At 66.7% G+C, this 45,237-nt stretch carries 48 protein-coding genes; 21 read left to right on the forward strand and 27 right to left on the reverse strand.

The annotated features are described in order from the left end of the window. Nucleotides 1-296: 296 nt before the first annotated feature. From BW990_RS19525 to aat, 4 genes are all read left to right on the forward strand, one after another. Nucleotides 297-662, forward strand: a complete 366-nt coding sequence (locus BW990_RS19525; RefSeq protein WP_076450934.1) for a hypothetical protein — start codon at nucleotides 297-299, stop codon at nucleotides 660-662. Between the two features lie 238 nt (nucleotides 663-900). Then, entirely contained in the window at nucleotides 901-1,398 is a 498-nt protein-coding gene (accB, locus tag BW990_RS19530; RefSeq protein WP_076450937.1) for an acetyl-CoA carboxylase biotin carboxyl carrier protein, read from the forward strand. A gap of 7 nt (nucleotides 1,399-1,405) precedes the next feature. Then, nucleotides 1,406-2,758 carry an acetyl-CoA carboxylase biotin carboxylase subunit gene (accC, locus tag BW990_RS19535; protein ID WP_076450940.1) on the forward strand — a complete coding sequence of 451 codons (1,353 nt, stop codon included), beginning with the start codon at nucleotides 1,406-1,408 and terminating at the stop codon, nucleotides 2,756-2,758. Further along, nucleotides 2,755-3,390, forward strand: coding sequence for a leucyl/phenylalanyl-tRNA--protein transferase (gene aat / locus BW990_RS19540; RefSeq protein WP_076450943.1), 636 nt, complete (start codon nucleotides 2,755-2,757; stop codon nucleotides 3,388-3,390). The genes accC and aat overlap by 4 nt, the downstream gene beginning before the upstream one ends. Here aat and BW990_RS19545 read toward each other — a convergent pair. Then, nucleotides 3,354-3,725, reverse strand: coding sequence for a DUF2155 domain-containing protein (locus BW990_RS19545; protein WP_234990320.1), 372 nt, complete (start codon nucleotides 3,723-3,725; stop codon nucleotides 3,354-3,356). The genes aat and BW990_RS19545 overlap by 37 nt on opposite strands. After that, a complete protein-coding gene (locus BW990_RS19550; RefSeq protein WP_076450946.1) occupies nucleotides 3,722-4,105 on the reverse strand; it encodes an NADH:ubiquinone oxidoreductase subunit NDUFA12 in 384 nt (127 codons plus the stop codon). The genes BW990_RS19545 and BW990_RS19550 overlap by 4 nt, the downstream gene beginning before the upstream one ends. A gap of 207 nt (nucleotides 4,106-4,312) precedes the next feature. On the opposite strand from BW990_RS19550, the gene BW990_RS19555 reads away from it, so the two are divergent. Together BW990_RS19555 and BW990_RS19560 are read left to right on the forward strand one after the other, a co-directional pair. Next, nucleotides 4,313-4,999, forward strand: a complete 687-nt coding sequence (locus tag BW990_RS19555) for an FkbM family methyltransferase (protein ID WP_076450949.1) — start codon at nucleotides 4,313-4,315, stop codon at nucleotides 4,997-4,999. A 1-nt stretch (nucleotide 5,000) separates the two neighbouring features. Further along, nucleotides 5,001-6,098, forward strand: coding sequence for a glycosyltransferase family 61 protein (locus BW990_RS19560; RefSeq protein WP_076450952.1), 1,098 nt, complete (start codon nucleotides 5,001-5,003; stop codon nucleotides 6,096-6,098). Nucleotides 6,099-6,173: 75 nt separating this feature from the next. Here the strand turns inward: BW990_RS19560 and clpX are convergent, their stop codons facing one another. Then, entirely contained in the window at nucleotides 6,174-7,439 is a 1,266-nt protein-coding gene (clpX, locus tag BW990_RS19565) for an ATP-dependent Clp protease ATP-binding subunit ClpX (RefSeq protein WP_076450955.1), read from the reverse strand. A gap of 158 nt (nucleotides 7,440-7,597) precedes the next feature. Then, nucleotides 7,598-8,230 (reverse strand): ATP-dependent Clp protease proteolytic subunit, encoded by a 633-nt coding sequence (locus BW990_RS19570; RefSeq protein ID WP_076450958.1) that lies wholly within the window; start codon nucleotides 8,228-8,230, stop codon nucleotides 7,598-7,600. Nucleotides 8,231-8,442: 212 nt separating this feature from the next. Here BW990_RS19570 and BW990_RS19575 point away from each other — a divergent pair, with 212 nt between their 5' ends. Further along, a complete protein-coding gene (locus tag BW990_RS19575; protein WP_076450961.1) occupies nucleotides 8,443-9,663 on the forward strand; it encodes an FAD-binding domain-containing protein in 1,221 nt (406 codons plus the stop codon). Nucleotides 9,664-9,917: 254 nt separating this feature from the next. On the opposite strand, the gene BW990_RS19580 is transcribed toward BW990_RS19575, so the two are convergent. The 11 genes from BW990_RS19580 to BW990_RS19630 all read right to left on the reverse strand — a co-directional run bounded on the left by BW990_RS19580 (nucleotide 9,918) and on the right by BW990_RS19630 (nucleotide 20,014). Continuing rightward, on the reverse strand, nucleotides 9,918-11,177 hold the full coding sequence (locus BW990_RS19580; RefSeq protein ID WP_076450964.1) for an NAD(P)/FAD-dependent oxidoreductase: 1,260 nt from the start codon (nucleotides 11,175-11,177) through the stop codon (nucleotides 9,918-9,920). Between the two features lie 55 nt (nucleotides 11,178-11,232). Further along, the gene (locus tag BW990_RS19585) at nucleotides 11,233-11,940 is read right to left on the reverse strand and encodes a c-type cytochrome (protein WP_076450967.1); all 708 of its coding nucleotides are present in this window, start codon (nucleotides 11,938-11,940) and stop codon (nucleotides 11,233-11,235) included. A 3-nt stretch (nucleotides 11,941-11,943) separates the two neighbouring features. Continuing rightward, on the reverse strand, nucleotides 11,944-13,161 hold the full coding sequence (locus BW990_RS19590; protein WP_076450970.1) for a c-type cytochrome: 1,218 nt from the start codon (nucleotides 13,159-13,161) through the stop codon (nucleotides 11,944-11,946). Continuing rightward, nucleotides 13,145-14,422, reverse strand: a complete 1,278-nt coding sequence (gene soxC, locus BW990_RS19595) for a sulfite dehydrogenase (RefSeq protein ID WP_076450971.1) — start codon at nucleotides 14,420-14,422, stop codon at nucleotides 13,145-13,147. The genes BW990_RS19590 and soxC overlap by 17 nt, the downstream gene beginning before the upstream one ends. Before the next feature lie 87 nt (nucleotides 14,423-14,509). Continuing rightward, on the reverse strand, nucleotides 14,510-16,210 hold the full coding sequence (gene soxB / locus BW990_RS19600; RefSeq protein ID WP_076450972.1) for a thiosulfohydrolase SoxB: 1,701 nt from the start codon (nucleotides 16,208-16,210) through the stop codon (nucleotides 14,510-14,512). A gap of 100 nt (nucleotides 16,211-16,310) precedes the next feature. Continuing rightward, a complete protein-coding gene (soxA, locus tag BW990_RS19605; RefSeq protein WP_076450973.1) occupies nucleotides 16,311-17,162 on the reverse strand; it encodes a sulfur oxidation c-type cytochrome SoxA in 852 nt (283 codons plus the stop codon). A 63-nt stretch (nucleotides 17,163-17,225) separates the two neighbouring features. Next, nucleotides 17,226-17,552 (reverse strand): thiosulfate oxidation carrier complex protein SoxZ, encoded by a 327-nt coding sequence (gene soxZ, locus BW990_RS19610; RefSeq protein WP_076450974.1) that lies wholly within the window; start codon nucleotides 17,550-17,552, stop codon nucleotides 17,226-17,228. A gap of 20 nt (nucleotides 17,553-17,572) precedes the next feature. Continuing rightward, the gene (gene soxY / locus BW990_RS19615; protein ID WP_076451037.1) at nucleotides 17,573-18,001 is read right to left on the reverse strand and encodes a thiosulfate oxidation carrier protein SoxY; all 429 of its coding nucleotides are present in this window, start codon (nucleotides 17,999-18,001) and stop codon (nucleotides 17,573-17,575) included. A 38-nt stretch (nucleotides 18,002-18,039) separates the two neighbouring features. Then, nucleotides 18,040-18,513: a sulfur oxidation c-type cytochrome SoxX gene (soxX, locus tag BW990_RS19620; RefSeq protein WP_076450975.1), complete on the reverse strand. Its 474-nt coding sequence runs from the start codon at nucleotides 18,511-18,513 to the stop codon at nucleotides 18,040-18,042. Nucleotides 18,514-18,664: 151 nt separating this feature from the next. Next, on the reverse strand, nucleotides 18,665-19,231 hold the full coding sequence (locus BW990_RS19625; RefSeq protein ID WP_076450976.1) for a thioredoxin family protein: 567 nt from the start codon (nucleotides 19,229-19,231) through the stop codon (nucleotides 18,665-18,667). 45 nt (nucleotides 19,232-19,276) lie between these two features. Then, nucleotides 19,277-20,014 (reverse strand): cytochrome c biogenesis CcdA family protein, encoded by a 738-nt coding sequence (locus tag BW990_RS19630; RefSeq protein WP_076450978.1) that lies wholly within the window; start codon nucleotides 20,012-20,014, stop codon nucleotides 19,277-19,279. 76 nt (nucleotides 20,015-20,090) lie between these two features. Between BW990_RS19630 and BW990_RS19635 the strand changes: the two genes are divergently transcribed. From BW990_RS19635 to BW990_RS19650, 4 genes are all read left to right on the forward strand, one after another. Continuing rightward, nucleotides 20,091-20,471: a thioredoxin domain-containing protein gene (locus BW990_RS19635; RefSeq protein WP_076450981.1), complete on the forward strand. Its 381-nt coding sequence runs from the start codon at nucleotides 20,091-20,093 to the stop codon at nucleotides 20,469-20,471. Further along, nucleotides 20,468-20,809, forward strand: a complete 342-nt coding sequence (locus tag BW990_RS19640; protein ID WP_076450983.1) for an ArsR/SmtB family transcription factor — start codon at nucleotides 20,468-20,470, stop codon at nucleotides 20,807-20,809. The genes BW990_RS19635 and BW990_RS19640 overlap by 4 nt, the downstream gene beginning before the upstream one ends. Before the next feature lie 160 nt (nucleotides 20,810-20,969). Next, nucleotides 20,970-22,025 carry a YeeE/YedE family protein gene (locus BW990_RS19645; protein WP_076450986.1) on the forward strand — a complete coding sequence of 352 codons (1,056 nt, stop codon included), beginning with the start codon at nucleotides 20,970-20,972 and terminating at the stop codon, nucleotides 22,023-22,025. Nucleotides 22,026-22,180: 155 nt separating this feature from the next. Beyond that, the gene (locus BW990_RS19650) at nucleotides 22,181-23,359 is read left to right on the forward strand and encodes an MFS transporter (protein WP_076450989.1); all 1,179 of its coding nucleotides are present in this window, start codon (nucleotides 22,181-22,183) and stop codon (nucleotides 23,357-23,359) included. Here the strand turns inward: BW990_RS19650 and BW990_RS19655 are convergent. Further along, nucleotides 23,329-23,916: a riboflavin synthase gene (locus BW990_RS19655; protein ID WP_076450991.1), complete on the reverse strand. Its 588-nt coding sequence runs from the start codon at nucleotides 23,914-23,916 to the stop codon at nucleotides 23,329-23,331. The two genes, BW990_RS19650 and BW990_RS19655, sit on opposite strands and share 31 nt — an antisense overlap. Before the next feature lie 140 nt (nucleotides 23,917-24,056). Here BW990_RS19655 and BW990_RS19660 point away from each other — a divergent pair, with 140 nt between their 5' ends. The 3 genes from BW990_RS19660 (at nucleotide 24,057) to BW990_RS19670 (ending at nucleotide 28,648) form a co-directional block, all read left to right on the forward strand. Further along, nucleotides 24,057-25,349, forward strand: coding sequence for a capsule biosynthesis protein (locus BW990_RS19660; protein WP_076450994.1), 1,293 nt, complete (start codon nucleotides 24,057-24,059; stop codon nucleotides 25,347-25,349). Between the two features lie 99 nt (nucleotides 25,350-25,448). Further along, nucleotides 25,449-26,609 carry a polysaccharide biosynthesis/export family protein gene (locus tag BW990_RS19665; protein ID WP_076450996.1) on the forward strand — a complete coding sequence of 387 codons (1,161 nt, stop codon included), beginning with the start codon at nucleotides 25,449-25,451 and terminating at the stop codon, nucleotides 26,607-26,609. Between the two features lie 5 nt (nucleotides 26,610-26,614). Further along, entirely contained in the window at nucleotides 26,615-28,648 is a 2,034-nt protein-coding gene (locus BW990_RS19670) for a capsular polysaccharide biosynthesis protein (RefSeq protein WP_076450999.1), read from the forward strand. Nucleotides 28,649-28,664: 16 nt separating this feature from the next. On the opposite strand, the gene ribD is transcribed toward BW990_RS19670, so the two are convergent. The 4 genes from ribD to BW990_RS19690 form a co-directional block, all read right to left on the reverse strand. Then, nucleotides 28,665-29,762, reverse strand: a complete 1,098-nt coding sequence (gene ribD / locus BW990_RS19675) for a bifunctional diaminohydroxyphosphoribosylaminopyrimidine deaminase/5-amino-6-(5-phosphoribosylamino)uracil reductase RibD (protein ID WP_327214280.1) — start codon at nucleotides 29,760-29,762, stop codon at nucleotides 28,665-28,667. Then, nucleotides 29,759-30,226, reverse strand: a complete 468-nt coding sequence (gene nrdR, locus BW990_RS19680) for a transcriptional regulator NrdR (RefSeq protein ID WP_076451004.1) — start codon at nucleotides 30,224-30,226, stop codon at nucleotides 29,759-29,761. The genes ribD and nrdR overlap by 4 nt, the downstream gene beginning before the upstream one ends. Before the next feature lie 125 nt (nucleotides 30,227-30,351). Further along, a complete protein-coding gene (locus BW990_RS19685; RefSeq protein WP_076451007.1) occupies nucleotides 30,352-30,771 on the reverse strand; it encodes a secondary thiamine-phosphate synthase enzyme YjbQ in 420 nt (139 codons plus the stop codon). A gap of 83 nt (nucleotides 30,772-30,854) precedes the next feature. Next, nucleotides 30,855-31,109, reverse strand: a complete 255-nt coding sequence (locus tag BW990_RS19690; protein WP_076451009.1) for a hypothetical protein — start codon at nucleotides 31,107-31,109, stop codon at nucleotides 30,855-30,857. 185 nt (nucleotides 31,110-31,294) lie between these two features. Between BW990_RS19690 and BW990_RS19695 the strand changes: the two genes are divergently transcribed. After that, complete coding sequence (locus BW990_RS19695; RefSeq protein ID WP_076451011.1) at nucleotides 31,295-31,969, forward strand: SDR family oxidoreductase; 675 nt, start codon at nucleotides 31,295-31,297, stop codon at nucleotides 31,967-31,969. Between the two features lie 57 nt (nucleotides 31,970-32,026). On the opposite strand, the gene BW990_RS21980 is transcribed toward BW990_RS19695, so the two are convergent. The 6 genes from BW990_RS21980 to BW990_RS19720 form a co-directional block, all read right to left on the reverse strand. Further along, complete coding sequence (locus tag BW990_RS21980) at nucleotides 32,027-32,182, reverse strand: hypothetical protein (protein WP_159441699.1); 156 nt, start codon at nucleotides 32,180-32,182, stop codon at nucleotides 32,027-32,029. A 174-nt stretch (nucleotides 32,183-32,356) separates the two neighbouring features. Next, on the reverse strand, nucleotides 32,357-32,641 hold the full coding sequence (locus BW990_RS19700; protein ID WP_076451014.1) for an HlyU family transcriptional regulator: 285 nt from the start codon (nucleotides 32,639-32,641) through the stop codon (nucleotides 32,357-32,359). 9 nt (nucleotides 32,642-32,650) lie between these two features. After that, nucleotides 32,651-34,651, reverse strand: a complete 2,001-nt coding sequence (rpoD, locus tag BW990_RS19705; RefSeq protein ID WP_076451017.1) for an RNA polymerase sigma factor RpoD — start codon at nucleotides 34,649-34,651, stop codon at nucleotides 32,651-32,653. 117 nt (nucleotides 34,652-34,768) lie between these two features. Then, complete coding sequence (gene dnaG, locus BW990_RS19710; protein ID WP_076451020.1) at nucleotides 34,769-36,724, reverse strand: DNA primase; 1,956 nt, start codon at nucleotides 36,722-36,724, stop codon at nucleotides 34,769-34,771. Between the two features lie 141 nt (nucleotides 36,725-36,865). Then, nucleotides 36,866-37,165: a hypothetical protein gene (locus BW990_RS19715; RefSeq protein WP_076451022.1), complete on the reverse strand. Its 300-nt coding sequence runs from the start codon at nucleotides 37,163-37,165 to the stop codon at nucleotides 36,866-36,868. A gap of 143 nt (nucleotides 37,166-37,308) precedes the next feature. Next, a complete protein-coding gene (locus tag BW990_RS19720) occupies nucleotides 37,309-38,745 on the reverse strand; it encodes a Glu/Leu/Phe/Val family dehydrogenase (RefSeq protein ID WP_076451024.1) in 1,437 nt (478 codons plus the stop codon). 343 nt (nucleotides 38,746-39,088) lie between these two features. Here BW990_RS19720 and BW990_RS19725 point away from each other — a divergent pair, with 343 nt between their 5' ends. The 3 genes from BW990_RS19725 to BW990_RS19735 are packed head-to-tail and all read left to right on the forward strand — an operon-like array spanning nucleotide 39,089 to nucleotide 41,815. Next, nucleotides 39,089-40,525 carry a TadE/TadG family type IV pilus assembly protein gene (locus BW990_RS19725; protein ID WP_083950739.1) on the forward strand — a complete coding sequence of 479 codons (1,437 nt, stop codon included), beginning with the start codon at nucleotides 39,089-39,091 and terminating at the stop codon, nucleotides 40,523-40,525. Continuing rightward, complete coding sequence (locus BW990_RS19730; protein ID WP_076451027.1) at nucleotides 40,522-41,061, forward strand: TadE/TadG family type IV pilus assembly protein; 540 nt, start codon at nucleotides 40,522-40,524, stop codon at nucleotides 41,059-41,061. Before BW990_RS19725 ends, BW990_RS19730 begins: the two co-directional genes overlap by 4 nt. Nucleotides 41,062-41,071: 10 nt before the next feature. Further along, complete coding sequence (locus tag BW990_RS19735) at nucleotides 41,072-41,815, forward strand: TadE/TadG family type IV pilus assembly protein (RefSeq protein WP_234990321.1); 744 nt, start codon at nucleotides 41,072-41,074, stop codon at nucleotides 41,813-41,815. Nucleotides 41,816-41,818: 3 nt separating this feature from the next. Here BW990_RS19735 and BW990_RS19740 read toward each other — a convergent pair whose 3' ends face one another. Further along, complete coding sequence (locus tag BW990_RS19740; protein WP_076451031.1) at nucleotides 41,819-42,301, reverse strand: hypothetical protein; 483 nt, start codon at nucleotides 42,299-42,301, stop codon at nucleotides 41,819-41,821. Nucleotides 42,302-42,429: 128 nt separating this feature from the next. Between BW990_RS19740 and BW990_RS19745 the strand changes: the two genes are divergently transcribed. The 3 genes from BW990_RS19745 to BW990_RS19755 are packed head-to-tail and all read left to right on the forward strand — an operon-like array spanning nucleotide 42,430 to nucleotide 44,908. Next, nucleotides 42,430-43,113: a haloacid dehalogenase type II gene (locus BW990_RS19745; protein ID WP_076451032.1), complete on the forward strand. Its 684-nt coding sequence runs from the start codon at nucleotides 42,430-42,432 to the stop codon at nucleotides 43,111-43,113. Continuing rightward, the gene (locus BW990_RS19750; RefSeq protein WP_076451034.1) at nucleotides 43,113-43,934 is read left to right on the forward strand and encodes an alpha/beta fold hydrolase; all 822 of its coding nucleotides are present in this window, start codon (nucleotides 43,113-43,115) and stop codon (nucleotides 43,932-43,934) included. The genes BW990_RS19745 and BW990_RS19750 overlap by 1 nt, the downstream gene beginning before the upstream one ends. Then, on the forward strand, nucleotides 43,931-44,908 hold the full coding sequence (locus BW990_RS19755; protein WP_076451039.1) for a threonine ammonia-lyase: 978 nt from the start codon (nucleotides 43,931-43,933) through the stop codon (nucleotides 44,906-44,908). Before BW990_RS19750 ends, BW990_RS19755 begins: the two co-directional genes overlap by 4 nt. Nucleotides 44,909-45,237: the final 329 nt, after the last annotated feature.

The following is a 45,237-nucleotide window of genomic DNA, read 5'->3' on the forward strand; positions in this document are numbered from 1 at the left end:
ATCGCCGAAAACGATTACGGCAGCCTCGGCGACACCTCCACCCTCGCCGAACCCGAGGTCGTCGAAGACCTCATCGAAAACCGCATGAACCGCGGCTAGGACGCGCCGCAGGGCGGGTACGGGCGGGCCTTTCGGGACCCGCCTTTTTTATGCCGCAGCCCACAGGTGTTCATCTTTCGTAAACCACGAACATCGAAACCATTCGGCGAAGATGCGCAGGCGGGGTATTTTGGCCCCAGGCCCGCCATGCGCGGAGTGCATCGCGGGCAAGTTCCACTCCAGTTCAGGAGTTTGCCATGCAGATCAACGCCTTCATTGCCCCCGGTGCGCCCGTGGCCTTCGGCGCGATACCGACAACGCCCCTGCGTCCCGCTCCGGACGCCACTCGGCTGGCTGCGCCCACGAAAACCGACGACACCGCGCTTGGCGATCAGCGCGGCCGCAGCCCGACAGAGGCCACCCTGCCGAAGTCCCGCACCGATGCCGACGGGGACCACGTGGCGCCCCCCACCATCATGCAGCTCAAGCTCGCCGCCATTCGGTCCGAGATCCAGTCCGAAAGACGGGACGCCGAACCCGGCGATGCGTCATCAGGTCCGGGCGCGACGTCACCCTATGCCGCGTCCGCAAGCGCGACGGAGCCGGTGCGCGCCGCGGAGTGATCCCCGCCGAACGGGATCGCCCGGGCGGCCGGGCGCCGCTCGAAACCCCGGGTCCGTGACCGCTTGGCGGCATGCCCGCCCGGACGCATGACACCCAGACCGGGCGCCCGGCCCGGACAAGCCATCCAAACCGCGTGTGAAAGGCCGCTTTCCCCCCCCTTCCGCCTCGGCCTATAAGCAGGTAACGTCGCGCAACCCAAGACGCCGACAGGCCCAAAGCGCATTGGTTGAGGATGGAATGAGCAAAAATACCCACGAATCCGACGTCGCCTTCATCGCGGCCTTGGCGGAACTGCTTCGCGACAACGACCTGACGGAATTGCAGGTCAAACGCGAATATGCGGACAACGACAGCCTGAACGTCCGGGTCAGCCGCCTGCAGCCGCAAGCCGCACCGGCCCCGGCAGCCGCGCCCGCGCCGCAGGCCCACCAGCCCGCCGCCGCACAGGCCGCACCCGCATCGGGCCCCGCCGCCGACGCCCCTGAGGATCCGGCAGCGCATCCCGGCGCCGTCCTGTCGCCGATGGTCGGCACGGTCTATCTGCAGCCCGAACCCGGCGCGCCCTCCTTCATCAAGGTCGGCGCCGAGGTGTCCGAAGGCGACACGCTCATCATCGTCGAGGCGATGAAGACGATGAACCACATCCCGGCGCCCAAATCCGGCACCGTCAAGCGCATCCTGGTCGAAGACGGCGCCCCGGTCGAGTATGGCGCACCGCTCGTCATCGTCGAGTGAGGCACAGATGTTCGACAAGATCCTGATCGCCAATCGCGGCGAAATCGCCCTGCGTGTCATCCGGGCCTGCCGCGAGATGGGCATCGCCAGCGTGGCCGTGCATTCCACCGCGGATGCGGACGCCATGCATGTGCGCATGGCCGACGAGACGATCTGCATCGGTCCCGCCTCGTCGACCGACAGCTATTTGTCCTTCCCGGCCATCATCTCGGCCTGCGAGGTCACCGGCGCCCAGGCAATCCACCCCGGCTACGGCTTCTTGTCGGAGAATGCGCGCTTCGTGCAGATCGTTGAGGATCACGGGCTGACCTTTATCGGTCCGCGCGCCGAGCATATCCGCATCATGGGCGACAAGATCACCGCCAAGGACACGATGAAGGACCTCGGCGTGCCCTGCGTGCCCGGCTCCGACGGCGGCGTGCCCGACCTCGAGGCGGCCCGGCGGATCGGGGACGAGATCGGCTATCCCGTCATCATCAAGGCCACCGCCGGCGGCGGCGGTCGCGGCATGAAGGTCGCGAAATCCGCGGCCGAGATGGAACGCGCGTTCCAGACCGCGCGCTCCGAAGGCAAGGCCGCCTTCGGCAATGACGAGGTCTATATCGAGAAATACCTCACCACGCCGCGCCATATCGAGATCCAGGTCTTCGGCGACGGCAAGGGCAACGCCGTCCATCTAGGCGAGCGCGACTGCTCGCTGCAGCGGCGCCACCAGAAGGTGCTGGAAGAGGCGCCCGGCCCCGTCATCACCGAAGAGGAACGCGCGCGCATCGGCAAGGTCTGCGCCGACGCGGTGGCCAAGATCAACTATGCCGGCGCCGGCACGATCGAGTTTCTCTACGAGAACGGCGAGTTCTACTTCATCGAGATGAACACCCGCCTGCAGGTCGAACATCCCGTCACCGAGGCGATCTTCGGCGTCGATCTAGTCCGCGAACAGATCCGCGTTGCGTCGGGCATGCCGCTGTCCTTCGCGCAGGACGATCTGAAGATCAACGGCCATGCCATCGAGGCCCGGATCAACGCCGAGAAACTGCCCAACTTCTCGCCCTCGCCGGGCAAGATCACGCAGTATCACGCCCCGGGCGGCCTCGGCGTGCGGATGGACAGCGCGCTCTATCAGGGCTACCGGATCCCGCCCTATTACGACAGCCTGATCGCCAAGCTGATCGTGCATGGCCGCGACCGGGAAGAGGCGCTGGCGCGGCTCGACCGGGCGCTCGGCGAGTTGATCGTCGATGGCGTCGACACCACGATCCCGCTGTTCCGGCTTCTGCTCGAGAACGAGGACGTGCATTCCGGCAGCTACAACATTCATTGGCTGGAAGGCTGGCTGGACAGGACTTTCGGCGCGAAGTGAGCGTCTCGCCGGAACTGATCCTCCAGGCGTATCGCGTGGGCGTGTTTCCCATGGCCGAAAGCCGCGACGACCCGGATATCTTCTGGGTCGATCCGAAATTCCGCGGCATCATCCCGCTGGACGGGTTTCACATCTCGCGCAGCCTCGCGCGTATCCTGCGGCAGGACCGGTTCGAGATCACCATCGACCGCGATTTCGCGGGCGTGATGCGCGGCTGCGCGGGCCGCAGCGAAACCTGGATCAACGCCGAGATCCATCGCGTCTACGGCGCCCTGCACGCCTCGGGGCATGCCCATTCGCTGGAGGTCTGGCATGACGGCCGGCTGGTGGGCGGGGTCTACGGCGTCGCTGTTGGCGGCGCCTTCTGCGGCGAAAGCATGTTCTCGGAGATGCGGGACGCCTCGAAGGTCGCGCTGGCCTGGCTGGTCGACCATCTGCGCCGCGCGGGCTTCGTGCTGTTCGACACGCAGTTCGTCACGCCCCACCTGTCGTCGCTCGGGGGGCAGGAGATCAGCCGCGCGCGCTACCAGTCACTGCTGAAGGCCGCGCTGCCGCTGCAGACGCGGTTTTCCGACACAAAGCTGGCAAGTTCCGGTCAGGAGGTCGTGCAGCGCAACACCCAGACGTCGTAGCGCGCGTGATCCATCGGGTTGACCGCCGGTGCCGAGGCGATCATCCAGCCCTCGAAGACCGGCGCATCGACCCCGATTTCCCGCACGGTGACAAAGGCATAGGCATCGCCTGCCGGATTGCCGACGGGATAGCGGCATTCCTTCATCTCCACCTCGATGCGGCCCTGAACCGACCGCTGCCGGCTGCCGAGACGCACGTCCTTGGTGATGCCGTTCAGCTTATCGAGGACGCGCAGCTCCGCGCCCGTGCCCTGCTCGACGGCCTGCGCCGCGGCAAGGGCCGGCACCGCGGCCGCGACGGCCGCGATCAGAAGACAGCGCAAAGCGGAGATCACTCGGGGCTCCATGCCTCGTAATCGGAGCGTTCCTCGGGGCGGGCCTGCCGGATCGAGCCCTTGGGCGCATAGGCGAGGGCCGTGCCGGTCAGGTTCTCGATATGGGGCTTTTCCCACGCCTTGTGCGGCAGCGGGCGCTCCGTCGGCGGCTCCTTGAAGGTGTGGTGCAGCCAGCCATGCCAGTCGGGATCGACGCGCGTGGCCTCGGCCTCGCCGTTGAAGATGACCCAGCGGCGCTTGCCGTCCTTCGTCTGGTAGAAGATGTTGCCCTGCTTGTCCTCGCCGACCTTCTGGCCGTTGCGCCAGGTCCAGAGCTGCGTGTTCAGCGTCTGGCCGTTCCACCAGGTCACCGCGCGCAGGAGGGTATTCAGAATGCCCATCGTCAAGCCTCATCAGACGTTTGACTGCGGGTATGCACGATTGGCCGGACGAGGTCCAGTGATGCCGGCGGACATGCGGCGGGACAGCCGCGGCAAAAGGCGCGCAGTCGCGACAAATCGCCGAGACTTCTCCGCAGTTTTCCTACTTTTCGCCACGTGACTTTGCTAGGTTGCCGCAAAGTGCGGACAACAACGCAGAGCAGTGCCATGAAAGACATGTCCATCGCCGCCGTGTGTCACGGCGTGCAGGTCCCCCATTCCCCCTATCTGAACGAAACCCGGATCGCCCGGATCGAAGCCGCGCGCTACGAAGGCGACGAGATCGCGGGCGCGCTGGCCGTGGTGCGCGCGGGCGACCGCGTGCTCGAAATGGGCTCCGGCCTGGGCGTCGTCGGGGCGGTGGCCGCGTTCAATCGCGCGCCGGAGCGGGTCCTGTCCTTCGAAGCCAATCCGCATCTCGTCCCGCACATCGAGGCGCTCTATGCCGCCTCCGGCATCGAAGACCGCATCGCCGTGCGCAACCGCGTGGTCATGGCCGCACCGGACGCGCCCGCGACGGTGACCTTCCATGTCCATGCCTCCTTTCTGGGCTCGTCCCTGATCGAGCCCGAAGCGCGCCGGTCCGAGCCGGTGGAGGTGGAGACCGTAACCTTCGACGCGGTGCGCGCGGAGCTCGATCCGACCGTCATTCTTTGCGACATCGAGGGGGGCGAGCTGGACTTTTTGCGCCATGCGGACCTGACGGGCGTGCGCGCCGTGGTGATGGAGTTTCATCCCGGCGCTTACGGGCGCGAGGGGATGCGCGAATGCAAGCGCATCCTCGAACGCGCGGGTTTCGTGCGCAACGACGAGGTCTCGACGCGGCTGGTCTGGACCTGCGAAAAGGCCGAGTGACATGCTGGCGGAAGCGCCCGCGCAGGACAAACCGCGGCCCGATGGCGGCTGGGCGCAGGCGCTCGAAACGCTCCGCGACGCGGTGATCGTGCCGCCCGTCGAAAGCGCCTTCCAGCAGCCTGCGGGCATTCTGCGCGCCGATGGCAGCTATTGCGACACCGGCGCGTTCTGGCGCAATCACCGGCCGCTGACAACCGCCCCCTCCGCGCCCGGCCAGGTCGACGAGACGCTTGAGGGCCGCTGGCTCTGGGCTGGCGTGCTCTGGGTGCATTTCGGCCATTTCCTCGTGGAAAGCACCGGGCGGCTCTGGGGGCTCGACGCCATTCGCGACCGGTTCGACGGCATCCTCTACATGCCCAAACGCCCCGCCCGCGGCGACGAGATCGCGGGCTGGCAGCGCGCCTTCTGGCAGATGTGCGGCATCGACCTGCCCGTGCGCGTGCTGACCGAACCCGCCCGCGTCGAGACGCTGGTGGTACCCGGACAGGGCTTCGGCCTTGGCGAGATCATCTCGGGCACGCCCGCCTTCCGCGACTACATGGCCTCCCGCTTCGCGAAGGATATCGCGCCGGACGGGCCGGAGCGGCTGTACCTGTCGCGCTCGAAACTCGGGCTGTCGAAAGGCGGGCTGATCGGCGAGACGCGGCTCGAGGAGCAGCTGGCGCAGCACGGCTACGAGATCTTCCATCCGCAGGACCACGACCTGCCGACCCAGATCGCCCGCTACAAGGCCGCGCGGCAGGTGGTGGCGGCGGAAGGCTCCGCGCTTCATCTCTTCGGTTTCGTCGGACGCCCCGACCAGCAGGTCGCCACGGTCCTGCGCCGGCAATCCGGCGCCACGGACCAGATCGCCGAGCACCTGCGCAGCTTCTGCGGCATCGAGATGCTCCAGATCGAGCGGCTGCAACGCATCTTCCGCAAGACGGGCGGCCACAAGAAGCGCCACGATCTGGGTGTGATCCACATGGACGGTGTGCGCGAGGAACTGGCCGCGCAGGGCTTCATCGCGGAAGGCGGCGCCCCCTGGGACAAGATCCGCTGGAACGAGGTCCGCCGCGTGATCGGCAACAGGTACGAGCCGCGCAAGCGCGAGGATTAGGGCGCAGGTCGCCTCCGCGCAAAGAAAAAGGCGGCGCACAAGGCGCCGCCCTTTCGAAACTCGTCGCGCTGCTGGTCAGCCGGCCGACGCGCCTTCCTTCTTCTGATCGGCATAGATCATCAGGGGCTTGGCATCCGAGGTCACGGCCTCGTCGTTGACCACGACCTCCACGACGTCGTCCATGCCCGGCAATTCGAACATCGTGTCGAGCAGGATGTCCTCGAGGATGGAGCGCAGGCCGCGCGCACCGGTCTTCCGGGCGATCGCCTTCAGCGCGATGGATTTCAGCGCGTCGTCGGTGAAGGTCAGCACCGTGTCCTCGATCTCGAACAGACGCTGGTACTGCTTCACCAGCGCGTTCTTGGGCTGCGTCAGGATGGTGACCAGCGCCTCCTCGTCGAGATCCTCGAGCGTCGCCAGAACCGGCAGACGGCCGACGAATTCCGGGATCAAGCCGAATTTCAGCAGGTCCTCCGGTTCGAGATCCTGGAACACCTCGCCCACGTTCCGCTCGTCGACCGAGCGCACATCGGCGCCGAAGCCCATGGCCGAGCCCTTGCCGCGCTGGCTGATGATCTTGTCGAGGCCCGCGAAGGCACCGCCGCAGATGAACAGGATGTTCGTGGTGTCCACCTGCAGGAATTCCTGCTGCGGATGTTTCCGGCCACCCTGCGGCGGCACGGAGGCCACGGTGCCTTCCATCAGTTTCAGAAGCGCCTGCTGCACACCCTCGCCCGACACGTCGCGGGTGATCGAGGGGTTCTCGGACTTGCGGGTGATCTTGTCGACCTCGTCGATATAGACGATGCCGCGCTGCGCCCGCTCCACGTTGTATTCCGACGATTGCAGGAGCTTGAGGATGATGTTCTCGACGTCCTCGCCCACGTAGCCCGCTTCGGTCAGCGTGGTCGCATCCGCCATTGTGAAGGGCACGTCGAGGATGCGCGCCAGCGTCTGCGCCAGCAGCGTCTTGCCGCAACCCGTGGGGCCGATCAGCAGGATGTTCGACTTGTTGAGCTCGATATCCGAGCTTTTGGCCGAGTGGTTCAGACGCTTGTAATGGTTGTGCACCGCGACCGAGAGAACCCGTTTCGCCTTGGCCTGGCCGATCACGTAATCGTCCAGAACCTGGCAGATCTCCATCGGCGTCGGGACGCCATCGGTAGATTTCAGCCCGGAGCCCTTCGTTTCCTCGCGGATGATGTCCATGCACAGCTCGACACATTCGTCGCAGATGAACACCGTCGGACCTGCGATCAGCTTGCGCACCTCGTGCTGGCTTTTGCCACAAAAGCTGCAGTAGAGCGTGTTCTTGCTGTCGCCGCCGTTATTCGTCGCCATGAATCACCTTTCTCGGCCCTGATTTCCCGGGCCCGGCCGATTGCGCCGCACCCTTCCCCGGTCTTGCCAAGTGGGGAGAAGCTTAGGGCAGCCGCCTTGGGCCTACAATCGCAAATTCGTCGCGGTGCGGACGCTAGCCCGCACCGGTCAAACTTTGGTTAAGACTTGGCCTCTTCGGCCGCCGCACGGCTGGCCACGATCTCGTCGATGAGGCCCCAGGCCTTGGCATCCTCGGGCGACATGAAGTTGTCGCGCTCGAGCGCGCGCTCGACCGTCTCGTAATCCTGTCCGGTGTGATGGACGTAGATCTCGTTCAGGCGCCGCTTCAGCTTCTGGGTTTCCTCGGCGTGGATCATGATGTCCGTCGCCTGGCCCTGGTAGCCGCCCGAGGGCTGGTGCACCATCACGCGGCTGTTGGGCAGCGAGAAGCGCATGTCCTTTGCACCCGCGGTCAGAAGCAGCGAGCCCATGGAGGCCGCCTGCCCGATCACCAGCGTCGAGACCGCGGGCTTGATGTACTGCATCGTGTCGTAGATCGACAGACCGCTCGTCACCACGCCGCCGGGCGAGTTGATGTACATCGAGATTTCCTTGTTCGGATTCTCGGCCTCGAGGTGCAGAAGCTGCGCCACGATCAGGCTCGACATGCCGTCATGGACGGGCCCCGAAAGGAAGATGATCCGCTCTTTCAGAAGACGCGAGAAGATGTCGTAGGCGCGCTCGCCGCGGCTGGTCTGCTCCACCACCATGGGCACGAGCGTGTTCATGTATGTCTCGAAAGGATCGGTCATCGGGGCTGCCTCAAAGGGAATGGATATGTCGGTCACTGCCTGGTCGCTAGAGTCTTAGTAGTCGCCCATGGGGGCTGCAAGGGGCGGGCTTACGTGAATTGTCCCGACATCGGGTCGCAGTTGAAGGCCGGCCCGCGCCCCCTACCCTTTCGCGCAACCGCCGGAGCCGGTGCCGGAACGCGCCGCCAGACCTCGCCCCAAGGAGACCATGCATGAGCACCGACCGCGCGCTCGACACCTTTCCGCCCAGCCGCGAGGCTGCGCTGGCCCGGCTCGAGGCCTTCGTGCCGAAGGCCGCGCGCGACTACACCACGCGCCGCAATTACGATCTCGGACCCGGGGCGCATGACAACGTCTCCATGCTGTCGGCCTATCTGCGGCATCGTGTCCTGACCGAACAGGAGGTGCTGGATGCGGTGCTGGCGGAGCATTCCCGCTCGGCGGCGGAGAAATTCATCCAGGAGGTGTTCTGGCGGACCTATTTCAAGGGCTGGCTGGAGATGCGCCCGCCGGTCTGGGGCGGCTACCGGTCCGAACTGGCCTTCGCCTGGGACCAGGTGCAGACCCAGTCCGGGTTGCGTCGCGCCTGGGAGGATGCCTGCACCGGCCAGACCGGGATCGACTGCTTCGACGCTTGGGCGCGGGAGTTGGTGGAAACCGGCTACCTGCACAATCACGCCCGGATGTGGTTCGCCTCGATCTGGATCTTCACCCTGAACCTGCCCTGGGCGCTTGGCGCGGATTTCTTCCTGCGCCATCTCTGCGACGGCGATCCCGCGTCGAACACGTTGGGCTGGCGCTGGGTCGCGGGGCTGCAGACGCCCAGCAAGACCTACCAGGCGCGGGCCTCCAACATCCGCAAATACACCGACGAGCGCTTTCATCCCAAATGGCAGCTCGCAAGCGACTGCCCGCCGGTGCGCGGGGCCGAGAACCCGCCGCGCATGGAGGCGCCCGCGGGCGACAGCTTCGATCCGTCCAAGAAAACCGCCTTTCTTCTGCATGACGACGATCTGTCACCGGGCTGGCTCCTCGATCGCGGGCTGACGCCTTTGGCGACGGCGACGCTGGACGTGACCGGGCGGCTGTCGATCCTGCAGCCCGCCGACGATGTGGGCGCGTTCAAATCCGCGCTGATGGCTGATTGTCTGGCGCGCCATGACGGGCGGCTCGGTCAGGTGACGGAGGGGATGAGCGAGGCGCAGGCCATCGCCGACTGGGCGCGAGAGGTGGGCGCGGAGCAGATCGTCACCTCCTACGCGCCGGTGGGCCCGGTGGCGGATCTGCTTCACGAGGTGGCGGGCCTGCCGGTGCTGCGGCCCCTGCGGCCCTACGACCGGCGCGCCTGGCCCCATGCCACGGCGGGGTTCTTCAAGTTCAAGGACAAGATCCCAGCGCTGCTGGGCGAGATGCGCGGATTGCGCGCGGCCTGACCGGGGCTACCTGAGGGATGGGTCGGCGCGGGATCGGATCGACGCGGGACAAGCCAGCGCCGATCCGTTGGGGCCGCTGCCCCCAAACCCCCGGAGGTATTTTCGGTCCGATCGTGAGGGGGCCGGTGGGTCTTTCGGGCGCGAAGATTTGGACGGGTTGCGCGGGCCTTCGGTCGCGACGGGGTGTCGGACCCGCCATCGCGGTCCGGGCGGCAGGGGCGCCGCCCGCGATCTTGCGATATCTCGACCCGCGCTCAGCCGAACATGTCGGCGGTGATGCCCGCGTACCAGCCGATGCTTTCCTCGTAGGTCGCCGCGCGCAGCTCCGGGGCCTCGCCGGTATCGCTGACGAAACCGGCGACCTTGGCGATCTTTTCCTCGGTGGCCTCATAGGTGGCGCCGACCTTCACGCCGTCATTGGTGTCGATGAGCGACCAGCAGGTATTGGAGAAACGCGCCGGGAAGACCCGCGATCCGGTGAGCGCCCCGCGGATCGCCATCGCCGCGACCTTGGCCTGGCTGTTGGCCGAGAAGCCCGATTTGGGCATGTCGCCCTGCTGGGTCGCGTCGCCCAGGATGTGGATGTTCTCGTCCATGCGGCTTTGCATCGTGGCCGGCACGACCGGCGCCCAATCGCCGTCGGTCAGCCCCGCCGCCGCGCAGATGAGACCCGCCTTCTGCGCCGGAATGACGTTCACCGCGTCGGCGCGAATGACCTCGCCGTCGATACCGACACTCATGTCGGCGGCATTGACGGAGGTATTCTCGCCACCGAAATCCGGGCCGATCCGTTCGATCATGCCGGAATAATGCTTCTGCCAGCCCTCCTCGAACAGCGCCTGCTTGGAAAATCCCGGCTTGGGATCGGCGATGATGATCTTGGCGGTGGGGTTCGTGGCCTTGAGCACATGGGCCACCATGGAGACGCGTTCGTAAGGCCCCGGCGGGCAGCGATAGGGGTTCGGGGGCGCGACCATCACGAAGGTGCCGCCCTGGGGCATCGCCTCGACCTGCGCTTTCAGCAGCGCGGTCTGGGTGCCGGCCTTGTAGGCATGCGGCATCCGGGTTTGCGCCGAGAGGTCCCAGCCGGGCACGGAGCCCTCGACGAAATCGATGCCGGGCGACAGGATCAGCCGGTCATAGGGCACCGAGGCACCGCCCGCGAGCGCCACGACCTTGGCGTCCCGATCGACCCCCGTGGCCCAGTCATGCACCACGTTGATCCCGTATTCGGCGGCGAGCGTCGCGTAATCATGCGCGATCGAGTTCATGTCGCGGAAGCCGCCGATATAGAGATTGGAGAAGAAGCAGGTGTAGTAGGTGCGCGACGGCTCGATCAGGGTGACGTCGATGGCGCCTTCGCTGTCCTGCGCGATCTGGCGCGCGGCGGTCGCGCCGCCCGCACCGCCGCCCACGACCACGACGCGCGGCGTGGCCTGGGCCTTCAGCATCGGCGCGCCGAGCGTCACCGCAACGGCGGATGTTCCGAGAAATCTGCGTCTGTTGAGTGTCATGCCGATATCCTCCCTCTGGCTGCAATCATCGTCTCAAGAAACCGCCCCGACCCGATCAGAGATCGCCGAAATAGGCGGCAAGCGCTGCGATCTCCTCGTCCGAAAGGCGCGCCGCCATCATCTGCATCAACGGGTGCGGGCGCAGCTTCTGGCGATAGGCATGCATGGCCACGACGAAATCTTCATCGGGCCAGCCGGTGATCGACGGGATGCCGTCATTGCCGCCATCGGCCTGATGACAGGTCAGGCATTCCGCGGCGAGATAGGCGCCGTATTCCGCGTCTCCCTCGAGGCCGAGCACCTCAGGTGGCAAGACGATCTCGACCGCGAGCGCGGTCGGCGCGGCTTCGGGAATATTGGCGGGATCGTCGGAATACCGGCGCAGGAAGGCCAGAAAGTCCGACCGCTGGGTCGCGTCGGCGATGCCGGGAAAGACCATGCGGGTCTGCGACACGAGGCTGCGCGGGTTCTCGATATAGGCGTGCAGGTGTTCGAGATCCCAGACCAGCCCATCGGCGCCCGCGCGTTCCATGCTGTCCGAATAGTCGAAATCCGGCAGGCCGGCGGCAGGGCGGCCGAAAAGCCCGTTGAGATGCGGGCCGATGCGGTTTTGCGCCCCCTCACCGACATGGTGGCAGGCGCGGCATTGGCGGAAAATCTCGGCACCCGCCTCCGCATCCCCGAGGGGCACGGCGACCTGGTCGGCCCGGGCCCCGGGAAGCGGGGCCCAGGCGAGAAGCGCGGCGAGGACGAGCCGCCGCATCGCTCATTCCTCGGTGGATTTCAGGAAGGCGATCACCGCCTCCACATCCGCGTCATTCTTCAGGCCTGCGAAGGCCATGCGGGTGCCCTTCATCGTGCCGCGCGGATCGGCCAGGAACGCCGCCAGAAATGCCTCGTCCCAGACACCGCCGTGATCGGCCATGGCGCCGGAATACTTGAAGCCTTCCGCACCGCCGACCGTGCGCCCGACAATGCCGTTGAGCTGCGGCCCCGCGCCGTTCTTGGCCCCCTCTCCGACCTTGTGACAGGCGGAGCATTTGCGGAAGACCTTCTCGCCCGCGGCGACCAGTTCGGGGTCGAGCGCGGCCAGTGTCACCTCCTCGGCCGCGGGCGCGGCCTCCTCGGCCGGTGCAGCTTCGGGCGCAGGTGCCGCGGCCTGATCCTCGCTCATGCCCGCCTCGTCCGCGCCCTCGTCGGGTGTGACGTCGAGCACGGTCGCGCGCATGGTGATCTCCACACTATCCTTGCAGTCGGACATGCAGGGCTCGGCGCGCCATTGGCCGTATTCCGTTTCGGGCCGGTCATCGACGATGAAGCCGTCCGCATTGGGCATCTCGACCTCGAGGAAGTTCTCCCTGGACAGGACGAAATCCTCTTCAACCAGCCAGTTCGAGTAGAGGATGTAGGCGACGATGGCGTAGGTCTCGTCCGCCGTCAGCGACTGCGCATTGCCGAAGGGCATGGAGCGGTGCACGTAATCCCACGCGGTCGAGAGGTAGGGCCAGTAGGAGCCCACGGTCTTGACCGGGTCCTTGTCGGCGAGCGTGCCCTCGCCGCCGGCCAGTTCGGGCCAGTTGCCCACGCCTTCGGCGAATTCGCCGTGACAGACCGCGCAATTCTCGGAAAACAGCATCTCGCCATCGGCGACCGAGCCCGATCCTTCGGGCAGGCCGGTGCCGTCGGGCATGACGTTCACGTCCCAGGCGGCGACCTCCTCGGGCAGGGCTTCTCGGCCGATGCCGAAGCCGCCCGCGGAAGTGCTGTGCTCCTCGGCATTGGCGGCGGCGACCAGCATGCCGCCGCTCTGCGCCTCGGCCGCAACGGGCGCGGGCGGGGCCGACGGCGCAGGCGCGGCCTCGGCCACGCGCGGCTTCGGCGCCGGGGCTTCGGTCACGAAGCGGTCGGCGAAATTGACCGCGCTCAGCAGCACGATCCCCGCACCGCCGAGAGCACCGCCGAACAATTTAAGAGACTTCGACATTTTCTGCCTCCCCGCTCGTTTTCACATGCCAGGTCTGGATGCAGTTGTTGTGGTAGATGGAATTCTCGCCGCGCACCTCGCGGAGCTGCGCCTTGGTGGGCTGGACATAGCCCGTCTCGTCCATGGCGCGGGCCTGCAGGAGCATCTCCTCGCCGTCCCAGACCGTATCGAGATAGAAACGCGTGAGCGCCATCTTCTCGCCGGGCTTGGCGAGACGCGCGGTCTCCCAGGTCTTGCCGCCATCCTTCGAGACATCGACGCGGGTGATCGCGCCATGACCCGACCAGGCGAGGCCCGAGATCACCATCGGGCCGGGGCCATGGGTGATCGGCGCCTGCGGGCTGGGCTGGGTGATGACGGATTTCGCATCCATCACCCAGGTCCATTTCCGCGACGTGCCATCGGCCAGCGTGTCGGTGTATTTCGAGGTCTCCTCGCGGCTTTCCACGGGTCCGTCGGTGACCTCGACCCGGCGCAGCCACTTGACCCAGAGATTGCCCTCCCAGCCCGGCACGACGAGCCGCACGGGATAGCCATGTTCCTTGCGGAGTGCCTCGCCATTGGCCTTGAAGGCCACAAGCACGTCGTCGAGCGCTTTTTCCATCGGGATCGAGCGGCCGTTGGACGACGCGTCATGCCCCTCGACGAAGACCCACTTGCCTTCGAGATCGCCCGACAGGCCGGCCTCCTGCAGCAGGGTCCGCAGCGGCACGCCGGTATATTCCATGTTGTGGATCATGCCATGGGTGAACTGCGCGCCGTTCAATTGCGCGCCCGCCCATTCCATCCCGGTATTGGCGGCGCATTCGCAGAAATAGACGTGGTTCTCGCGCGGGAAGCGCTCCAGATCCTCGTAGGTGAAGACCAGCGGCTTATCGACGAGGCCGTTGATCATCAGGCGGTATTCGCCCTTCGACATCTCGATCGCACCGGAATGGTGCCGCTCGAAGGCGCAGCCCTGCGGGGTGATCGTGCCGTCGAGCGCGTGGATCGGGGTGAAGTTGATGGACGAAATCGTGTCGGCGGTCAGCCATTCCACGTTGCGGCGCACCACGTCGTCCTCGAACTTGATCGGCAGCCCGTAGGGCGTGGCATCCACCCCGTCGCCGAGGCCCTGCGCGAAGGGCTGGATGTCGGTGATCAACGGGTCGGGCCCGGCGGCACGGGCGGCCCCCGCCCCCATCGCGGCCCCGGCGATCCCGGCAGCCGTGCCTTTCAGAAAGGCGCGCCGCGACGGCGTCAGATCGGACGTATCGGCCATGTCTCTCTCCTTCTGTCTCTCATCATCAAATTCGCCTATGTGAATGAATAGACGAAAAAAATTAAGCTCCGCCGGGGCGGGCGGGGGTCAGACCCCCACCACCTCGACCGATGTGTTCTCGCGGGCCTCGACGGTGCCCAATTCGCGGATATGCGCCTCGACCACGTCCCAGATGGGCGGGCCTTCGGTGCCTTCGTTCACGGATGCCCAGCCCGCGACGGTGTAGGATGTCGCGGGGTCGATGGCCTCGCCGGTGGCGAGGAGCGTCATGTTCGAGATCCGCTCGCCCTGCGGCTTGGAGACGTCGATGCGGTAGCCGAGCCCGCCGACGCGGACCATGTCGCCGCCCTGCTGGTAGAACGGGTCGGGGTTGAAGATGTTGTCGCCCACATCCTCGAGCACGACCTTCAGGAACTCGCCGGTCATCTCGGTGCGGTAGGCTTCGGGGTAGGTCATCGAGGTCACGCCGAAGATGTCCTCGCGGGTGATGTCCTGCCCGGGGATCAGCGACGGCCCCCAGCGCACGCCGGGCGACAGGGCGATCTGCGCGTCGCGCTGCGAAAGAAGCGCGTCGCAGATCACGTCGTCCCAGGTGCCGTTGAAATTGCCGCGGCGGTAGAGCGTGCCGTCGCCGACCTGGCCCACGACCTCTTCCATCTCCGCCTTGTAGGGCGCGCGGGAGCTTTCGATCTGCGCCGCCATCTCGGGATCGCTGTCGATCACGTCCGAAAAGATCGGAATGAGCTTGTGGCGGAAGCCCATCATCTGCCCGTCCCGCACGTCGAGATCGACGCGGGAGACGAACTTGCCGTTCGATCCCGTGGCCACGATGATCGTGTCGCCCACCAGAACCGGCTCGGGCAGCGCGTCATGCGTATGGCCCGACAGGATCACGTCGATGCCCGAGACGACGCTCGCCATTTTCTTGTCCACGTCGAAGCCGTTATGGCTGAGGCAAACGACCAGCTCGGCCCCCTGCCCACGCACCTCGTCGACCATCGTCTGCATGTGCTCGTCGCGGATGCCGAAGGAGTATTCCGGGAACATCCAGCCCGGATTGGCGATGGGCATGTAGGGGAAGGCCTGGCCGATCACCGCGACCTTCACGCCGCCGGTTTCGTAGAACTTGTAGGGCGCGAAGCGTTCGGCGGGCTCGTCCCATTCGGCGTCGAAGACGTTCTGGCCCAGCGCGTCGAAGGGCAGCCCGTCGATCAGCTCGTGCACGCGGTCGGACCCGAGCGTGAATTCCCAGTGGAAGGTCATCGCGTCGGGCTTCAGCAGGTTCATGGCATCGACCACGTCCTGCCCGGCGGTCTTGAGGCAGGTATAGGAGCCATGCCAGGTATCCCCGCCATCCAGCAGCAGCGCGTCGGGCCGCGCGGCGCGAATGGACTTCACCACCGTGGCGATCCGGTCGAGCCCGCCCATGCGCCCGTAAGCCTGCGCAAGCGACGCGAAATCGTTGTAGGTCAGCGCGTAATGCGAGGGTGAGCCGTCCTCGATCCCGTAGAGGCGGCGGAAATCGGCCCCGGTGATATGCGGCACCTCACCCTTGTTGCCGCCGACGCCGATATTCACCTCCGGTTCGCGGAAATAGATCGGCGTGAGCTGCGCGTGGATATCCGTCATGTGGATGAGCGAGACGTTCCCGAAGGTGTCGAACTGCAGAAGCTGATCCTGGCTCAGCGCCTGCTGCGCGGCGAGGCGGGACCAATTGCCGAAGCCCGAGGCCCCGAGGATGGCCGAAGCGGCCATGGAGGCTTGCAGGAAATCGCGGCGTGAGATCATGGGACGGGCCTCTCATACTTGACGCTCTACACATTCGCATGTGTGAATGCATTTAACAGGGAAATACCCGCGCCGGTTTCCCGGCGCGGGTGCTATCGGGTCACTGTCGGACCGATGGGCCTTCGACGCTCAGGCCGTTGCCGCGCGATGCGACATAGAGCTCGAGCGCGATGAACTCGGGCGATCCGGTCGAGAAGGTCTCGGCGCGGGTGTCGCGGATACAGCCGCGGAAGCGGTTATGCGTCTGCACGAGGCCCGCGTTCTTGAGCCGGTAGGTCGGGAAGCCGTTGATCTGGCCCTGGCTCAGGTGGTCGGCACGGATGTAATTGCCGTAATTCTGCTCGTGGCAGCTGGCGCAGGACAGTTCGAGCTGGCCGTACCGGGTGTAGTAAATTTCCTTACCCTTCTCCCAGTATTCCGCCGCCGGGCCGTCCGTGGCCACGTTCACCGGCATGCCCTGCGACTGAACGGTGATCAGGGCCTCCATCGCGGTCATGTCGCCGCCGTCGTACTTGTAGGCCTCGGCGCCCATGTTCTCGGTCCGGCAGGCGTTGATCTGCATGGCCAGCGTGCGCATCTCGCCTGCGGTCTCGTTCCACTTGGGATATACCGCCCGGACACCCTGCATGCTTTCGGGGCCTTCGTGGCAGGTCGCACAGGACTTGCCCTCGGTGCCTTCGACGGTGTTCCAGACATCCGCCGCCCGCTCGACCGCGAGCATCGCCGGGTTGTCGAAACTGTCGGTCTGCATCGCCTGCGTATCGTCCTCGCGGAAATGCCAGCCCGAGATCGCGGTGTCGATGCCGGTCTCCGCCAGCGCCGGCGGCGCCGCGACCTTCGAGGTCATTTCAACCCCGTCGATGCTCAGCACGTCGTCGTCCGCCCCGCCCGCAAACGCCATGGGTGCCGAAACGATCAGCACGGCGAGTGCGGATGTCATCGTGAATTTCATTATGTTCCCTCCCTTGTCACATCCCTGCTCCGCGCGCGGCGGAACAGGGTGCGCTTTATTGGCTCAGACGGTGATCGTCTTGCTGTCTTCGTAAACGGACCCGTCGTCGTCGTACCAGGTGAACTTGAACTCGCCCGTCTCCGGCACCTTCGCCGTGAACTCGAAATACGGGTTCGTCGAGATCGCCGGCTCCATCGTCACGTCGATCACGTTCTCACCGTTGAAGTCGCAGGTGAAGCGGTTGATGATCGAGCGCGGGATGACGTTGCCGTCGCTGTCCTTGCGCTGGCCGGATTCCATCGGGTGCGAGATCAGCGTCTTGATGACGATCTCTTCGCCGGCGGAGGCCGAGGACGGCACCTTGACGCGGGGTTTGACGTTGTCTGCCATTGTCTTCTCCTGTTCCCGGTTCAGCCGCCGCAGCCGCCGATGGTGACTTTAACGTTGGCCACGGTGCGCGCGAAGCTGCCATCGGCAAGCTGGGCGACCGCCACGACGTCCTGCGTCCTGGCCAGGCGGATCCGGGTCGATGCGGTCTGCGCCGCGGCCATCGGGCCGAAGCGGAAGGTCGCGACCGGGGGTGTCGGGTTGCCCGCGGCATAGACCGCGATGGCGGTGGCGCCCGGCGCCGACACTTCGATCGGCACGGTGTTGCCGTTCTCGGCGATCTCGGGGGCGTTGATGGTCACGCCGTCCGCGCCGGTCTCGGCGCCGCCGGTGAATTCGGAAATCAGCGCTTCGAGGTCGGCATGGGCTTCGGCGAAGCCTGCCGCCGGCAGCATCGCGGTCAGTGCCGCGCCCGCGCCGATCGCCAGGGTCTCACGTCTGGTAAAGGTCATGTTGGTCTCCTTGAGATTTGGCAGGCGGCCCGCGCCTGTCACTCGTCCTTGAGCGTCATCAGGAACGCGACGACATCTTCGACTTGCTGCGCCGTCAACAGCGGCGGCAGGGGTTCTGTACCGGCCTTGCCCGTGAAGGCGTCGCCGGGGCGGATAAAGCCTTCCGACTTGTAGAAGGCGGGCATCACGCTCTCGGGGAAGGTCATCTTCGCGTTGGCGACGATGCCGCGCAGGTCGGCCTCTTCCCAGCGGCTGCCCGCACCGTCGAGCGACGGGCCGACTTCTCCCTGGAAGGGCACATCGCCCAGCGCGGAGACCTGGTGGCAGGCCACGCAATTCCCCAGCGACCGCTGGGACATCACCTCGGCACCCGCTTCCGCGTTGCCGGGCGCGCCCGAAAGCGAGGCCTCGACGGCCCCGTATTCGCCGTATGATACGTCTGTCGGCGCGACTTCCTGGGCGAATGCTCCGCCCGCGACGACAATCGCCGCCGTAATTGCTACGAGCCTCATGGTCCCTCCCTTGGCTACATGGTCCGGGCCTTTGCCAACCCGTGTACTCTTTGGCATACCCTAAGCGCAGGCGCGCGCTTCGGGCAAGAACAAATTCACAATTGCGAATAATTGAGTGAGTAATGCCGCTTACCGCACCGCTCAACCCAAGTCAGTCCGTACGCCCGTTGTCCCGCTCGCGAATCATGCGTGCGTGGTATCGCTGGAAATCCTCCCCGTTCTCAAGCAGGTAACGCTCCTCGTTGACCCAGGTCAGCATGTCGAGCGTGGTTCCCGGCGCGAAGGCCCCCGGCATGACCGCGACCGCGGCCTCGGCGGCATTCTGGTCCTCGGGCACCTCTTCGGGCAGGAACATCAGCGTCGGCGTGAACAGCACGCGCCACTTGCCGACCGCGTCCTTTTCCGACAGCGCCTCGCCATCGGTGTCGACGATCTCGATATCGCCGTGCAGGTTGAGCTGCACCACGAAGTAATTCTCGCGGATATAGGCGTCGACATCGGGATGCGGGAAGGTCTCCTCGTGCATCTTGGTGCAGTAGACGCAGCCGCGCTGCTCCACCATCAGCAGCAGCCGCTTGCCTTCGGCATTGGCCTCGGCGAGGTCCTCCTGCAGGTCCTTGAAGGTGTCGCGCATCCAGTCGGTCTTGTGCAGACCGTCATCGCCCAGCTCCACCGCGCCCGAAGGTGCGGCCAGCGCGACCGTGGCCGCCACGGCCATGATCCAGTGTCTCAAAGATCTCTCCTCCCCTCTTCCTGTTCCGGCTCAGCCCAGCGAGGCGAAGCCCGGGAACCATTCCAGCATCAGCGTCGCGATCCAGTTGACCGTGCCGGTCGCGATCAGGATAGCAAAAACGATCAGCATCGCTCCCATCACCTTCTCGGCATAACCCAGATACGCACGGTTCCGCGCAGTCCAGCGCAGGAACGGCCCCGAGAAGGCGGCCGCGAGGATGAAGGGCGCGGTCATCCCCGCGCCATAGGCGAACAGCAGAAAGCCGCCGCGCGTGAGATCGCCCATGCCGCTCGCGATCATCAGGATCGAGGCCAGCGCCGGCCCGACGCAGGGCGTCCAGCCGAAGCCGAAGGCGAGCCCCATCGCGTAGGCGCCGATCATGGTCGTCGGCTCCACCGCCGATTCGACCCGCGCCTCGCGGTAGAGGAAGGGCACCCGGACGACGCCCAGGAAATGCAGCCCGAAGACCGCGAGAATGGCCGCGGCGACATAGCTCAGCGGGTCGCGGTAATCGGCGAAGGCCCGGCCCAGCGCCGTGGCCCCGAGCCCCAGCAGCACGAAGATCGTGGTCACTCCCAGCGCGAAGAGCAGCGATTGCAGGAACAGCCGGCGCTGCGCCCCCGGCGCGATGCCGCTATCGGCGCGCAGCTCGGTCATGGACATGCCGGCCATGTAGCACAGATAGAAGGGAACCATCGGCAGAATGCAGGGCGTGAAGAAGCTCAGCAAACCGGCAAACAGCGCGCCGAGATAGCTGATGTCGAACATGACGCGCCTATTTTCTTGTCCAATTCACATATTCAAATTACATAGTAGTTGAGACAAAGGTCAATCGGTGAATGACGTGAGACGCCTCGCGACTGCTCTTTCTGCGCTTCTGCTGCTGCCTCTGCCGCTCTCGGCGGAGGTGCGGCTCATCATGGTCGAACAGCCCGGCTGCGCCTATTGCATGGCCTGGGACGATGAAATCGGGCCGGTCTATCCCAAGACCGCCGAAGGCGATTTCGCGCCGCTGCAGCGCGCGCAGCTGCGCGACGGACCGCCCGAGGGCGTGACCTACGATCGCCGCGTGAACTTCACGCCCACCTTCATCCTCGTCGATGACGGCACCGAGGTCGCCCGTCTCGAAGGCTACCCGGGCGAGCATTTCTTCTGGCCCGTCCTGTCCGAGATGCTGGCCGAAAACACCGCTTTCGCGGAGCGGAACACGGAGAGAAGCCGATGAGCCTGCCCGTACTTTCCCCCGACATGGACGAGGCCGAGATCGATGCGATGGTCAGCAAGGCCACCACGGCGGCGTCCTTCCTGAAGGCGATCAGCCACGAGGGACGGCTGATGATCCTGTGCCACCTCGTCTCGGGCGAGAAGACCGTGACCGAGCTCGAGGAATTGCTGGCCGCCCGGCAGGCTGCGGTCAGCCAGCAGCTTTCGCGGCTCCGGCTCGAGGGGCTGGTGGTGCCGCGGCGCGAGGGCAAAGCGATCTATTATCGCCTCGCCGACGAGAAGCCGCGCAAGATGCTGGAATGCGTCTACGATCTCTTCTGCAAGGACGACACGGCCTGATCCCGGAACCGCGCCCCGCGCGCACCGCCTGACGGGACCGCGCCGGCCCGCATGGCCGCCGCCGCGGGTGGGCCGGCCTTCGCGCCGTAGTGTTTGCGGCGCGCGGCCCTTGGTGTAGCCTCACAGACGGGACCTGTGATCGAACGGGGAGGGTTCGAACATGCTGGAACTGCTGGGTCCGCATTGGGCCACCGCCCTCGTGGGATTGATCACCGGCATTCTGCTGGGCCTCGCCGCCCGGGTCGGGCGCTTCTGCACGCTGGGCGCGATCGAGGACGCGCTCTATGGCGGCTCGACCATCCGGCTGCGCATGTGGGCCATCGCCATCGGCAGCGCCATCCTCGGCACCTTCGCGCTGTCCGGCGCGGGGCTCATCGCGCGCAGCGACACCGCCTATCTGCTGGCCGCGTGGAACCCCTGGGCCTCGGTCGTGGGCGGGCTGATGTTCGGCTACGGCATGGCGCTGGCGGGCAATTGCGGCTACGGCGCCATCGCCCGGCTGGGCGGCGGTGACCTGCGCGCCTTCGTGATCGTGCTGGTGATGGGCGTCTCGACCTACGTGGTGATGGGCGGGCCGCTGGCGAGCCTGCGGGTCACGCTCTTTCCGCAGCGGCTGGCACAGGGCACGCCGCCCGGCATCGCCGAATGGGGCGAACGGCTGTCGGGCCTGCCCGCCACCGCGATCGGCCTTGCGGTGGGCGCGGCGATCCTCGCCGGTGCGCTGGCCTCTCCGGCGCTGCGCGCGCGGCCGCGGCAGATCGCCTGGGCGCTCGTGGTGGGCGGCGCGATCATCGGCGCCTGGGCCGGAACGAGCTGGATCGCGGAGGCGGAATTCGGCGCGACGCCCGTCGTCTCCCACAGCTTCGCGGGGCCCTTGGGCGAGACGATCCTGTGGTTCATGACAGCGAGCGGCACGCCGATCACCTTCGCGGTGGGTTCGGTCGCGGGCGTCTGGGCGGGCGCGCTTCTGGGCTCGCTGCGGCTATCGCATTTCCGCTGGGAGGCGTGCGAGGACCCGCGCGAGCTGCGCCGCCAGATCATCGGCGCGGGCATCATGGGCGCGGGCGCGGTGATCGCCATGGGCTGCACCGTCGGCCAGGGCATTTCCGCCTTCTCGGTTCTGGCCTTCAGCGCCCCGGTGACCTTCGCGGCGATCTTCGCGGGTGCCGCCATCGGGCTGCGCCAGCTCATCACCGGCTTCCGCCTCGCGGTCTGAACCGGGCGGCACAAAATTACATAATTTTGTGCCCCGCAGCCCCGCGCCGGAAGCGCAGAAAATGAGGTCATTTTCTGCAATCCCGCCCTCCACGCGCCATGACTTTCAAACCCCGCGCCGCTCTGACATGAAGGTCGGGTCCAAGCGGAGCCCCCATGCCCCCGATCATCGTCATTCTGGCCATCTGGGCCGCCGGGCTCGGGGCGTCGGCGCAATATGCCAAGCTTGCGGTGGGCTTCGATGCGCTTGCAGCCATCTATACCGACGCGGGCGCCGCGCTCGGCTTCGCGGTTTCGCTCCTGAGCCTTCTGGGGCTCGTCTTCGGCCTTTCCGGCGGTCGCCTCGTGGGCCGGATCGGACCCAAACGCGCGCTTGTGGGCGGGCTCGTCCTCGGCGCCGCGATGTCCGCGATCCAGGCGCTGCTGCCGCCGCTGCCGGTCTTTCTTCTAGCCCGCACGGTCGAGGGGCTCTCGCATCTCGCGCTCGTCGTCGCGGCACCGACGCTCATCGCCGAAACCGCGCCGCCGCGCCTGCGCCCGGCGGCGATGACGCTCTGGAGCACGTTCTTCAGCGTCGCCTTCGCCGCGCTGGCGTGGTTCGGCCCCCACCTCATCGCCGCGCGGGGCCTCGGCGGGCTGCTCTGGGCCCATGCGGGCTACGCGCTTCTGATCGCGCTGGTGCTGATGGCGATCCTGCCGAAGCCCGAGCGCATGACGCCACTGCCCCCCGCGCCCCGCCGCTCGGCGCTGCGCCAGCATCTGGCGCTATACGGCGATCCCTTCGTCTCAGCCGCCGGATGGGGCTGGACCTTCTACACCTTCACCTTCGTCTCGGTCCTGACGCTCTTGCCGCGGCTCTCGCCCGATCCGCCCGCATGGCTGCCCGCGCTCTTGCCGCTCGCGGCCATCGCCGCCTCGCTCAGCCTCGGCGTCGGGTTGCTGTCGCGCTTCTCGGCGGTGAGGATCTCGGTCACGGGCTTTGCGCTCTCGGCGCTGGCCACGCTCGCCATTCTCGGCTCGGGCGGGGCGGCCTGGGCGGTGATCGTGCTGTTTCTCTGCCTGGGCCTGGTGCAGGCGGCGGGCTTCGCCGCGGTGCCGGAACTGGTCTCGGACCCCCGCGACCGCGCCATGGCCAACGGCGCCATCGCGCAGACCGGCAATCTCGGGAACCTCACCGGCACGCCGGTCCTGCTGGCGCTGCTGAGCGTCGGCGGAACCACCCCCGCGATCCTCGCGCTGACGGCCTGCTACCTGGCGGGCGGGGCGGCGCATGTCATCATGGCGCGCCGCCGGGCCCTTAGGCGTCAGGAGGCCTCGGCGAGCCGCGCCACGTAGCGCGCCAGCGTGTCGATCTCGAGATTGACGCGATCCCCGGTCTGGGTGTGGCCCCAGGTCGTGGCTTCCTTGGTGTGGGGGATGAAATTCACCCAGAATTCCGCGCCATCCACGTCGTTCACGGTCAGCGAGGTGCCGTTCAGCGCGACCGAGCCCTTGGGTGCGATGAATTTCGCCAGCGCCTCGGGGGCCCGGAAGGTGACGCGCGTGCTGTCGCCGTCCTCCTCCATGCGCACCACCTGCGCGACGCCGTCCACATGGCCCGACACGATATGCCCGCCAAGCTCATCGCCCACGCGCAAGGCGCGTTCGAGGTTCACGCGGTAGCCCACCGACCAGGCGCCGATATTGGTCTTGGAGACCGATTCCGCGCTGATCTCGACGTCGAACCAGTCGGTCCCGACGGCGATCGCGGTGAGGCAGACCCCGTCGCAGGCGATGGAGGCGCCGATATCGATGGTCTGGGTGTCGTAGCCGGTCTGGATGCGCGCGCGCAGGTCGCCGCGTTGCTCCAGCGTGCGCACTTCGCCGATATCGGTGATCAATCCGGTGAACATGGGGGCCGTCCTGTCATAAAAAATCCTGAGGGCCGCGCGCGCCTTCCGCCTTTCGAAGCAGCCATGAGGGAAAGCCTTATTTTCGCCCCCGTCACGCGGTAACGTCGCTTTCGGAACTTCGTGGGAAATAGTCCGTCGACATGATGAACGCAACCGGACAGCAGCGGGTCTTTCTGTTTCTGCAGGGCCCGCACGGGCCCTTCTTCAACCGGCTGGGCAAGATGCTGCGCAAGACCGGCGCGGAGGTCTGGCGCGTCGGCTTCAACGCGGGCGACCGCGCCTTCTGGTTCCACCCGGCAAGCTACCTGCCCTTCCGCGGCCGGATCGAGGAATGGCGCGACACGTTCCGCGCCCTCGTGGCCGAAAAGCGCGTGACCGATATCGTGCTCTACGGCGACGTGCGCCAGATCCATGCCGAGGCGATCGAGGAGGCCCGCGCGATGGGCCTCGCCGTGCATGTCTTCGAGGAAGGCTACATGCGGCCCTACTGGGTCACCTATGAGCGCGGCGGATCGAACGGGCATTCGCGGCTGATGCAGATGTCGGTGGGCGACATGCAGGCCGCGCTCGCCCTCTCGGACATGGAGGCGCCCCTGCCCCCCGCCCATTGGGGCGACATGCGCCAGCACATCTTCTACGGCGCGCTCTATCATTGGTTCGTGATGTTCCGGAACGGCGATTACCGGAACTTCACGCCGCACCGGTCGATCCCGGTGACCAAGGAATTCCTGCTCTACCTGCGGCGGCTCATGCTGATGCCCTTCTCCTGGCTCGAACGGGTGATCGAGACGGCGCGCATCCGCTATGGCGGCTTTCCCTATCACCTCGCGCTGCTGCAGCTCGAACACGATTCGAGCTTCCAGCGGCATTCGCCATTCGAGACGATGCCCGATTTCCTGAAACTGGTGATCGAGGGCTTCGCCAAGGGCGCGCCCGGGCATCACCACCTCGTCTTCAAGGCCCATCCGCTGGAGGATGGCCGCGTTCCGGTGCGCCGAACGATCCGCGCGCTGGCCCGCGCGCACGGCATCGCCGACCGGGTGCATTACGTGCGCGGCGGCAAGCTCGCGCAGCTTCTCAACGATGCGCGCACGGCGGTGACGGTCAATTCCACCGCCGCCCAGCAGGTCCTGTGGCGCGGCATCCCGCTCAAGGTCTTCGGCGACGCGGTTTATGCCAAGCCCGAATTCGTCTCGACCCAGCCGCTGCCCGAATTCTTCGTCCAGCCCACCCGGCCCGACAACCGCGCCTACAAGGATTACCGCCGCTACCTCCTGGAAACGAGCCAGCTTCCCGGCGGCTATTACTCGGCGCGCGGTCGCCGCCAGCTCATGCGGCAGGTGGTCGACATGATGCTGTCGCCCGACGATCCCTATGACGCGCTGCGCCACGGCACCGCGGCCCCGCGGCAACAGTTGCGCGCGGTGACCTGAGGCACGAATCACACATCTCTTTCTTTTCGCCCGACTTCTCGGTAGCCTGCCCGCAATAATAAGACTGAGGCAGATAAAACAGGTCGAGGAGACCGAGCAGTGGCAGCCGTTACATCCCGGTGGGCGCGTGGCGTCGCACTTCTGGCCGCGACGACCATTCTGGCGTCCTGCGGCCTTCCGCGCGTTGGGCCTAACAAGAACGAAATCTATGCCGGATCGGTTCAGCGCGAAGGCGATGCCTTCGTCGTGGCGGTGAATGACCGCGTCACCCGTGCGACCGCCCTCGTGCCGTCCTTCGGCTTTTCCGAGAGCTTCAAGAATGCCGGCATCCTCGGCTCCGACATCATCTCGCCCGGCGACATCCTGGGCCTGACCATCTGGGAGAACGTCGATGACGGGCTTCTGGCGGGCGAAGGCGCCAATGCCACCGCGCTCGAAGAGGTGCAGGTCGACGGTCAGGGCTTCATCTTCGTGCCCTATGCGGGCCGCGTGCGGGCAGCGGGCAACACGCCCGAATCGATCCGCCGGATCATCACCGACCGCCTCGCCGACCAGACGCCCGACCCGCAGGTGCAGGTGCGCCGCGTCGCGGGCGACGGATCGACCGTGACCGTGGTCTCGGCATCGGGCACGGCGGGTGTCTTCGCCATCGAACGGCCCACGCGGACGCTGTCGGCGATGCTGGCGCAGGCGGGCGGCATCTCCATTCCGCCCGAAATCGCGCAGGTCTCGGTGCAGCGCGGCGGACAGACCGGCAAGATCTGGTTCCAGGACCTCTATGAGAACCCGCAGATGGATATCGCGCTGCGGGCGGGCGACAAGATCCTGATCCAGGAAGACACCCGTTCCTTCACCGCGCTCGGCGCGCTTGGCGGACAGGCCCGCGTGCCCTTCGAATCCCAGACCCTGTCGGCGGTCGAGGCGCTGGCCACGGTCGGCGGCCTCGTGGCCACGACCTCGGACCCGACGGGCGTCTTCATCTTCCGCAACGAACCCGCGGAGATCGCCAACCAGGTGCTGGGCCGCAACGATCTGATCGGCGCGCAGCGCATGGTCTACGTGCTCGATCTGACCCAGCCCAACGGCATGTTCGTGGCCCGCGACTTCGTCGTGCGCGATCAGGACACGCTCTACGTGACCGAGGCGCCCTTCGTGCAATGGGACAAGACCATCGCCGCGCTGACCGGTTCGCTGGGATCGGTGACCGCCCTCGGCGATCTGGCAAGCTCCGTGGACGACATCGCCACCGGCGGGCTCTGATCTCCATGTCCGGCACGTCGCCGGACCCTGCTGCCGGGGCCCAACCGCCCCGGCATTTGCATGTCTACACCCGCAAGCTGCGCTTCGATGCGCGGATCACGCGCATCCTGGCGCTGTCGGGCTACAAGGTGGTCACCGGCCGTCCGAAGGCGGGCGAGGCGGTGGGCGTCTGGGGCATGTCCCCGCTTGCCGCGCGCGGCGAAACCATGGCCGCCCGCTCCGGCGCGCCCATCGTCCGGATCGAGGATGCCTTCCTGCGCTCGCTCCGGCCCGGGCGCGACGGGGAGCCGCCGGCGGGCCTTCTGATCGACACGACCGGCGTGCATTTCGACCCCGCGGCGCCCTCCGATCTGGAAACGCTGCTCGCCACGCATCCGCTCGACGACACCGCACTGCTGACCCGCGCCAAGAGCGCCATCGCGCGTCTGAAAGCCGCCCATCTGACCAAATATTCCGCGACGCGCACCGACCTGCCCGCGCCCCCGCCGGGCTACGTGCTGGTCATCGACCAGACCCATGAGGACGCGTCGGTCCGGGCCTCGGGCGCCGATCGCAACCGGTTTCGCGAGATGCTCTATCATGCCCGCGAAGAGCATCCGGGCGCGCACATCCTGGTGCGCAGCCATCCCGAGACGCAGGCGGGCCACCGTCCCGGGCACCTCGCCGCCGCCGATCTCGGTCCGAACATGGCACTGCATGACGACCCGATCTCGCCCTGGCTGCTGCTGGAGGGGGCGGTCGCGGTCTACACGGTCTCGTCGCAGATGGGGTTCGAGGCGATCCTCGCCGGGCACAAGCCCCGCCTCTTCGGGCAGCCCTTCTATGCGGGCTGGGGCCTGACCGACGACCGATTCCCGCTCGACCGGCGGCAGCGGCGGCTGTCCCGCGCGCAGCTCTTCGCCGCGACGATGATCCTCTATCCGCGCTGGTACGACCCGTTCCGCGACCGGCTTTGCGAGATCGAGGACGTGCTCGCCGCCTTCGAGGCCGAGACGCGCGCCTGGCGGGACGACCGCGCGGGCTGGGTCGCGCGGGGCATGCGCCTGTGGAAGCGCGCGCCGCTGCAGGCGTTTTTCGGCAAATCGAAGCGGGTCGTTTTCGAGGAGGATCCCGCAAAGGCGCAAGACCTGGCCTCTGAGACGGGCCGCCGGGTGATGGTTTGGGCGGGCAAGGCCCAGCCGGACGAGAACGCGGTCCGCGTCGAGGACGGCTTCCTGCGATCCCGCGGGCTCGGCGCGGAGCTGATCCCGCCGCTGTCGCTCGCGCTTGACGACCTCGGCATCTATTACGATCCCGCGCAGCCGTCGCGGCTGGAGACGGTGATCGCCGAGAGCCCGGCCCTGCCGCCCGATGCGCTGGAGCGCGCGCGGCGGCTGATCCGCTACCTCACGGAAACGGGGCTGTCGAAATACAACCTGCCCGGCGCCGTGCCGGACCTGCCGCCGGGCCGCTGCATCCTCGTGCCCGGCCAGGTCGAGGATGACGCCTCGATCCTCAAGGGCGCGGACGAGGTCGCCACCAACGCCGCCCTCTTGACCCGGGCGCGGGCCGAGAACCCCGACGCGGTGCTGATCTGGAAACCCCATCCGGACGTTTTGGCGGGCCTGCGCGCAGGTGGGGTGGACGCGCCCGAACGCTGGGCCGATGTCACGCTGGGCGCGGCGCCGATGGGCCCGCTGCTGGAGCGCGTGGACGCGGTCTGGACGATCACCTCGCTCACCGGGTTCGAGGCGCTGCTGCGCGGATGCGCCGTCACCGTGCTCGGCACGCCCTTCTATGCGGGCTGGGGCCTGACGCGCGATCTGGGCCGGGTGCCCGCACGGCGGCGCGGCGGGCAGGCGGTGACGCTGGAGGGGCTCGTCCACGCGACGCTGATCGCCTATCCGCGCTACCGCGATCCGGTGACGGGCCGCCCTTGCCCGGTCGAGGTGGTGGCCGAACGGCTCGCCACCGGGCAGGTGCCGATGCCCGGCCCGTTCAACCGCACGCTGTCGAAACTGCAGGGCCATCTGGCCAGCCGCGCGCATCTCTGGCGCTGAGTACCCGCACCTCGGCTCAGTCCGCGCGCACCCAGCGGTGCAGGATATCGCCGCCCACCGCGCGCGTTTCGATGAGCGCGAAGCGATGCGCCTCCGCCAGCCGGTCGATGCCCAGCGCGCCGAGGCTCGGCCGGCCCTCGGCCCCCAGCGCCACACCGGCGGTGAAGCCCATGAATTCATCGACCAGATCGGCCTGCATCAACGTCGCGGCCAGCGCCCCGCCGCCTTCGCAGAAAATTCGCGTCAGCCCCGCCTGTCCCAGCGCATCCAGCACCGATCCGGGATCGAGCTGCCGCCCGGACAGCCTGCAGGGCAGGAGCTTCGCCCCGAGGCCCTGCCAGGCCCGCCGCGTCTCGGACGGCGCATCGGGACCATGGCACAGCCAGACCGGCACGTCGCGCGCGGTCCGCGCGAGTTGACCCATCAGCGGCAGGTCGATGAGCCGCGAGACCACGACGCGCACGGGCTGGCGCGACACGCCCATGCCGCGCGCGGTGAGCGACGGGTCATCCGCGCGCACCGTGCCCGCGCCGACCATGACCGCATCCGATTGCGCCCGCGCGGCATGCACATAGGCCCGCGCGCCGGTCCCGGTGATCCACTGGCTTTCCCCGGTGGCGGTGGCTATCCGCCCGTCGAGGGATGCCGCCAGCTTCAGCGTCACATGCGGCCGTCCCATGCGCACTCGGGTCAAAAAGCCCACGTGATCGCGCCCGGCCTCCTCGGCCATAACGCCAGTCTCAACGGCGACACCCGCGGCCCGCAGCGCGGCAAATCCCCGGCCGAAGACCCGCGGATCGCTGTCGGGAAAGGGGGCGACGACCCGCGCCACCCCGGCGGCGATCAGCGCATCGGTGCAGGGCGGGGTCAGCCCGTGATGGGCGCAGGGTTCGAGCGTGACATAGGCGGTGGCGCCGCGCGCGGCCTCTCCGGCCTGCGCCAGCGCCTGCGGTTCGGCGTGGGGACGACCGCCGGGCGCGGTCCAGCCGCGCCCCACCACGCGGCCCTCCCGGACGATCACGCAGCCCACCGACGGGTTGGGCCAGGTCTGTCCCATGGTGCGGCGGCCAAGGCCCAACGCATGGGCCATGAAGGCGCGGTCGGTCGGGCTCACTTGTCGGGCTGGGCCGCGGGACGCAATTCGCTGACGAATTTGTCGAAATCGTCGGCTTCCTGGAAGTTCTTGTAGACGCTGGCGAAGCGGACGAAGGCCACGGTGTCGATCCGGGCCAGCGCCTCCATGACGATCTCGCCGATCTGCTTCGAGGGGATGTCCGTCTCGCCCATGCTTTCGAGCCGGCGCACGATGCCCGAGATCATCTGGTCGATGCGTTCGGGCTCGACCGGGCGTTTCTGCATGGCGATGCGGATCGAGCGTTCCAGCTTGTCGCGGTCGAAATCCTCGCGCCGGCCGTTGGTCTTGATCACCACGAGGTCGCGCAGCTGCACGCGTTCATAGGTGGTGAAGCGGCCGCCACAGGCCGGGCAGAAGCGCCGCCTGCGGATCGAGACGTGATCCTCCGCCGGGCGGGAATCCTTCACCTGGGTGTCAACGTTTCCGCAAAACGGGCAGCGCATGAGCCGTCCCCCTCGTGTCTGACCTGCTCCGATGGGGTTCGCCCCCACTTATCCACAGCCACTATAGGAGCTTGCGCACACCTTGGGTAGAGGGGAATTTTCGCCGCAAGATACAGGGGGATAGATCACGCGGAAAGATGCGCAACGACCTGGCGACTATGGGGCGCGTCGCGATGTTCGAAGAGGTAGATGCCCTGCCACGTGCCCAGCGCGAGGCGCCCGTCCGTGACCGGAATACCCAGCGATACCGGCAAGAGCGCGGCCTTGATATGGGCGGGCATGTCGTCCGGCCCCTCATAGGTGTGGGTCAGGTAGGCCATGGAGGGATCGGTGGTGGGCGGCACGAGACGGGCGAAATAAGCCCTGAGATCGGTCTGGACCTCCGGATCGGCGTTTTCCTGGATCAGGAGGCTCGCGGAGGTATGGCGGATGAAAAGGGTCAACAGGCCCTGCGCGGTGCCGCTTTGCGCCACCCAATCGGTCACGTCGCGCGTCACCTCGTAGAGCCCTTGCCCCCGCGTCTTAACGATGAATTCCGTCTGCATCTCGACTGCCTGCGTCCGTTGTCCCGGGGGGCAGAGTGCCATGGCGGGTGATGGCTGTCAGGCCCTCAGGACCAGTGCGTCGATCAGGCCTCGCCCACCACGCAGGCCACCTTGGGAAGGTCGCTCTGACCCCAATCGAGCAGGAGCGGGGTGCCGTTGTCATGGCGCGCGGGCATTGCCGCCACCTGCGCCAGCGTTTCGCGGCATTCGGCCAGTTTATCGGCGCTGACGACGATTTCGATCATGTCGCGCGGGTCGTCCTCGATGAGTGCGGCGGCACCCATCGCGGAGACGGTTCCGATCAGGAGGACGGTTCCGGCCAAAGCTGCATGTCTCATTTATCTTTCCTCTCGTCGCTGGCAGACAAACGGCCAACTCCCGGAAAAGTTCAAATTTTTTCGCAGCGATATCGCATCCCCGCCCCTGACGCGAGGTCGCCGGGCCATCTTTGCCGCCGCAGGCAACTTAAGCGCCGGTCGCGCGTTTTGCTCCCAACACCCAAGATGGACCGAAAGGAATTTTCATGACCGACAAGACGCTTTTCATCACCGGGGCCTCCTCGGGTATCGGCGCCGCAACCGCCCGTTCCGCCGTCGAGGCGGGCTGGAATGTCGGGCTTTTCGCCCGCTCCGAAGACAAGCTCGCAGCGCTTTCCGACGAGCTGGGCGACAAGGTCATCGCGCTGCCGGGCGACGTCACCTCCATGGAAAGCCAGATGGAGGCACTCAAGACGCTCAACCACAAGTTTGGCGGCGTCGACGCGGCCTTCGCCAATGCCGGCACCGGCCTTTCGGCTGCGGGCACCGAGGCGGGCGATCCCGAGGAATGGGAGAAGATGATTCAGATCAACATCATGGGTCTGCTCTGGACGGTCAAATCGGTGATGCCCTATCTCAAGGAACGCAAGGGCCACCTGCTGCTGACCGGCTCCGCCGCGGGGCGCATCCACATCGCGGGGTCGGTCTACGGCGCCTCGAAATGGTTCGTGCACGGCTATGGCGGCAACCTCGCCGACGAGATGCGCGAATTTGGCGGCCGCTGCACCATCATCGCGCCGGGCATGGTCGATACCGCCTTCTTCGACAGCCCCAAGCCCGACAAGCTGCAGCCAGAGGACATCGCGCGCTCGGTCGTTTTCGCGCTCAACGCCGATGCGCGGGCGACGATCCGCGAAGTTTTCGTGATGCCGACGAACTGAGGTATCGCATGATTCGGGCGGAGCGTGATGCTCCGCCCGCTTCGTCCGACCGGGGCGTCAGCACTCGGTCAGATCGTCCTGTTCGGGATAGAAAGGCGATCTGGGTCCGGTGACCGTCGTTTCGACATCTACGTCGATCATCCGTGATGCGGTGGCGGGCACAGCACCGACCCCCGCCAGCACCAGCGTCACAATAATCAGCTTGCGCAACATGACATCCTCCTTCGGGCAATGGAGGGGATATCGGAAACGCCTGCCGGCGCCCCAAGCGCATGGCGCGCAAAGGTGATGGCCCGCGACGATTTCGTGCGCGGCAGGTTCGCGAATTATGAGGATTGGGCCCTGATCGTAGCGCGCCCCGCGCGAGGCCATGCGGCCAGCGACGCCTCAGCCGAAAAGCCGCGCGCCCTGTTCGTCGATCATCTGCTTGGCCTTGCGCAACGACGCCTCGAAGGCTTCGTCCCGGTCGCGGATGACGTCGGCGCGGATCATGCGATGGGACTTGGTCTCGCCGTCCACCTCGCCTTCGATGGTCGCCGCGATGCGGAACTGGCCGTCTTCGGGGATCGGATCGACGATGATCCGGAAGCCGTTATGCGCGATCGGTTCGGCGGCAGGGCCCTTCGAGGACCCGCCGCCACCACCGCCGAAAAGACGTTTCAGAAACGACATTCGCCCGCCTTACTGGTCGAGGAACGACCGCAGCTTCCGCGACCGCGAGGGATGCTTGAGCTTGCGCAGCGCCTTCGCCTCGATCTGGCGAATGCGCTCCCGCGTGACGCTGAACTGCTGGCCCACCTCTTCTAGCGTGTGATCGGTGTTCATGCCGATGCCGAAGCGCATCCGCAGCACCCGCTCTTCGCGGGGCGTGAGCGAGGACAGGACCCGCGTGGTGGTTTCCTTGAGGTTGTCCTGGATGGCCGCGTCGAGGGGCAGAACCGCGTTCTTGTCCTCGATGAAATCGCCAAGCTGGCTGTCTTCCTCGTCGCCGATGGGCGTCTCGAGCGAGATCGGCTCCTTGGCGATCTTCATCACCTTGCGGACCTTCTCGAGCGGCATCTGCAGCTTCTCGGCCAGCTCCTCGGGCGTGGGCTCCCGGCCGATCTCGTGCAGCATCTGACGGCCCGTGCGCACCAGCTTGTTGATCGTCTCGATCATGTGCACCGGGATGCGGATGGTGCGCGCCTGGTCCGCGATGGAGCGGGTGATCGCCTGGCGGATCCACCAGGTCGCATAGGTCGAGAACTTGTAGCCGCGGCGATACTCGAACTTGTCGACGGCCTTCATCAGGCCGATATTGCCCTCTTGGATCAGGTCCAGGAATTGCAGCCCGCGATTGGTGTATTTCTTGGCGATGGAGATCACGAGGCGCAGGTTCGCCTCGACCATTTCCTTCTTGGCCTGCCGGGCTTCCTTCTCGCCCTTCTGGACCTGCTGCACGATGCGGCGGAATTCCGAGATGTCGAGGCCGACATACTGGCCGACCTGCGCCATGTCGGAGCGCAGCTCTTCGACCTTGTCGGTCGATTTCTCGATGAAGGTCTGCCAGCCCCGCCCGTCTTTCGCCGCCATCCGGTCGAGCCAGTTGGGATCGAGCTCGTAGCCGCGATATTCGTCGATGAATTCGCGCCGGTTGATCCGCGCGTGATCGGCCAGCTTCACCATGGCGCTGTCGATCGACATGATCCGGCGGTTGATGCCGTAGAGCTGGTCGATCAGCGCCTCGATGCGGTTGTTGTGCAGGTGCAGTTCGTTCACCAGCTCGACGATTTCCGAACGCAGCTTCTGATAGGTGGTCTCGTCGCTGTCGGAGAAGGAATTGTCCTCGTTCAGCGTGGCCGAGATGCGGTTGTCCTGCATCGCGGCGAGCTGTTCGTAATCCTGCGCGATCCGGTCGAGCGTCTCGAGAACGCGCGGCTTCAGCGCGGCCTCCATCGCCGCGAGCGACATGTTGGCCTGCTCGTCGTCGTCCTCGTCGTCGTCGCTCGAGCTGATCGGGTTGCCGTCGGCGTCGAGCTCGGGCTCGTCCTTCTTTTCGGACTTGGGCGCGGGGGCCGCGGCGGAATCGACCACGGCCTCGGCCACGCCTTCCAGCTCGTCGCCCATCTGCCCGGAGAAGGTCGTCTCGAGGTCGATCACGTCGCGCAGCAGGATGTCCTCGGAGAGGAGTTCCTCGCGCCAGATGGTGATCGCCTGGAAGGTCAGCGGGCTTTCGCAGAGACCCGCGATCATGGTGTTGCGGCCGGCCTCGATGCGCTTGGCGATGGCGATCTCGCCCTCGCGGCTCAGAAGTTCGACCGACCCCATCTCGCGCAGGTACATGCGCACCGGGTCGTCGGTGCGGTCGAGCTTCTCGCTGCCGCCCGCCGAGACCGCCACGTCGCGGCCCTTCGAGGCGTCCACCACCTCGGTGGAGCCCTTGTTGGCGTCGTCGTCTTCCTCGGCTTCCTCGTCGTGCTCGGTGACCTGGATGCCCATTTCCGAGAGCATCGACATCACGTCCTCGATCTGGTCCGAGGACACCTGGTCCTGCGGCAGAACCTCGTTCAGCTGGTCGTAGGTGATGTAGCCACGTTCGCGCGCCTCGGCGATCATCTTCTTGACCGCAGCCTGGCTCATGTCGAAGGAGACGTCGTCGTCCGGGCTGTCCTGCTTGGCGTCGTCGTTATCTTTGGCGGCCATTCAGTGCTCCATATCGAGGGCGAGTATCACACGGGGCGATTCGTTGATTCGAATCATTAGCGCGATCCACTGATTCGCACACCCGTCTGGCCCCATTCTTTCTTCGGTTTATGCGCATTAGCCGCTATTCCGGCCTTTTGCGAAGGTGATATTGTCGAGAAGCTCCGCGAAAGACTTCCGCTCGGCCCTGTCGATCAGGGCGCCATTGGCGCCCGTCTCGTAATCGGTGTCGTCCTCCTGGACGGCGCGCGTGGCTTGCGCACGGGCCGCGGCGGCTTGGCTCAGGCGCCAGGTGCGCGCCTCGCTGCCGGCCTCCTGCGCCTCTTCGACCGCCTCGGCGATCTCGGCTTCGAGGCCCCGCGCGGCGTCGAGCTTGGCCATCTCCTCGGCCACGGTCAGCCGGGCAAGCTCCAGATCGCCGGGATGACGCAAGCACGGCGTGATCGCGACATGGCGTGCGGACAGAAGGGTTTCAAGGGCCTCCGCCCCGATTGCCGCCTCCGCTGCGGCGCGGGCGGCCTCGGCGCTGCCTGGCTCCGCGCGCAAAAGCGCGGCGCAGAGCGCGCGGTGTTCGGCATCGGCGAAATCCATCGTCTCGAGTGCCGCCTCGAATTCCTCGATCAGGGCAGGCGCCGCGATCAGCGTGGCGCAGATCACCGCCTCGCGCATGCGCCGCTCGCCCTCGGGCCCGGCGGCCACCAGAAGCGAGGCCTTCACCGCCTCGGACGGCGCGGCGGGCGCGCCCTTCGGTGTCCAGGCGCGGCGCGGCCCCGGCGATGACGCCCGCTGAGGGCGGAAGAGCTGCCAGCGCAATTCCTTGATCTCGGAGCCGTAATGGTGCCGCAGCGACGGGTCCTTGATTTGCGAGATGGTCTCCCGCAACGACCGGTCGAGCGCGGCCTTGCGCTCGGGACTGTCGAACACGCGGCCTTCGGTCTCGCGCCGCCACAGAAGCTGCACCATCGGCAGCGCCTGGTCGAGCACGCGGGCCACGGCATCCGCCCCCTCCGCGCGGATCAGATCGTCCGGATCCTGCCCGTCCGGCATCAGCGCAAAACGCAGCGACTTTCCCGCCTCCATCAGCGGCAGCGCGAGGTCGATCACCCGATGCGCCGCGCGCAGGCCCGCCTTGTCGCCATCGAGCGCGATGATCGGCTCGTCCGCGACCCGCCACAGCATCTGCAGCTGGCTCTCCGTGACCGCCGTGCCGAGGGGCGCCACCGCGGCGGCGAAGCCCGCGCGCACCAGCGCGATCACGTCCATGTAGCCCTCGGCCACCACCAGCCTCTGCCCCTTGCCCGCCGCCTCGCGGGCAGGCCCCAGATTGTAGAGGTTGCGGCCCTTGTCGAAAAGCTCGGTCTCGGGCGAATTGAGGTACTTGGCCTTGTCGCCGGGATCCATCGCGCGCCCGCCGAAGGCGATGGCGCGGCCGCGCCCGTCGCGGATCGGAAACAGGATGCGGTTGCGGAAGACGTCATAGGGCGTGCCGCCCCGGGTCGACGGCTTGGCAAGCCCCGCCCCCATGATCAGATCCGGCGCCACGCCCTTGCCCGTCAGGTGATCCCACAGGCTCTGCCAGCCCTCGGGCGCGAAGCCGATCTCGAACCGCTCGAGCGCCGCGGCATCGAGCCCGCGGCCCGCGAGATAATCCCGCGCGCCCGCAGCGGCGCCGGTTTTCAGCTGCATCCGGTAGAAGCGCACCGCGTCTTCCATCACCTCCGCGAGCTGCGTGCGCCGGTCGGCCTTTTCCTGCGCCTTGGGGTCGCGCGCGGGCATCGGCATGCCCGCCTCGCCGGCGAGGATCTCCACCGCCTCCATGAAGCCCACGTTCTCGCTGTCCTTCACGAAGGAAATCGCGTCGCCCTTCGCCTGGCAGCCGAAACAATAGTAGAAGCCCTTGCGGTCATCGACATGGAACGACGCGGTCTTCTCGTGGTGGAAAGGGCACGGCGCCCACATGTCGCCCTTGGCCTGGTTCGACTTGTGCTTGTCCCACAAGACCTTGCGGCCCACGACCTGGCTCAGGGACGTGCGGCTGCGCAATTCATCGAGGAAACCGGGGGGCAGACTCATGTGCCGAATATCGGGCTCTTGGCCGCCAGAGTCCAGAAGGCCGGGCGCGCGTTGCCCGTTGCGCACCCGGCCCTGTCGCATGCGGCACCGGCGCTGCGAGCGCCGGTCGCCTCGGGTCGCGTCACCTCACATCTGGGCGCATTACATCTGGGCGCATTGAGTGGCCCAGGCCTCACCGATCGCGGGGCCGAGCACGTCGCGGTCGAGCGAATAGATCCACTCGGCCATCAGCGGCACGGTTTCGGCGTATTTCTCGCCCTCGCCCGAAAGGCCCTGGACGACATCGGTCAGCGCGCGCTCCGCATCGGCGCCGTCCTGGCGCGCCTCGACCACGCGCATGACGATCTCGGCCTGCAGGCCGCATTCATCGGCGCCGCTCTGGGCCAGCGCCGGGGCGGCGAGCCCGAGGCAGGCGGCGGTCGCGATCCAAATGGTCTTCATGGGTCTCTCCGTTCTGATCCGTCATTCTGGTCCAACTGCCGCCAGACCTATGCGGCATGGGCCGGGCTGTCACCTCTCATCTGCTTGAGGCGTCGCGCGGTCCGGCCGGGGTCCGCCCTGCCCCGGACCGGCACGCCTGCCGCCTAGAGGCCCTTGGCGCGGTAGGCGCCCGCCACCCGCTCGATCGCGACCATGTAGGCGGCGGTGCGCAGGTCGGTCACGTCCTCGCGTTCGATCCAGGGCTTGCGCATCGACTGGTAGGCCTCGCGCATCGTGTCGTCGAGGCCCGACAGCACCAGCTCCAGCTCGGTCGCGCCGTGCATGTACTTGTCCTTGAAGCTTTCCGAGACCGACCAGGTGTCGCCCAGCGCCGAGGAGAGCCGCTCAAGCTCGTCGACCACAAGAGTGTGCCGCCGCTCGTCGAGGCGTCGCTGCATCCGCCCGAAGCGGATATGGCTGAGGTTCTTCACCCATTCGAAATAGGACACCGTCACGCCGCCCGCATTGGCGTAGAGATCGGGGATCACCACGACGCCCCGCTCGCGCAGCTTGTCGTCGGCGCCCGAGGTGATCGGCCCGTTCGCCGCCTCGATGATCAGCTTGGCCTTGATGCGATCCACGTTGTCGAGGTTGATGACCCCTTCGAGCGCGGCCGGGATGAGGATGTCGCATTCCTCTTCCAGAACCTTCTCGCCCTTCTCCACGAAGGTGGCATGCGGGTAATCCTTCACGCCGCCGGTTTCGTTCATGTGGTCGCGCAGGTGGTCGACGGCGATCCCTTTCTCGTTCCAGATCGCGCCGTCCCGCTCGACGATGCCGACGATCCGCGCGCCGTCCTCCTGGGCCAGGAACTTGGCCGCGTGATAGCCCACATTGCCGAGGCCCTGCACGATGATCCGCTTGCAATCGAGATCGCCCTCGAGACCCGCGCGCCGCTTGTCCTCGTCATGGCGGAAGAACTCGCGCAGGGCGTATTGCACGCCGCGGCCCGTGGCCTCGACCCGGCCGTGAATACCGCCCGCATTCAGGGGCTTGCCGGTGACGCAGGCGCGCGCGTTGATATCCGTGGTGGCCATCCGGGCATACTGGTCGGCGATCCAGGCCATCTCGCGTTCGGAGGTGCCCATGTCGGGCGCCGGCACGTTCTGCGAGGGGTTGATGAGGTCGCGCTTGATCAGCTCGTAGGCGAAGCGCCGGGTGATCATCTCCATCTCACGCTCGTCGTATTCGCGCGGATCGACGCAGAGCCCGCCCTTGGAGCCACCGAAGGGCGCCTCCACCAGCGCGCACTTGAACGTCATCAGCGAGGCCAGCGCCTCGACCTCGTCCTGGCTGACCGAATTGTCGAAGCGAATACCGCCCTTTACCGGCTCCATATGTTCCGAATGCACCGAGCGGTAGCCGACGAAGGTCTTCATCTCGCCCCGCAGCCGGACCCCGAAGCGCACGATGTAGGTGGAGTTGCAGACGCGTATCTTCTCGCGCAATCCGGGACTGAGCTCCATCCGATCGGCTGCCCGGTTGAACATGTGGTCCACGCTTTCTCGAAAGGTGGGCTCCGACTGTGCGGAAGATGCCATGAAGTTCGTCCTTTTCGTCGTAAAAGAGCACGCGGATCGCCGCACCATTGCCCGATTCCCCGACTCACTTCAGGCAGATTAGCTTCCCCTGCCGCACCGTCCACGTTCTGCCCGCGAATTAAGCAATGGGGCGGGATTGTGGCGACGATTTTCCAGCGTGGAAACGGTCATCGCCCGATGTCTCGAATTGTCGACACATCAATTTGGAACGCCCCAATCGACACGGCTTGTCGCCATAAATCGGCCCGCTTGGTCGGACAGAAACATTCCCAAAGGGCGTAGTGCGTCCTTTCCAACGATAATTGTGAGTGAACGGCCCAGTGCTTGGGTAGAAAGGTACGGAATGTGCACAACCAACGATAAAGGAGCGGGCCGCGTCCTGTCGGGGCTGCGCATGGCAACCGGAGGCGCGGCAACCGCGATCGGTCGCTTTCTGCGCGCCGAGGACGGCACCATGTCCTATGTGGCTATCTTCGGCTCCATCGCCTTCATGACCATGGGCGGTATCGGGATCGACCTGATGCATGCCGAAATGAAACGCAACAAGATCCAGGCGACGCTGGACCGCGCGGTGCTTGCCGCCGCGGACCTCGAGCAGGGCCTCGATCCCGAGCTGGTCGTTCGTGACTATTTCGACAAGATGCTGATGCCCGACGCGCTCACCTCGGTGGTCGTCGACGAGGGCCTCAACTACCGCAAGGTCACCGGCACCGCGCTTGAGACGATGCCCTCGAACTTCACCAAGTTCGTCGGGATCGACACGCTCAAGTCCGACGGCACCTCGACCGCCGAGGAATACATCCAGAACGTCGAGATCTCGCTCGTTCTCGATATCTCGGGCTCGATGGGCCAGGGCGAGAAGATGGCGCAGCTGCGCGCCGCCGCGAACACCTTCGTGGAGACGGTCCTCGCGGCCGACAACGAAGGCCTCGTGTCGATCTCGCTCGTGCCCTACTCGGAGCAGGTCAATGCCGGCCCGCTGATCACCGACACGATGAACGTCAACTGGCAGCACGGCTATTCCCACTGCCTCGAGTTCCCCTCGACCGCCTTCAGCTCCGCCGCGCTCGACACGACCGCGACCTACGAGCAGACGCAGCATTTCCAGTGGAACTATTACGGCGTGAACGAGGTGGTCGACACGGTCTGCCCGCAATACAGCTACGAGCGGATCCAGCCCTTCACCTCGAACGAGGCGGCGCTGAAGAACCAGATCGCCAAGCTCGAGCCGCGGGCCGGCACGTCGATCTATCTCGGCATGAAGTGGGGCACGGCGCTGCTCGATCCCTCGACCCGGGCGATCAACGACAACGTCATCGCGTCCGGCAAGGGCAATGCGAACTTCGCCGGGCGTCCCTTCGAATACGGACGCGAGGATACGCTGAAGACCGTGGTCCTGATGACCGACGGTCAGCACAGCAAGTCCTTCCGCATCTCCGACTGGGCCTATGACAGCGCCAGCGACCGCGAGACCTGGGCGCGCAACAACCTGTGGTACTACCTGCAGCGCAACGTCTCCTCGCGCAACTGGTCGAACTTCTACTACCAGAAGCAGAACACCGAACTCGGCGACCAGCTTCTCAACGGGGTCTGCGAGGCGGCCAAGGCACAGGACATCGTGATCTGGTCGGTGGGCTTCGAGGTGACCGAACACGGTGCCGCGGTGATGCAGAACTGCGCCTCCTCCCCGGCTCACTACTTCGACGCCCAGGGCACCGAGATCGAAGAGGCCTTCCACTCCATCGCCCGTGCGATCAACCAGCTGAGGCTCACCCAATGACGCGTAATCTCCTGAACTCCGCCCGCCACTTCTGGCAGAACGAAGACGGTGCCACGCAAGTTGTGCCCTTCGCCCTCTGGATGCCGGTCTTCGTGGCGACCATCCTCTCGGGTATCGAATTGTCGGCCGTCACGGTCCGGCATACCGCCCTCGAGCGGGCCCTCGACGAAACCGTCCGCGACGTGCGTCTCGGCACCGGCACGATCTACGATCACAACTCGCTCAAGACGTCCATCTGCGAGCGGGCCGCGATCCTGCCCGATTGCATGAACACGCTGCAGCTTGAAATGGTGAAGCTCGACATGCGTGCCTGGACCGATCCGCCCGCCGACGTGAAATGCGTCGACCAGGGCAGCACCGTCGCGCCGGTCGTCGACTTCGAATACGGACGCGACAACGAGCTGATGTATTTGCGCGCCTGCTACGAATTCGAGCCCGTCGCGCCGACCTCCTACTTCTCGGAAGCGATGGTCACCGATGCGAATGGCTACTCGGCCATCGTCTCAACCTCTGCCTTCGTGCAGGAACCGCTGTGAGGACATGACAATGTTGACTTCAATCAAACGCCACCTGTCCCGGTTCCGCGACGAGAATACGGGCTCCATCTCGGTCGAAGCCGCCATCGTCTTTCCGGCTCTGATCATCCTGTTCTTCGCGACCTGGGTCTGGTTCGACGTCTCGCGCCAGCAAGCCGTGAACCAGAAGGCCAACTACACGATCGGCGATGCCATCTCGCGGGAAACCGATCCGCTGAACAACGCCTATATCGACTCCTCCTATTCGCTGTTGCAGCACCTGACGCGCTCCAATGCGGCGGGCACCGACCTGCGGATCTCGGTGGTGGAGTACAACTCCGCCGGCGCCGGCAGCTACGACCTGCTCTGGTCGGAAGCCCGCGGCGTCTATCCCCCGCTGGTGAATGGCGATCTGGTCGGTATGGAGTTCCGCCTGCCGATCATGTCGAACGGCGACCAGGTGGTTCTGGTGGAAACGTGGGAAGACTACGTGCCCGCAGCCAGCGTGGGTCTGTCGGCCTTCGAAATCCAGACCTACTCCTTCACTCGCCCGCGCTTCGCCCCGCAGATCCACTTCGAGGGCAAGACCTTCAATGCCAACAATGGCTGGGGCAACGGCGACCAGGATGCGGCCGGCAACTCGCTGTGCAACAACAACGCCGAGAACGCCGAGTGGAACCTTGCCGACAGCACCACGCATGAAGAATGCGCGGACAATGTCGACGGCAAGGAAAACCAGGGCGGCGGCACGTCCAAGAAGAGCAGCGGCGCCTGATCCTCAGGCGTCCTCGCGGCCCCGCTCGGCCAGAAGGATCGCGATCGCATCGGCCATCGGCTTCGCCTGATGGCTGGGCGTGATCCCGCCCACCGCGACGCGCTTTCCCAGAACCCAGTAAAGACCCGGCCGCCAGCATCGCGCTTGCGGCCGGTTCATGTTGAGCACGAAGCCGTTCGAGGGCTTCATCGCAAAGGCCCCGCGCTCCACGCTGCGGATGTCGGCGATCGGGGCCAGAACGGTCCCGGCGCTGTCCACCAGCGCCTCGCGCGTCAGGATCAGCGACAGCGCGGTGGCGGCATGCATCGCGCGCGCCAGCCAGAACGCCCCGATCCCCATCGCCACCAGCAGCACCTGCCAGGCCGGTTCGGGCGGCGTCGCCGCCGCCACGTAAAGCACCAGCGCCCCGAGCAGCACGAGGCTCGAGATACCGAACCAGCGCCGCGCCGGTGAGGCGGATACCCGGGCGAGAACCTCTTCTGACATGATCGCGCATCTCCTGCTGCAGCTCCTGCCCGACTGCCTTTAGGACCTCTGGTCGGCAATGGAAACAGCGCGCCCTTTTCCTCCGCGCCCCGGCATGCCATCGTCGCGCCGACAGACCGGGGGAAAGCATGACCATCACCACCTGCATCTTCGACGCCTATGGCACGCTGTTCGACGTGGCCGCCGCCGCCCGCACCGCCGCGGAAGAGCCCGGGCGCGGCGCGTTGAAGGCCGTCTGGACCGATCTCGCCGAAGACTGGCGGCAGAAGCAGCTGCAATATACCTGGCTGCGCGCGATCACCGGAGAGCATTGCTCGTTCTGGCAGGTCACCTGCGACGGGCTCGACTGGGCGATGGAGCGGCGCGGCCTCGACACGGATGCGGAACTGCGCGAGCGGCTGCTTGCGCTATACTGGGAGCTGGCGCCGTTCCGCGAGGTGCCGATGATGCTGGGCCGGCTGAAGGCCGCGGGCAAGACCTGCGCGATCCTGTCCAACGGCAGCCCCGACATGCTGGAAGGCGCGGTCGACAGCGCCGGGATCGGCGAATATCTCGACGCCGTGCTGTCGGTCGAGGATGTGGGCATCTTCAAGCCCGCGCCCCAGGTCTACGACATGGTCGAGGCGCGCTTCGGCTGTGCCCGCGACAAGGTGCTCTTCGTCTCGTCGAATGGCTGGGACGCGGCGGGGGCGGCGGGCTACGGGTTCCAGACCGCCTGGGTGAATCGCAAGGACGAACCGGTCGACCGCCTGCCCGCCCGGCCCCATCACGTCCTGTCCGATCTCACCACCCTGCCGGAGCTTGCCGCCTGATGCCGACCTTCACCACCTCCGACGGGCTGTCGCTGCATTACACCGTTGAGGGCGACGGCCTGCCGCTGCTGTGCCTCGCCGGGCTGACGCGCGACGTGCACGATTTCGACTATGTCGCGCCGCATCTTGCGGGCGTGCGGCTCATTCGGCTCGATTACCGCGGGCGGGGCAAATCCGACTGGGCGGACCCCGCCACCTACACGATCCCGGTGGAGGCGCGCGACGCGCTGGAACTGCTCGACCACCTCGGGATCGAACGGGCCGCGATCCTCGGCACCTCGCGCGGCGGGCTCATCGCGATGATGCTGGCGGCGACGATGAAGGAGCGGCTTCTGGGCGTCGCGCTCAACGATATCGGGCCGGAGATCGCTGAGGAAGGTCTCGCCACGATCCGCGATTATCTGGGCCGCAACCCGGTCTGGAAGACCTACGAGGAAGCCGCGCAGGTCATTGGCCAGCGGCTCGCGGGCTTTGCCAACGTGCCGCAGGCGCGCTGGGACAACGAGGTGCGGGTGCTCTTCCGCGAAGGGCCCGACGGGCTGGTCATTCCCTACGATCCGAAGCTGCGCGAGGCGGTGCTGGAAAGCGGCGCGCAGCCCGCGCCCGATCTCTGGCCGCTCTTCGATGCGCTGGCGGGTCTGCCGCTTTGTGCGATCCGGGGGGCGGGATCGAACCTGCTGGCCCCGGAGACCTTCGCCGAGATGCAGCGGCGGCGTCCCGACATTATCGCGGCCGTCGTGCCCGACCGGGGTCATATCCCGTTTCTCGACGAGGCGGAGGCGCTGGAGGCGCTGCACCGCTGGCTTGCAGCCCTGCGCTGATGGATATCGACCGCATCCGCGCCGCCGCCCGGCGCCTGTCGGGCCATGCGCTGCGGACCCCGCTCCTGTCCTCGCCCTTTCTCGACAAGGTCGCGGGCCGGCGGGTGCTGGTGAAGCCCGAATGCCTGCAGCACACCGGCAGTTTCAAGTTCCGCGGGGCGTGGGCCGCTCTGTCCGCCCTCGCCGCGGAAGACCGCGCCGCGGGCGTCATCGCCTATTCCTCGGGCAACCATGCGCAGGGCGTGGCGCGGGCGGCGCGGGCGCATGGCGCGTCCGCAATCATCGTGATGCCCGCCGACGCGCCGGCGCTGAAGATCGCCAATACCCGCGCGCTCGGCGCGGAGGTCGTGCTTTATGACCGCGCGACGGAGGATCGCGACGCCATCGGCAAGGCGCTTGCCGCCGAGCGCGGCCTGACGCTGATCCGGCCTTTCGACGATCCCGAGGTGATCGCGGGACAGGGCACGACCGGCCTCGAGATCGCGGAGGACGCCCGGGCGCTCGGCATCGCGGCGGCGGATGTGCTCGTCTGTTGCGGCGGCGGCGGCTTCACCTCGGGCATCGCGCTGGCGCTCGAGGCCGAGGCGCCGGGGCTGCGGGTGCGGCCGGTGGAGCCCGAAGGCTTCGACGACGTGTCCCGCTCGCTGGCGGCGGGCCGGATCGAGCGGAACGCCACCAGCGCGGGCGGGCTCTGCGACGCCATCGTCACACCCCAGCCCGGGGATCTGACCTTTCCGATCCTGCAGCGGCTGTGCGGCCCGGGGATCGTGGTCTCCGAGACCGAGGCGCTGCGCGCGATGGCGGCGGCCTTCCTGCGGCTGAAGCTGGTGGCCGAACCGGGCGGCGCGGTGGCGCTCGCGGCGGCGCTGTTTCACGCGGACGCGTCGGACGGGGATGCGGTGATCGTCACCATCTCGGGCGGCAATGTCGATCCGGACGTCTTCGCGCGCGCGCTGGCGACGCTGGCGGCATAGGGGCCCGGTTCAGCCGGTTATCGCAGCGCCCCTTCGCGCGGCTGATGACGCGCGTCGGAGCCGTGGGGACGATTTCCCGCGGATCGTGCAGGCGGCACGGGTGGCAGGGGGCGCTGCCCAAGCGTTGGTTGCACCTCGATAACTTCTCATACCACCACGATCACGTCGTCGAGGATGCATCTCGACCAGTTCTTTTTCCTGGGGTGCGGTTGCGTTTTACGTCTGCTTGCGGCGTATTCCGTTGAAAAACCCGCGCTTGATCGAGGGCCGTGGTGCTGATTCAATTCCGCCGATGGGTGGGAGGATTGGCGATGATGGGACCGAGGAAG

This window comes from Roseivivax lentus (genome assembly GCF_900156805.1).
In the GTDB taxonomy this organism is placed as follows: domain Bacteria; phylum Pseudomonadota; class Alphaproteobacteria; order Rhodobacterales; family Rhodobacteraceae; genus Roseivivax; species Roseivivax lentus.

Bases quoted from the DNA above. Each gene is read 5' to 3' on its own strand.
- BW990_RS19700 (WP_076451014.1), bottom strand. From the start codon at position 32,641: ATGTCGTTTCTGAAACGTCTTTTCGGCGGTGGTGGCGGCGGGTCCTCG.
- accC (WP_076450940.1), top strand. From the start codon at position 1,406: ATGTTCGACAAGATCCTGATCGCCAATCGCGGCGAAATCGCCCTGCGT.
- BW990_RS21980 (WP_159441699.1), bottom strand. From the start codon at position 32,182: ATGTTGCGCAAGCTGATTATTGTGACGCTGGTGCTGGCGGGGGTCGGT.
- BW990_RS19575 (WP_076450961.1), top strand. From the start codon at position 8,443: ATGAGCACCGACCGCGCGCTCGACACCTTTCCGCCCAGCCGCGAGGCT.
- BW990_RS19750 (WP_076451034.1), top strand. From the start codon at position 43,113: ATGCCGACCTTCACCACCTCCGACGGGCTGTCGCTGCATTACACCGTT.
- BW990_RS19560 (WP_076450952.1), top strand. From the start codon at position 5,001: ATGCTGGCGGAAGCGCCCGCGCAGGACAAACCGCGGCCCGATGGCGGC.
- BW990_RS19670 (WP_076450999.1), top strand. From the start codon at position 26,615: ATGTCCGGCACGTCGCCGGACCCTGCTGCCGGGGCCCAACCGCCCCGG.
- BW990_RS19640 (WP_076450983.1), top strand. From the start codon at position 20,468: ATGAGCCTGCCCGTACTTTCCCCCGACATGGACGAGGCCGAGATCGAT.
- BW990_RS19730 (WP_076451027.1), top strand. From the start codon at position 40,522: ATGACGCGTAATCTCCTGAACTCCGCCCGCCACTTCTGGCAGAACGAA.
- BW990_RS19580 (WP_076450964.1), bottom strand. From the start codon at position 11,177: ATGACACTCAACAGACGCAGATTTCTCGGAACATCCGCCGTTGCGGTG.
- nrdR (WP_076451004.1), bottom strand. From the start codon at position 30,226: ATGCGCTGCCCGTTTTGCGGAAACGTTGACACCCAGGTGAAGGATTCC.
- BW990_RS19740 (WP_076451031.1), bottom strand. From the start codon at position 42,301: ATGTCAGAAGAGGTTCTCGCCCGGGTATCCGCCTCACCGGCGCGGCGC.
- soxZ (WP_076450974.1), bottom strand. From the start codon at position 17,552: ATGGCAGACAACGTCAAACCCCGCGTCAAGGTGCCGTCCTCGGCCTCC.
- soxB (WP_076450972.1), bottom strand. From the start codon at position 16,210: ATGATCTCACGCCGCGATTTCCTGCAAGCCTCCATGGCCGCTTCGGCC.
- BW990_RS19715 (WP_076451022.1), bottom strand. From the start codon at position 37,165: ATGAAGACCATTTGGATCGCGACCGCCGCCTGCCTCGGGCTCGCCGCC.
- BW990_RS19720 (WP_076451024.1), bottom strand. From the start codon at position 38,745: ATGGCATCTTCCGCACAGTCGGAGCCCACCTTTCGAGAAAGCGTGGAC.
- BW990_RS19590 (WP_076450970.1), bottom strand. From the start codon at position 13,161: ATGTCGAAGTCTCTTAAATTGTTCGGCGGTGCTCTCGGCGGTGCGGGG.
- BW990_RS19725 (WP_083950739.1), top strand. From the start codon at position 39,089: ATGTGCACAACCAACGATAAAGGAGCGGGCCGCGTCCTGTCGGGGCTG.
- rpoD (WP_076451017.1), bottom strand. From the start codon at position 34,651: ATGGCCGCCAAAGATAACGACGACGCCAAGCAGGACAGCCCGGACGAC.
- BW990_RS19625 (WP_076450976.1), bottom strand. From the start codon at position 19,231: ATGGCCGTGGCGGCCACGGTCGCGCTGGCCGCACCTTCGGGCGCGGTG.
- BW990_RS19630 (WP_076450978.1), bottom strand. From the start codon at position 20,014: ATGTTCGACATCAGCTATCTCGGCGCGCTGTTTGCCGGTTTGCTGAGC.
- BW990_RS19685 (WP_076451007.1), bottom strand. From the start codon at position 30,771: ATGCAGACGGAATTCATCGTTAAGACGCGGGGGCAAGGGCTCTACGAG.
- soxC (WP_076450971.1), bottom strand. From the start codon at position 14,422: ATGGCCGATACGTCCGATCTGACGCCGTCGCGGCGCGCCTTTCTGAAA.
- clpX (WP_076450955.1), bottom strand. From the start codon at position 7,439: ATGGCGACGAATAACGGCGGCGACAGCAAGAACACGCTCTACTGCAGC.
- BW990_RS19660 (WP_076450994.1), top strand. From the start codon at position 24,057: ATGATGAACGCAACCGGACAGCAGCGGGTCTTTCTGTTTCTGCAGGGC.
- BW990_RS19555 (WP_076450949.1), top strand. From the start codon at position 4,313: ATGAAAGACATGTCCATCGCCGCCGTGTGTCACGGCGTGCAGGTCCCC.
- soxA (WP_076450973.1), bottom strand. From the start codon at position 17,162: ATGAAATTCACGATGACATCCGCACTCGCCGTGCTGATCGTTTCGGCA.
- soxY (WP_076451037.1), bottom strand. From the start codon at position 18,001: ATGACCTTTACCAGACGTGAGACCCTGGCGATCGGCGCGGGCGCGGCA.
- BW990_RS19570 (WP_076450958.1), bottom strand. From the start codon at position 8,230: ATGACCGATCCTTTCGAGACATACATGAACACGCTCGTGCCCATGGTG.
- BW990_RS19735 (WP_234990321.1), top strand. From the start codon at position 41,072: ATGTTGACTTCAATCAAACGCCACCTGTCCCGGTTCCGCGACGAGAAT.
- soxX (WP_076450975.1), bottom strand. From the start codon at position 18,513: ATGAGGCTCGTAGCAATTACGGCGGCGATTGTCGTCGCGGGCGGAGCA.
- BW990_RS19585 (WP_076450967.1), bottom strand. From the start codon at position 11,940: ATGCGGCGGCTCGTCCTCGCCGCGCTTCTCGCCTGGGCCCCGCTTCCC.
- BW990_RS19690 (WP_076451009.1), bottom strand. From the start codon at position 31,109: ATGAGACATGCAGCTTTGGCCGGAACCGTCCTCCTGATCGGAACCGTC.
- BW990_RS19550 (WP_076450946.1), bottom strand. From the start codon at position 4,105: ATGGGCATTCTGAATACCCTCCTGCGCGCGGTGACCTGGTGGAACGGC.
- accB (WP_076450937.1), top strand. From the start codon at position 901: ATGAGCAAAAATACCCACGAATCCGACGTCGCCTTCATCGCGGCCTTG.
- BW990_RS19695 (WP_076451011.1), top strand. From the start codon at position 31,295: ATGACCGACAAGACGCTTTTCATCACCGGGGCCTCCTCGGGTATCGGC.
- BW990_RS19525 (WP_076450934.1), top strand. From the start codon at position 297: ATGCAGATCAACGCCTTCATTGCCCCCGGTGCGCCCGTGGCCTTCGGC.
- BW990_RS19655 (WP_076450991.1), bottom strand. From the start codon at position 23,916: ATGTTCACCGGATTGATCACCGATATCGGCGAAGTGCGCACGCTGGAG.
- BW990_RS19650 (WP_076450989.1), top strand. From the start codon at position 22,181: ATGCCCCCGATCATCGTCATTCTGGCCATCTGGGCCGCCGGGCTCGGG.
- BW990_RS19645 (WP_076450986.1), top strand. From the start codon at position 20,970: ATGCTGGAACTGCTGGGTCCGCATTGGGCCACCGCCCTCGTGGGATTG.
- dnaG (WP_076451020.1), bottom strand. From the start codon at position 36,724: ATGAGTCTGCCCCCCGGTTTCCTCGATGAATTGCGCAGCCGCACGTCC.
- BW990_RS19745 (WP_076451032.1), top strand. From the start codon at position 42,430: ATGACCATCACCACCTGCATCTTCGACGCCTATGGCACGCTGTTCGAC.